The organism is Luteimicrobium sp. NPDC057192, assembly GCF_042670205.1.
Classification (GTDB): domain Bacteria; phylum Actinomycetota; class Actinomycetes; order Actinomycetales; family Cellulomonadaceae; genus Luteimicrobium.
Map to the genome: position 1 here is coordinate 113,081 of NZ_JBHUWD010000002.1, position 56,181 is coordinate 169,261.

53 protein-coding genes and 1 tRNA gene (2 of these 54 only partly in view) are annotated in these 56,181 nt (G+C 75.6%); 31 read left to right on the forward strand and 23 right to left on the reverse strand.

Annotation, left to right across the window (positions count from 1 at the left end):
• Window positions 1–667, reverse strand: the 5' portion of a protein-coding gene (locus ACFT5B_RS01990) for an endonuclease/exonuclease/phosphatase family protein (protein WP_386796297.1). 98 nt of this gene lie to the left of the window's left edge; only the first 667 of its 765 coding nucleotides appear in the window; the start codon lies at window positions 665–667; its stop codon lies off the left edge, out of view.
• A 128-nt stretch (window positions 668–795) separates the two neighbouring features.
• Between ACFT5B_RS01990 and ACFT5B_RS01995 the strand changes: the two genes are divergently transcribed.
• Complete coding sequence (locus ACFT5B_RS01995) at window positions 796–1,464, forward strand: nucleotidyltransferase family protein (protein WP_386796298.1); 669 nt, start codon at window positions 796–798, stop codon at window positions 1,462–1,464.
• A 6-nt stretch (window positions 1,465–1,470) separates the two neighbouring features.
• On the opposite strand, the gene ACFT5B_RS02000 is transcribed toward ACFT5B_RS01995, so the two are convergent.
• The 4 genes from ACFT5B_RS02000 to ACFT5B_RS02015 all read right to left on the reverse strand — a co-directional run bounded on the left by ACFT5B_RS02000 (window position 1,471) and on the right by ACFT5B_RS02015 (window position 4,222).
• Window positions 1,471–2,016: a DUF2231 domain-containing protein gene (locus ACFT5B_RS02000; RefSeq protein ID WP_386796299.1), complete on the reverse strand. Its 546-nt coding sequence runs from the start codon at window positions 2,014–2,016 to the stop codon at window positions 1,471–1,473.
• A gap of 96 nt (window positions 2,017–2,112) precedes the next feature.
• Window positions 2,113–2,661 (reverse strand): PAS domain-containing protein, encoded by a 549-nt coding sequence (locus ACFT5B_RS02005; protein WP_386796300.1) that lies wholly within the window; start codon window positions 2,659–2,661, stop codon window positions 2,113–2,115.
• A gap of 4 nt (window positions 2,662–2,665) precedes the next feature.
• Entirely contained in the window at window positions 2,666–3,625 is a 960-nt protein-coding gene (locus ACFT5B_RS02010; RefSeq protein WP_386796301.1) for an ANTAR domain-containing protein, read from the reverse strand.
• Window positions 3,626–3,733: 108 nt separating this feature from the next.
• Window positions 3,734–4,222, reverse strand: coding sequence for a ferritin-like domain-containing protein (locus ACFT5B_RS02015; RefSeq protein WP_386796302.1), 489 nt, complete (start codon window positions 4,220–4,222; stop codon window positions 3,734–3,736).
• 181 nt (window positions 4,223–4,403) lie between these two features.
• Here ACFT5B_RS02015 and ACFT5B_RS02020 point away from each other — a divergent pair, with 181 nt between their 5' ends.
• Both ACFT5B_RS02020 and ACFT5B_RS02025 read left to right on the forward strand, forming a co-directional pair.
• Entirely contained in the window at window positions 4,404–5,390 is a 987-nt protein-coding gene (locus ACFT5B_RS02020; protein WP_386796303.1) for a glycosyltransferase family 9 protein, read from the forward strand.
• Between the two features lie 112 nt (window positions 5,391–5,502).
• Entirely contained in the window at window positions 5,503–6,147 is a 645-nt protein-coding gene (locus tag ACFT5B_RS02025) for an ANTAR domain-containing protein (RefSeq protein ID WP_386796304.1), read from the forward strand.
• A gap of 9 nt (window positions 6,148–6,156) precedes the next feature.
• Here ACFT5B_RS02025 and ACFT5B_RS02030 read toward each other — a convergent pair whose 3' ends face one another.
• Complete coding sequence (locus tag ACFT5B_RS02030) at window positions 6,157–7,209, reverse strand: NAD-dependent epimerase/dehydratase family protein (protein WP_386796305.1); 1,053 nt, start codon at window positions 7,207–7,209, stop codon at window positions 6,157–6,159.
• Window positions 7,206–8,435 (reverse strand): zinc-dependent alcohol dehydrogenase, encoded by a 1,230-nt coding sequence (locus tag ACFT5B_RS02035; protein ID WP_386796306.1) that lies wholly within the window; start codon window positions 8,433–8,435, stop codon window positions 7,206–7,208. Before ACFT5B_RS02035 ends, ACFT5B_RS02030 begins: the two co-directional genes overlap by 4 nt.
• Before the next feature lie 135 nt (window positions 8,436–8,570).
• Between ACFT5B_RS02035 and ACFT5B_RS02040 the strand changes: the two genes are divergently transcribed.
• The 6 genes from ACFT5B_RS02040 (at window position 8,571) to ACFT5B_RS02065 (ending at window position 16,263) form a co-directional block, all read left to right on the forward strand.
• A complete protein-coding gene (locus ACFT5B_RS02040) occupies window positions 8,571–9,497 on the forward strand; it encodes an NADP-dependent oxidoreductase (RefSeq protein WP_386796307.1) in 927 nt (308 codons plus the stop codon).
• Window positions 9,498–9,563: 66 nt separating this feature from the next.
• Window positions 9,564–10,445, forward strand: a complete 882-nt coding sequence (locus tag ACFT5B_RS02045; protein WP_386796308.1) for an ABC transporter ATP-binding protein — start codon at window positions 9,564–9,566, stop codon at window positions 10,443–10,445.
• A 71-nt stretch (window positions 10,446–10,516) separates the two neighbouring features.
• Window positions 10,517–11,533 (forward strand): ABC transporter substrate-binding protein, encoded by a 1,017-nt coding sequence (locus ACFT5B_RS02050; protein WP_386796309.1) that lies wholly within the window; start codon window positions 10,517–10,519, stop codon window positions 11,531–11,533.
• Between the two features lie 10 nt (window positions 11,534–11,543).
• Window positions 11,544–13,718, forward strand: coding sequence for an iron ABC transporter permease (locus tag ACFT5B_RS02055; protein ID WP_386796310.1), 2,175 nt, complete (start codon window positions 11,544–11,546; stop codon window positions 13,716–13,718).
• A 139-nt stretch (window positions 13,719–13,857) separates the two neighbouring features.
• A complete protein-coding gene (locus tag ACFT5B_RS02060; protein WP_386796311.1) occupies window positions 13,858–14,850 on the forward strand; it encodes a siderophore-interacting protein in 993 nt (330 codons plus the stop codon).
• A 183-nt stretch (window positions 14,851–15,033) separates the two neighbouring features.
• Window positions 15,034–16,263 carry an RtcB family protein gene (locus ACFT5B_RS02065; RefSeq protein ID WP_386796312.1) on the forward strand — a complete coding sequence of 410 codons (1,230 nt, stop codon included), beginning with the start codon at window positions 15,034–15,036 and terminating at the stop codon, window positions 16,261–16,263.
• Between the two features lie 53 nt (window positions 16,264–16,316).
• On the opposite strand, the gene ACFT5B_RS02070 is transcribed toward ACFT5B_RS02065, so the two are convergent.
• The 4 genes from ACFT5B_RS02070 to ACFT5B_RS02085 form a co-directional block, all read right to left on the reverse strand.
• Window positions 16,317–17,363: an NAD(P)H-dependent flavin oxidoreductase gene (locus ACFT5B_RS02070; protein WP_386796313.1), complete on the reverse strand. Its 1,047-nt coding sequence runs from the start codon at window positions 17,361–17,363 to the stop codon at window positions 16,317–16,319.
• Between the two features lie 44 nt (window positions 17,364–17,407).
• Window positions 17,408–18,115, reverse strand: a complete 708-nt coding sequence (locus tag ACFT5B_RS02075; RefSeq protein ID WP_386796314.1) for a DUF1361 domain-containing protein — start codon at window positions 18,113–18,115, stop codon at window positions 17,408–17,410.
• A 70-nt stretch (window positions 18,116–18,185) separates the two neighbouring features.
• Entirely contained in the window at window positions 18,186–18,782 is a 597-nt protein-coding gene (locus ACFT5B_RS02080; RefSeq protein ID WP_386796315.1) for a YbaK/EbsC family protein, read from the reverse strand.
• A complete protein-coding gene (locus tag ACFT5B_RS02085) occupies window positions 18,779–19,345 on the reverse strand; it encodes a YbhB/YbcL family Raf kinase inhibitor-like protein (RefSeq protein WP_386796316.1) in 567 nt (188 codons plus the stop codon). Before ACFT5B_RS02085 ends, ACFT5B_RS02080 begins: the two co-directional genes overlap by 4 nt.
• A 155-nt stretch (window positions 19,346–19,500) precedes the next feature.
• Here ACFT5B_RS02085 and ACFT5B_RS02090 point away from each other — a divergent pair, with 155 nt between their 5' ends.
• From ACFT5B_RS02090 to ACFT5B_RS02100, 3 genes are read left to right on the forward strand one after another with little or no spacing between them, the layout of a single operon-like run.
• Window positions 19,501–20,493 (forward strand): hypothetical protein, encoded by a 993-nt coding sequence (locus tag ACFT5B_RS02090; RefSeq protein WP_386796317.1) that lies wholly within the window; start codon window positions 19,501–19,503, stop codon window positions 20,491–20,493.
• 4 nt (window positions 20,494–20,497) lie between these two features.
• A complete protein-coding gene (locus ACFT5B_RS02095) occupies window positions 20,498–22,201 on the forward strand; it encodes a DNA polymerase Y family protein (protein WP_386796318.1) in 1,704 nt (567 codons plus the stop codon).
• A complete protein-coding gene (locus ACFT5B_RS02100; RefSeq protein ID WP_386796319.1) occupies window positions 22,194–25,595 on the forward strand; it encodes an error-prone DNA polymerase in 3,402 nt (1,133 codons plus the stop codon). Before ACFT5B_RS02095 ends, ACFT5B_RS02100 begins: the two co-directional genes overlap by 8 nt.
• A 17-nt stretch (window positions 25,596–25,612) precedes the next feature.
• Here ACFT5B_RS02100 and ACFT5B_RS02105 read toward each other — a convergent pair whose 3' ends face one another.
• The 3 genes from ACFT5B_RS02105 to ACFT5B_RS02115 all read right to left on the reverse strand — a co-directional run bounded on the left by ACFT5B_RS02105 (window position 25,613) and on the right by ACFT5B_RS02115 (window position 28,663).
• The gene (locus tag ACFT5B_RS02105) at window positions 25,613–26,518 is read right to left on the reverse strand and encodes a hypothetical protein (protein ID WP_386796320.1); all 906 of its coding nucleotides are present in this window, start codon (window positions 26,516–26,518) and stop codon (window positions 25,613–25,615) included.
• A gap of 21 nt (window positions 26,519–26,539) precedes the next feature.
• Window positions 26,540–27,604, reverse strand: a complete 1,065-nt coding sequence (locus ACFT5B_RS02110) for a serine protein kinase RIO (RefSeq protein WP_386796321.1) — start codon at window positions 27,602–27,604, stop codon at window positions 26,540–26,542.
• Window positions 27,605–27,856: 252 nt separating this feature from the next.
• A complete protein-coding gene (locus ACFT5B_RS02115) occupies window positions 27,857–28,663 on the reverse strand; it encodes a metal-dependent hydrolase (RefSeq protein WP_386796322.1) in 807 nt (268 codons plus the stop codon).
• 128 nt (window positions 28,664–28,791) lie between these two features.
• On the opposite strand from ACFT5B_RS02115, the gene ACFT5B_RS02120 reads away from it, so the two are divergent.
• The 8 genes from ACFT5B_RS02120 (at window position 28,792) to ACFT5B_RS02155 (ending at window position 37,436) form a co-directional block, all read left to right on the forward strand.
• Entirely contained in the window at window positions 28,792–29,676 is an 885-nt protein-coding gene (locus ACFT5B_RS02120) for a hypothetical protein (protein WP_386796323.1), read from the forward strand.
• A gap of 122 nt (window positions 29,677–29,798) precedes the next feature.
• A complete protein-coding gene (locus ACFT5B_RS02125) occupies window positions 29,799–30,848 on the forward strand; it encodes an alpha/beta hydrolase (RefSeq protein WP_386796324.1) in 1,050 nt (349 codons plus the stop codon).
• Window positions 30,845–31,447, forward strand: a complete 603-nt coding sequence (locus tag ACFT5B_RS02130) for a DUF1684 domain-containing protein (RefSeq protein ID WP_386796325.1) — start codon at window positions 30,845–30,847, stop codon at window positions 31,445–31,447. The genes ACFT5B_RS02125 and ACFT5B_RS02130 overlap by 4 nt, the downstream gene beginning before the upstream one ends.
• Before the next feature lie 158 nt (window positions 31,448–31,605).
• Window positions 31,606–32,190 carry an HNH endonuclease gene (locus ACFT5B_RS02135; protein ID WP_386796326.1) on the forward strand — a complete coding sequence of 195 codons (585 nt, stop codon included), beginning with the start codon at window positions 31,606–31,608 and terminating at the stop codon, window positions 32,188–32,190.
• 132 nt (window positions 32,191–32,322) lie between these two features.
• Window positions 32,323–32,407 (forward strand) — tRNA-Leu (locus ACFT5B_RS02140).
• Between the two features lie 129 nt (window positions 32,408–32,536).
• Complete coding sequence (locus ACFT5B_RS02145) at window positions 32,537–33,784, forward strand: AI-2E family transporter (protein ID WP_386796327.1); 1,248 nt, start codon at window positions 32,537–32,539, stop codon at window positions 33,782–33,784.
• A gap of 67 nt (window positions 33,785–33,851) precedes the next feature.
• Window positions 33,852–35,996 (forward strand): M3 family metallopeptidase, encoded by a 2,145-nt coding sequence (locus ACFT5B_RS02150; RefSeq protein WP_386796328.1) that lies wholly within the window; start codon window positions 33,852–33,854, stop codon window positions 35,994–35,996.
• Between the two features lie 84 nt (window positions 35,997–36,080).
• Window positions 36,081–37,436 (forward strand): M20/M25/M40 family metallo-hydrolase, encoded by a 1,356-nt coding sequence (locus ACFT5B_RS02155; RefSeq protein ID WP_386796329.1) that lies wholly within the window; start codon window positions 36,081–36,083, stop codon window positions 37,434–37,436.
• Window positions 37,437–37,520: 84 nt separating this feature from the next.
• Here the strand turns inward: ACFT5B_RS02155 and ACFT5B_RS02160 are convergent, their stop codons facing one another.
• A complete protein-coding gene (locus tag ACFT5B_RS02160) occupies window positions 37,521–38,360 on the reverse strand; it encodes a fructosamine kinase family protein (protein ID WP_386796330.1) in 840 nt (279 codons plus the stop codon).
• Window positions 38,361–38,379: 19 nt separating this feature from the next.
• The gene (locus tag ACFT5B_RS02165; RefSeq protein WP_036950390.1) at window positions 38,380–38,592 is read right to left on the reverse strand and encodes a DUF5703 family protein; all 213 of its coding nucleotides are present in this window, start codon (window positions 38,590–38,592) and stop codon (window positions 38,380–38,382) included.
• 66 nt (window positions 38,593–38,658) lie between these two features.
• On the opposite strand from ACFT5B_RS02165, the gene ACFT5B_RS02170 reads away from it, so the two are divergent.
• Entirely contained in the window at window positions 38,659–38,964 is a 306-nt protein-coding gene (locus tag ACFT5B_RS02170) for a primosomal protein (RefSeq protein ID WP_386796331.1), read from the forward strand.
• A 19-nt stretch (window positions 38,965–38,983) separates the two neighbouring features.
• Here the strand turns inward: ACFT5B_RS02170 and ACFT5B_RS02175 are convergent, their stop codons facing one another.
• Window positions 38,984–39,967: an aldo/keto reductase gene (locus ACFT5B_RS02175; RefSeq protein WP_386796332.1), complete on the reverse strand. Its 984-nt coding sequence runs from the start codon at window positions 39,965–39,967 to the stop codon at window positions 38,984–38,986.
• 25 nt (window positions 39,968–39,992) lie between these two features.
• On the opposite strand from ACFT5B_RS02175, the gene ACFT5B_RS02180 reads away from it, so the two are divergent.
• Both ACFT5B_RS02180 and mshC read left to right on the forward strand, forming a co-directional pair.
• Entirely contained in the window at window positions 39,993–40,871 is an 879-nt protein-coding gene (locus ACFT5B_RS02180; protein ID WP_386796333.1) for an undecaprenyl-diphosphate phosphatase, read from the forward strand.
• Window positions 40,872–40,956: 85 nt separating this feature from the next.
• Window positions 40,957–42,315, forward strand: a complete 1,359-nt coding sequence (mshC, locus tag ACFT5B_RS02185) for a cysteine--1-D-myo-inosityl 2-amino-2-deoxy-alpha-D-glucopyranoside ligase (protein WP_386796334.1) — start codon at window positions 40,957–40,959, stop codon at window positions 42,313–42,315.
• 230 nt (window positions 42,316–42,545) lie between these two features.
• Here the strand turns inward: mshC and ACFT5B_RS02190 are convergent, their stop codons facing one another.
• From ACFT5B_RS02190 to ACFT5B_RS02210, 5 genes are all read right to left on the reverse strand, one after another.
• Complete coding sequence (locus tag ACFT5B_RS02190) at window positions 42,546–43,088, reverse strand: cysteine hydrolase family protein (protein WP_386796335.1); 543 nt, start codon at window positions 43,086–43,088, stop codon at window positions 42,546–42,548.
• A gap of 86 nt (window positions 43,089–43,174) precedes the next feature.
• Window positions 43,175–44,722 carry a DUF222 domain-containing protein gene (locus tag ACFT5B_RS02195; protein ID WP_386796336.1) on the reverse strand — a complete coding sequence of 516 codons (1,548 nt, stop codon included), beginning with the start codon at window positions 44,720–44,722 and terminating at the stop codon, window positions 43,175–43,177.
• Between the two features lie 86 nt (window positions 44,723–44,808).
• Window positions 44,809–45,309, reverse strand: a complete 501-nt coding sequence (locus ACFT5B_RS02200; RefSeq protein WP_386796337.1) for a GNAT family N-acetyltransferase — start codon at window positions 45,307–45,309, stop codon at window positions 44,809–44,811.
• Window positions 45,310–45,376: 67 nt separating this feature from the next.
• A complete protein-coding gene (locus ACFT5B_RS02205) occupies window positions 45,377–45,847 on the reverse strand; it encodes a hypothetical protein (RefSeq protein ID WP_386796338.1) in 471 nt (156 codons plus the stop codon).
• Window positions 45,848–45,859: 12 nt separating this feature from the next.
• Entirely contained in the window at window positions 45,860–46,723 is an 864-nt protein-coding gene (locus ACFT5B_RS02210) for a PAC2 family protein (RefSeq protein ID WP_386796339.1), read from the reverse strand.
• 57 nt (window positions 46,724–46,780) lie between these two features.
• Here ACFT5B_RS02210 and ACFT5B_RS02215 point away from each other — a divergent pair, with 57 nt between their 5' ends.
• Window positions 46,781–47,500: an HAD family hydrolase gene (locus tag ACFT5B_RS02215; RefSeq protein ID WP_386796340.1), complete on the forward strand. Its 720-nt coding sequence runs from the start codon at window positions 46,781–46,783 to the stop codon at window positions 47,498–47,500.
• A 34-nt stretch (window positions 47,501–47,534) separates the two neighbouring features.
• On the opposite strand, the gene ACFT5B_RS02220 is transcribed toward ACFT5B_RS02215, so the two are convergent.
• Complete coding sequence (locus ACFT5B_RS02220; RefSeq protein ID WP_386796341.1) at window positions 47,535–48,425, reverse strand: RecB family exonuclease; 891 nt, start codon at window positions 48,423–48,425, stop codon at window positions 47,535–47,537.
• 133 nt (window positions 48,426–48,558) lie between these two features.
• Here ACFT5B_RS02220 and ACFT5B_RS02225 point away from each other — a divergent pair, with 133 nt between their 5' ends.
• The 7 genes from ACFT5B_RS02225 to prcA form a co-directional block, all read left to right on the forward strand.
• Window positions 48,559–49,719: a site-2 protease family protein gene (locus ACFT5B_RS02225; RefSeq protein ID WP_386796342.1), complete on the forward strand. Its 1,161-nt coding sequence runs from the start codon at window positions 48,559–48,561 to the stop codon at window positions 49,717–49,719.
• A gap of 24 nt (window positions 49,720–49,743) precedes the next feature.
• On the forward strand, window positions 49,744–50,808 hold the full coding sequence (locus ACFT5B_RS02230) for a tRNA (adenine-N1)-methyltransferase (RefSeq protein WP_386796343.1): 1,065 nt from the start codon (window positions 49,744–49,746) through the stop codon (window positions 50,806–50,808).
• A gap of 131 nt (window positions 50,809–50,939) precedes the next feature.
• Window positions 50,940–52,589: a proteasome ATPase gene (gene arc / locus ACFT5B_RS02235; RefSeq protein WP_386796344.1), complete on the forward strand. Its 1,650-nt coding sequence runs from the start codon at window positions 50,940–50,942 to the stop codon at window positions 52,587–52,589.
• A 59-nt stretch (window positions 52,590–52,648) separates the two neighbouring features.
• A complete protein-coding gene (dop, locus tag ACFT5B_RS02240; protein WP_386796345.1) occupies window positions 52,649–54,259 on the forward strand; it encodes a depupylase/deamidase Dop in 1,611 nt (536 codons plus the stop codon).
• A 111-nt stretch (window positions 54,260–54,370) separates the two neighbouring features.
• A complete protein-coding gene (locus ACFT5B_RS02245) occupies window positions 54,371–54,568 on the forward strand; it encodes a ubiquitin-like protein Pup (RefSeq protein ID WP_386796346.1) in 198 nt (65 codons plus the stop codon).
• 7 nt (window positions 54,569–54,575) lie between these two features.
• On the forward strand, window positions 54,576–55,532 hold the full coding sequence (gene prcB / locus ACFT5B_RS02250) for a proteasome subunit beta (protein WP_386796347.1): 957 nt from the start codon (window positions 54,576–54,578) through the stop codon (window positions 55,530–55,532).
• Window positions 55,529–56,181, forward strand: the 5' portion of a protein-coding gene (gene prcA / locus ACFT5B_RS02255) for a proteasome subunit alpha (RefSeq protein ID WP_386796348.1). The gene runs 61 nt beyond the window's last position; only the first 653 of its 714 coding nucleotides appear in the window; its start codon is at window positions 55,529–55,531; its stop codon lies beyond the right edge, outside the window. The genes prcB and prcA overlap by 4 nt, the downstream gene beginning before the upstream one ends.

Sequence of the window (56,181 nt, forward strand, 5' to 3'; positions counted from 1 at the left end):
GGATGTGGTCGAGCTGCTCGGTGGGGTCGACCACGGGGAAGGTCGGCGCGTGGACGAGCGGCGTCCAGCCGGTCGCGCGCGCCGGGCGGTCGCCCGCCGTGTTGAGGTCGCCGAGGACGACGAGCGGTCCCGCGACGTCGCGCAGCTCGCGGGCGAGGCGGCGCAGCTGGGCGCGGTTGCGGACCGGCACGAAGCTCAGGTGGGTCGCGGCCACCGTGACCGGCCCGCCGGGGGCGTCGAGCTCGGCCACGAGCGCCGCCCGCGGTTCGTCGTGCACGAGCGTGGGCCACCGGTGGCCCTTGAACCGTACGGGGACCCGCCGGCGGGGCTCGGGCAGCCGGATCTGGCGCCAGCGGCGGACCGGGAGCCGGCTGAGCAGCGCGATGCCGTAGGTGGCGGTGTCGGGCTGCAGGTCGCCGGTCGCGGCGGTCCAGACGCCGGGCTCGCCGGCGAGCGTGGCGGCGAAGCGCTGGTCGACGGCGCCCATGGCCTCGGCGGCGAGAGCGGTGAGGTCGGAGCCGTGCGAGCGCGGCTGATCGCGGTCCACCTCCTGGAGGGCCAGCACGTCCGCGTCGAGGCCGGCGACGGCGGCCGCGAACCGGCCCAGGTCGACCTCGCCGTGAGGCCCCTGGCGGCCGTGGAGGATGTTGAAGGTGGCGAGGCGCACCGTCCGATCCTCGCAAGCCTCCCGCTCCCGCGCCCGCGCTGCGTCGAGCGGACGCCCGTCGGCGTGCGGAGGCCCGCCGGACGCCCTACCGTCGCAGCCTGGCAGGGACCGACCAGCGAGAGGTGCGCATGACCCACGACGACGACACCGGTGCCCCGGCCGCCCCGCGTGGCTCCGGTGCCTCCGGGAGCGGCGGCTCCGGGAGCCCCGACGGCTCGGCGTTGCGCGAGGCGCTCAAGGCCGCGGGCGTCGCGCTCAAGCAGGCGGAGGTGCCGTTCGCGCTGTGCGGTGGCTTCGCGGCCTGGGTCCGCGGTGCGCCCGAGCCGTCGCACGACGTGGACTTCGTCGTGCCGCCCGAGCACGCCGACGCGGCGCGCGCAGCCCTGGCCGGAGCGGGCTTCGACGTGCGGCAGCCGCCGGAGGACTGGCTGTTCAAGGCGTTCCGCGGCGACGCCATGGTCGACGTGATCATGCGCCTGTCGGGCGGCGACGTCACGGCCGCCGACCTCGCGCGCACCGACGACCTCGACGTCCTGTCGGTCCGGCTCCCGGTGCTGCCCGCGACCGACCTGCTGGTCTCGCGCCTGACCCCGCTGAACGAGCACTACTGCGACCTCGCGCCCCAGCTCGAGGTGTCGCGTGCGCTCCGCGAGCAGGTCGACTGGGCCGAGGTGGCGCAGCGCACCGCCGCCAACCCGTTCGCGCGGGCGTTCCTGTTCCTGCTCGCGGAGCTCGGCGTCGCCGACCCGGGCCTGCCCGTGCCTCGGACCGACCGGCCGGCGACCGCCTCGGCGTGACGTCCGTCAGGCCGCGGGACGGTCGGGGACGCCCTCGACGAAGACCAGGTGGCCGCCCAGGTACGCGCCGCCGCTCGCGGCCGCCGTGCCGGCGAGGCCGAGCAGGACGCCGCGCGCGTGGTGCCCGCGCCGCCGGGCGAGCCACGAGCCCGTGAGCAGGGCCGCGCCCGCGCTGTTGAGCGCCGCGTGGACGGCACCGGCGCCCCTGGCCCTGCCGTCCGTGGTGCGCCAGTCCGCGAGGCCGGCGAGGGCCGTGGGCGCCACGGCGAGCAGACCGAGCCCGATCAACCGCTGCGCGGCGCGCTCGTGGCGCCGACCCGACAGGTCGAGCACGACGGCGGACGTCCACAGCCCGATCGGGACGTCGCTCATCGCGGGGTGCAGCGGGTGCCCGAGCGGGCGGCCGCGCAGGAGGTCGTCGAGTGCGCCGCCGCGCGGCACGAGGTCCGCGAGCTTCTGGAGCGGGCCGGTCAGGCGCCCCGCGAGGGGCGACGCCGCGGCGGCCTCGGCGAGCCGCGTCGGCAGGGGAGTGCTGGCGGTGGGAGAGGACATGGCGGACCCCGATCGTCGGTCGCGCGGGCCGCTCCCTGACCCGCCTCCGACGCTAGTCGCCCGGGCGCCGTTGCGCCCGCTGCGCCGGCCGACGCGTCAGGAGGCGGCCCCGACGGCTGGGGTCGCGACCCTCATGACGAGGATCGCACCCACGATCTCCTGCTCACCGCGCCGCAGCGCGCTGGCCGTCACCTCGAGCTCGATCGACCGGCCGCGCCGGTTGACCGCGCCGAGGTGCGCGGACGAGTCCTGCGTCGAGCCCACGAGCTGCTCGCGCACGAGCGGGACGAGCTGCTCGACGGGCAGACCGATGTCGAGGTCGGTGAGGGCCCGGCCGATGACGTCGTCCTCGCGCACGCCCCACAGGTCGGTGGACCGCTCGTTCCACGCCAGCACCCGCAGCCGGGCGTCGAGCACGAGGACGCCCGGTCGGACGCGCGAGAACGCCGGCTCCACGACCGCGTCGGGGGCGCGCGACCAGAGCCCTGGGGCGCCTGCCTCGCCGGCCGTAACGGCGAGGCCCCGCGCCCCGAGGTGTCGGTGCGTCCCGAGGCAGGGCTCGTCCACCGGCGGCCCGTCCGGTCCGTCGTCGCCGACGATGAACCACCCGCCGTCCCAGGCGAGGGTCCGGACGCGCGGTCTCACGTCGTCACCGCTTCGTCGCGTGCCCGCGGGTCGTACCGTCCGTGGACGTGCGGTCGCTGGTCGCGACCTGGAAGGACACGTCGTCGCGCTGAGCGCGGCGGGACGCCGCGCGGACGACCCCCTCGCCGGCCTCGCTCAGGTAGGTGGCCGCCCGTAGGTCGAGCGTGAGCTCACCCTCGGCCCGCGCGCGGGGCCACGCCTCCGCGACCTTCCGAGCCAGCCGGTGGGCCGCCGGGACGTCGACGGCTCCGACGACCGTGACGGTCAGCGGCGGCCCGTCGAGGGTCTCGACGCTCGCGCCCTGCGGCGCCTCCGCGCCCTGCAGTGCCACCGCGTCGTGCTCGACCGGCACGTCGCCGTCGAGCGCGCCCGCGAGCGACCCCGCGACCGCGGAGCGCGCGGCGGGGCTCAGCCCCTCGTCGCGGGCGAGCTCGCCGGCGACGTGCCGAGCGAGCGTCGCGAGGGGGACGTTGACCTGCTGCGAGCGCCACCGCAGCAGCTCGAACGCGTCGTGGTCGTCGAGCCCGTAGAGCACCATGAGCATGCCCTTGGCGTGGTCGACGGCGGCGTGCGAGACGACGGCGCGACCGAGCTCGGCCGACACGGCGCGCTCGCGCAGCGCGGACTCCTCCTCGGTCGTGTCGATGACGAACCCGGTGAGGGTCGGGTGGCCGCCCGCGCCCGTCTGCCACCGCCCGGTGACGGTGAGCCGCCCGGACGCCCCGTCGTCGTCGGCCGGCTCGCGCGACCCGCGGACGGCGAACGACTCCGTCATGGGCTCGGCCCCGGAGAGCGCGCGCTCGAGGTGGTCGCGGTCCTCGCCCGCGGCGAGCGCGAGCAGGGGTCCCGGCCCCGGCGGGACGTCGGGGTCGATCCCGAGCACGTCGTACATGGACGCGGGCCAGGTCCAGCTCTCGGGCGTGGCCGCGTAGCGACCGGCCGCCCTTCGTTCGTGCGTCGTCACGGCGCCTCCTGTCGGCCGTGCCCGTGCGGGCCGCACCTCTCGACCCGTGCATCCCTCGCGGGGCGCTCCCTCGACCCTACGTCTCCCGTGGCCCCGCGGCCACGGCCCTCAGGCCGGTCCGCCGGTCGTCTGCAGGGCGCGCGCCACCTTGTCGGCGGCCTCGACCTCTTCGCGCAGGTTGGCCGCCAGGAGGTCGGCGACGTCGTGCCGGCCGCAGGACTCGGCGAGCGCGACGAGCCCGGTGTAGGTGCCGATCTCGAGGTGCTCGGTCTCGAGCGCCGCGGAGAGCGCGACGGTGTCCTGCAACGCGGTGTCCGTCTTGCGGAGCAGGGAGTGCGCCTCCTTCGCGAGCCCCGCCGTCGTGGGCGACGGCGACTCGTCGCCGGGCTTGCCGGCGAGCTCGAGGCAGCGCTCGACGTTCTTGATCTGGCGCCGGGTCTCCTCCGCGTGCTCGGTGAACACCGTGCGCAGGTCCTCGGTGCTGACGATGCGCCCGAGCTCCTCGAGCATGTCGAGCGAGTCGTGCTCGCCGGACAGCAACGACGCGAGGCGGTACGCGAGCAGTTCTTCGGGGGTGGTGAGGTTCTCGAACATCATGGCGTCCTTCGTGCGGACCGGGCCGCCGACGGCATGACGACCCTTCGACCTTGCAGCCGGGTCCGGACCCACGCAAGCCCGGGCGGGGTGCCCGTCCGGGTGCGAGCGCCACCGGCCGGCGCGACGGTGGCAGGGGTTGCGGAGGGCGACCGGGCGACGGCGGTGCGGACGGTGAGGACGGATGGCGGCTGGGCCCGCTGAGGACGACGTGCTCGTGCTGCGCGCGCTCGGCCTCGGGGACGCGCTCGTGTCGGTCCCCGCGCTGCGCGGGCTGCGCCGCGCCTGGCCGGGTCGCCGCCTCGTCCTGGCCGGGCCGCCGTCGGTCGGCCCGTGGCTCGCGGGGCTCGGTCTCGTCGACGCCGTCGTGCCCGCGCGCGGCCTGGCGCCGCTGCCGCCGCACGCCCGCGGTGACGGACGGCACGTCGCGGTGAACCTGCACGGCCGCGGTCCGGAGAGCCACCGCGCGCTCCTCGCGACGCGGCCGGCCCGCCTGGTGGCGTTCGGGGCGCCCGGGCTGCACGAGGGACCGCCATGGGACCCCGAGGAGCACGAGGTCGACCGGTGGTGCCGGCTCGTCCGGTCGGCCGGGGGGAGCTGCGACCGCGGCGACCTGCTGCTCGCCCCGCGGGTCGCGCGCGGCGACCACGTCGTCGTCCACCCGGGCGCTGCGGGCGCCGACCGTCGGTGGCCCGTCTCGCGGTTCGCGGTCGTGGTCGGCGCGCTCGCGCGGGCGGGGAGGACCGTCGTCGTGACCGGCTCGCCGGGTGAGCGCGCGCGGTGCGCTCGTGTGGTCCGGGGAGCCGGACCGGGCGCCGCGGGCCGGGTCGTGGACCGCTCCGGCGCGCTCGACGTCGGTGCGCTGGCCGACGTCGTCGGTTCGGCCGCGCTGCTGGTGAGCGGCGATACGGGAGTGGCGCACCTCGCGACCGCGTTCCGTACGCCGTCGGTGACGCTGTTCGCCCGGACCCCGCCGCGCCTGTGGGGCCCGTGCGTCGACCTCGAGCGGCACCGGGTGCTGTGGCACGGGGCGGACGAGGGCGACGGCGCGCGCCCGCGGGCCGAGGGGGCGCCCGGCCCCGACCCCCTCCTGCTGGAGATCACCGCCGAGGAGGCGCTGGCCGCGGCCGCGGGCCTCCTCGAGCGCCCCCCCAGGTGGCGCTCCCGGTGACGCGGAGAGCCGGTTCCGCCTGCGGGGGACCGGGCGGAGCGTAGGGTGAAGAGATCCACGGTGACGGACCGCTCGAGCCAGCGGTGGCCCTGCGCCCGAGGGAAGGACCGACATGGTCCGAACGATCCTGCGTGGCAGCTTCCGGCTCGAGGGCTCTGACGCCTGGTGGTCCGACGAGGTCTATCTCATGCTCGGCCTGGCGCCGGGCGACGTCCGGCCGTCGCTGGACGTCCTGCTCCGCCACGTCGACCCGGCGTGGCACGAACGGCTGCGCGGCGACCTCGCCGCCTGCGCGGACGGGGACGGCGCCGTCGTCGGCGGGCTCTACCCCGTGCGTGACCTCACCGGGCGGCGGCGGTACGTCGCCCTCGCCGCGGTGGGCGCGCCCGAGGCCGGTGTCTCCGGTGACGTGGCCGACGTCACGGAGAGCATCGAGGGCGACGTCGCCGACGAGGTGAACGCGAGGCTCGCGGACGCGGTGCGCGACCAGGCCGCGCTGGAGCAGGCGCTCGGCGTGCTCGCGCTGGTCCAGGGCGTCGACCGCCGGACCGCCTTCGCCATGCTGCGCTGGAGCGCCGACCGCCGGGGGCTCGCCGTCGCGACCGCCGCCCGGCGGCTCGTGGCCGCGGCCGGCCGCGTGCGGCTCCCCGAGCCGGAGCGGGCGCGCCTCGACGCCCTCGTCGACGCGGCGACCCGGCGGCCGGGAACGCCCGCCGCGGTGCGGCCTGCGGCCCGGAGCCTGGCCGCCGTGAGCTAGCGCCCCGCCTCAGCGCCCCGGCCGCAGCGGCGGGCTGTCGAGCCCCTCGCTGCGCGCCAGGCCGCCGAGGAGCCCGGCGAGGGACTCGCGGGCACCGTGCCGCGGCGACCACCCGAGCACGTCGCGCGCCCGCGCGGTGTCCATCACCGGGGCGCTCATCGCCATGTCGAGCCAGCCCGGGTCGGTCGGGACCGCGCGGGCGCGCCACGCGAGGGCCAGCACCCGGCGCAGCAGGGCGGGCGGCAGGCCGAGCGCACGTCCGTGGTCGAGGAGCTCCGCGACGTCGCGCCCGGTCAGGACGCCGTCGCCCGCGACGTTGAACGGTCCCCGCGCGCGCGTCGGGCGCAGGACCGCGCGCAGGTACGCCTGGGCGAGGTCGTCGGCGTGCACGGCCTGGAACCGCAGGCCGGCGGGGAGCGGCACGACGGGCAGCACCCGGGCGCCCGCCGCCCACCGGGGGACGAGGGGGCCGAGGAAGTAGCGGCCGACCTCCGCGCCCGCGTCCGGCTGGAACACGAGCGACGGCCGCACCCGGGTGACGACGACGTCCGGGTGCCGGGCCTCGAACCGGTCGAGGACCCGCTCCTGTGCCGCCTTGTCGACGCTGTAGTGCGAGGTGGGCACCCCGCCCGTGGGCCAGGTCTCGTCGTGCGGACGGTCGTCCGGGGCGGGGGAGTAGGCGCCCACCGACGACGCGACGACGAGGTGCGGCACCCCGGCGCGGGCCGCCGCGGCGGCGACGCGCGCCGTGCCGTCCACGTTGGTCCGGCGCAGCAGGGTGCGGTCCCGGTTGGGCTGGATCAGCCACGCGAGGTGGACGACGGCGTCGGCCCCGGCGAGCGCGTCGTCCAGCGCGTCCGTCGCCGCGCCCCGCGCGGACACCGTGACGGGGGACGTCCCCACGTCGTGCTCGACCCAGCGGGCGCCGCGGTACGGCTCTGCCTGCTCGTCCGGGCGCCGGCGCGCGACGCCGACGACCTCGTCCACGGCGGGCTCGGCCGTCAGCGCCCGCAGGAGTGCCGTGCCCACGTTGCCGGTGGCGCCGACCACCACGACCTTCACGACGGCGCCCCCTCGGACGGCGCCCGACGGGCGGGGAGCGCCGGGTCGAGCACGACCTTGATGCAGCCGTCGGTCTTGCCGCGGAACATCCGGTAGGCGTCCGGCGCGCCCTCGAGCGGGAGCCGGTGGGTGCGCAGGTCGAGGAGCCCGAGCGGGTCGGCCTCGTCGGCGGCCAGCGGCAGGACGGCGTCGGTCCAGCGCCGGACGTTCGCCTGGCCCATCCGGACCGTGACCTGCTTGTCGAACAGGTCGAGCATGGGCAGCGGGTCCGCGGCGCCCCCGTAGACGCCCGAGACGGACAGGGTGCCGCCCCGGCGGACCACGTCGATCGCCGCGCGCAGCGCCGCGAGCCGGTCGATGCCGGCGGTCTGGATGAGCGGCCGGCCCACCGCGCCCGGCAGGCGCGCGGCGCCGCGCTGGAGGGTGGCGGCGACGGGCGAGCCGTGCGCCTCCATCCCGACGGCGTCGATCACCGAGTCCGCCCCGCGCCCCTCGGTGAGGTCCCGGACGGCGTCCGCGACGTCGTCCACGACGCGGAGGTCGAGGGTCAGGGCGCCGTGGCGCCGCGCCATCGCGAGGCGCTCGTCGACCAGGTCGACCCCGACGACCCGCCCGGCTCCCCGGTGCGCCGCGACGCGCGCGGCGAGCTGCCCGACGGGCCCGAGCCCGAGGACCACGACGGTCCCGCCGTCCGGCACGTCCGCGTAGTCGACCGCCTGCCACGCCGTCGGCAGCACGTCGGACAGGTAGAGGTAGCGCTCGTCGGGCGAGCCGTCGTCGGGCACGCGGATCGGGCCGTACTGGGCCTGCGGGACACGGAGGTACTGCGCCTGCCCGCCGGGCACGCTGCCGTACAGGGACGTGTAGCCGAACAGCGCTCCACCCTTGCCGTGCGCGCGGACCTGTGTGGTCTCGCACTGGCTCTGCAGCCCGCGGCGGCACATCCAGCACGTGCCGCACGCGATGTTGAAGGGGACGACGACCCGGTCGCCGGGCCGCAGGGCGCCGGCCTCCGGGCCGACCTCCTCGACGACGCCCATCGCCTCGTGCCCGAGCACGTCGCCCGGGGACAGGTACGCGGCCAGCACCTCGTACAGGTGCAGGTCGGACCCGCAGATCGCCGTCGAGGTGACCCGGACCACCGCGTCGGTGGGCTCCTCGATCCGCGGGTCGGGGACGTCCTCGACCCGGACGTCCTCGACGCCGTGCCAGGTGAGCGCTCGCATGTCGTGTCCTCTCGGAGGGGGTGCCGCGCACCACCGGGCCGACGCGCTCCTCGATCGGTCCCTGCCACTGTCCGGCCGGTGGGCGCCGCACGCATCCGGGGAATGCGCCGGGCCGCCGCGCTCGTTGCGCGAGACATGCGTGCCATCACCTACGACCGCCACGGCGGCGCCGACGTCCTGCAGCTCACCGACCAGCCCGTCCCGCCCGTCGGGCCCGACGCCGTGCTCGTCCGGGTCCACGCCGCGGCCGTGAACCCGGTGGACCTGTACGTGCGCGCGGGTGGGCTCGACGCCCTCATGGACGTCCAGTTCCCCGTCGTGCCGGGCTGGGACGTCGCGGGCGTCGTCGAGCAGGTCGGCCTGGACGTGCCCGAGCTCGAGGTCGGCGACGAGGTGTTCGGGTACGTGCGCAAGGACTGGGTGCACGGCGGGACGTTCGCGGAGTACGTCGCGGCGCCCGTGCGGACGCTGGCCCGCAAGCCCTCGTCGCTGAGCTTCGAGGAGGCCGCCGGGGTGCCGCTCGCGGGCCTCACCGCCTACCAGACGATCGTGCGCTCGGGGCTGCGCGCCGGGCAGACGGTGCTCGTGCACGGGGCGTCCGGCGGGGTCGGCTCGTTCGCGGTGCAGATCGCGCGCTCCCTCGGGGCGCGGGTGGTTGGCACGGCCTCGGAGCGCAACCACGACTACCTCCGTTCGCTCGGCGCCGAGCCGGTCGCCCACGGCGAGGGCCTCGTCCGGCGGGTCCGGGACCTCGTGCCGGACGGCGTCGACGTCGTCCTCGACTACGCCGGGCACGGGCTGGTGGCCGAGGCGCCGCAGCTCCTCGCCGCGGGCGGCGTGCCGGTCTCGATCGTCGACGCGTCCGTCCGCGAGCTCCCGGGGGGCGTCTACGCGTGGGTGCGGCCGTCGTCGTCCGACCTCGCCGAGCTGGCGCGCCTCGCCGACGACGGCGCGCTCACCGTGCACGTGGACCGGGTGCTCGAGCTCGAGGACGCGGCCGAGGCCCACCGGCTCGTCGAGCAGGGCGGCGGTCGCGGCAAGGTCGTCGTGCGCGTGAGATGACCCACACCGCCTTTTCGTCATACGGGGCTTGCGTAAAGGTCCGGAGGTTCGGTTAGGCTCCCCTTCGTGAGCCAACCCTTACCTCCGGCCGACGCTGCCGTCCCGGCGCTCGCAGGCACCGGCCTCGAGCTCGCCTACGACGGCCGCGTCGTCGTGCACGGCGCCGGCCTGACCCTCCGCCGCGGCGAGGTCACCGTGCTCGTCGGGCCGAACGGCTCCGGCAAGTCGACGCTCCTGCGCTCGCTCGCGCGCCTGCACGCACCCGTGAGCGGCAGCGTGACCCTCGCCGCCGAGGACGCCGCCGCCACACCGGGAGGGGCCACGCTCGACGCGCTCGCCCTGCACCCCAAGGACTTCGCGCGCCGCGTGACCCTCCTGTCCCAGTCGCGGCCGACGCCGGCCGGCGTCAGCGTGCGCGACGTCGTCGCCTACGGTCGCCACCCCTACCGCGGCCGGTTCGGCGCGGGCGACGCGGACGGCAAGGAGGTCGTCGAGCGGGCCATGGGCCTCACGGGCGTCGCCGCGATGGCCGCCCGCCCCGTCGACGAGCTGTCCGGCGGCGAGCTGCAGCGCGTCTGGCTCGCGACCTGCCTCGCGCAGGACACGGGCGTCGTCCTCCTCGACGAGCCCACCACGTACCTCGACCTGCGCTACCAGGTCGAGACCCTCGACCTCGTCCGCGACCTCGCCGACCTCCACGGCGTCGCCGTCGGCGTCGTGCTGCACGACCTCGACCAGGCTGCCGCGGTCGCGGACCGCGTCGTGCTCCTGCAGGCCGGCGTCGTCCGCGCCGACGGCGCGCCCGCCGACGTGCTGCGCGGCGACCTGCTCACCGAGGTCTACGGGCTCCGCATCGACGTCCACGTCGACGACGGCGGCCGCGTGCGCACCCAGCCCGTCGGACGCCACACCGCGCGGCACGTCCGCCCCGAACCCGCCCCCGCCTGACGGCCCCACCGTCCCTCGCCGCCGCCCGTCCCCGCGGGCACCCGTCCCACCACCACGACCAAAGGACCACCGTGTCTTCGACCAGCCCCGCCCGCCGCCGCGTCCTCGCGGCCGCCGCCACCGCGTCCGCGACGCTCGTCGCGCTCGCCCTCGCCGCGTGCGGCACCACGGAGGACCCGGCCGCCGCCGACGCGTCCCCGACCGTCGCCGCGACCAGCAGCGGTCCCGTCGACGTCACCGACGAGCGCGGCACCGTGCACCTCGACGCGCCCGCCGCGAAGGTCGTCTCGCTCGAGTGGGGCCTCACGGAGAACCTCGTGGCCCTCGGCGTGAAGCCCGTCGGCGAGGCCGACGTCAAGGGCTACAACACGTGGGACACCTCGGCCCCGATCGACGCCTCGACGCCCGACGTCGGGACGCGCGGCGAGCCCAGCCTCGACGCGATCGTCGCGCTCCACCCCGACCTCGTCGTCACCACCACCGACCTGCCCGAGAACGTCATCAAGCAGATCGCCGCGAAGGTCCCGGTGCTCGCGCTGCGCGGCTCCGACGGGTCCGACCCGATCGGCTACATGCGCCGCACCGTGACGACGCTCGCCGAGGTCACCGGCACGCAGGCCCAGGGCGAGAAGGTCCTGGCCGAATTCGACGCCAAGGTCGACGCCGCCAAGGCGGACCTCGAGAAGGCCGGCAAGACGGGCGCCCCGTTCGCCATGGCCGACGGCTGGGTCGACAACGGCACCGTGTCCGTCCGCATGTACACCCCGGGGTCGTTCTTCGGGGGCATCGGCGCCGAGCTCGGCCTGAAGAACCAGTGGACCACCGGCGGCGACAAGGACTACGGCCTCGCCACCACCGACGTCGAGGGCCTGACCACGATCACCGACGCGGACACCACGTTCGTGTACGCCGCGAGCGACTCCGAGGCCGACCCGTTCGCCGACGGCCTCAAGGACAACAAGGTCTGGAAGCAGCTCCCGTTCGTCGAGGCCGGCCACGTCGTGCGCATCCCCGACGGCATCTGGATGTTCGGCGGCCCGCTGTCGGCCGAGCGGTACGTCGACGCCGTCGTCGACGCCCTGAGCTGAGCGCCCGGCCGTGACGACGCTCGAGCGCCCGCCGGGTCCCGGCCGCACGGCGACCGCACCTGCCGCCGGCCCGGTCGGGGCAGGCGGGCGCTCGCGCGTCCTCGGGGTCGCCGGCGTGTTCGCCGCCGGGGTCCTCCTGCTCGCCGTCCTGTCGGTGTGGCACCTCACGCAGGGCACCGCGCACCTCGGCGTGAGCGAGCTGCTCCGCGCGGTGTGGCCGTGGGCATCGGGTGGAGGGGCCGCGGCAGACACGAGAGACACCGCGGTCGCCGTCCTCGTCTCCAGCCGCGTGCCGCGCCTGCTGGCCGGCCTGCTCGTCGGGCTCGCGCTCGGCGTCGCGGGCACGGTCCTGCAGTCCGTGGCGCGCAACCCGCTCGCCTCGCCCGACACGCTCGCCGTCAACGCCGGCGCATACGTCGCCGTCGTCGCGGTCGCCGCGTTCGGGATCTCGCTGCCGTTCTTCGCGAACGGGCTCGTCGCGTTCGTCGGCGGCCTCGCGGCCTCGGGGCTCGTCCTGGCGGTCGCGCGGGGCGGCGCCACCGGGCCCACCCGGCTCGTGCTCGCGGGCTCGGCCGTCGCGCTCGCGCTCTCGTCGCTCACGACCGTCCTGCTCATGCTGTTCCAGGAGCGGACCACGGGGCTGTTCGCGTGGGGCGCCGGGACCACCGTCCAGTCCGGCACCCACCAGGTCGCGCTCGCCGCGCCGATCGTCGGCATCGGCGTCGCCGCCACGCTCGTCCTCGCGCACCGGCTCGACGTCCTCGGTCTCGGCGACGACACCGCGACCGTCCTCGGCGTCGACGTGCGCCGCACGCGCGTCGTCGCGATCGTCCTCGCGGTGCTCCTCGCCGCCGCGGCCGTGACCGTCACCGGGCCGATGGGCTTCGTGGGGCTCGGCGCCCCCGTGGTCGCGCGGCTCGTCGCCCGCCACGTCCCGGGCCTCGGCCGTCACCTGCTGCTCCTGCCGTTCGCGGGCCTCGTCGGGGCGATCGTCGTCGTGGCCGCGGACGTCGTCCTGCGGCTCGTCGTGCCCGCGTCCGTGTCCATCGTCGTGCCGACGGGCGTCGTGACCACCCTGTTCGGCGCCAGCCTGCTCGTCTGGCTGGCGCGGCGCGTCCGCGACGGCGGCCCTGCGGCGGCCACCGCCGCCCGCGGCGCCGGGGGAGCGGTCCGCTCGCGGGCCTGGGTCGTCGGCGTCGTCGTCGTCCTGGTCGTCGCCCTCGTGGCCGCGTTCGTCGCGGCCCTCCTGCTCGGCGACCGGGTCGTGCTCCTCGGTGACGTCACGAACTGGGCCCGCGGGCTCGCGGGCGACGAGGTGACGTTCGTCCTGCAGCAACGGTGGCCGCGCGTCCTCGCCGCGCTCCTCGGCGGCGGCGCCCTGGCGCTCGCGGGCGCGATCGTGCAGGCCGTGTGCCGCAACCCGCTCGCCGAGCCCAGCCTGCTCGGCGTGACCCCCGGCGCGAGCGTCGGCGCGGTCGCCGTGGTCCTGCTGGTGCCCGGCGTCGGCATCTGGCCGGTCATGGGGGCCGCCACGATCGCGGCGCTCGCGACGTTCGCGCTCGTCTACCGGCTCGCGGCGGGCCGGCGGGCCGGCGCCGGCGGGGGACGCGGGCTGTCGTCGGACCGGCTCGTCCTCATCGGCGTGGGCGTGAGCGCCGCCGCCGGCGCGATCACGACGCTCATCGTCCTGGGCGCGTCCCCGTGGAACACGAGCCTCGCGCTGACCTGGCTCTCCGGCTCGACCTACGGCCGCACGCTCGACCAGCTCGTGCCCGTCGCGCTCTGCCTCCTGGTCGGCCTGCCGCTCGCGCTCGCGGGCGCCCGCAGCCTCGACCTCGTGGCGCTCGACGAGGACGTGCCGCGCGTGCTGGGCGTGTCGCTGAACCGGTTCCGGCTGGGCTATCTCGTGCTCGCCGCCGTCCTCACGGCAGCCGCGGCCTGCGCGGTCGGAGCGCTCGGCTTCGTCGGGCTCGTCGCCCCGCACGCCGCCCGCGCGCTCGTCGGGGCGCGGCACCGGCTCGTCCTGCCGGTCGCGGTCGGGCTGGGTGCGCTGCTCGTCAGCGTCGCCGACACGATCGGTCGGACCGTCGTCGCGCCCGCGCAGATCGCCGCGGGTCTCGTGACCGCGCTGGTGGGCGCGCCGTACTTCGTCTGGCTCCTCTGGCGCAGCCGGGGAGCGCACTGAGTGTCGACGCCCTGGGTGTGACTCGACCCACACCCGATTTTCGCACCGACCGTCTTGCGTAATAGCAGACCTGACAGGTTAGGCTCACCTACATGACCCAGGAGCACACCGTGGCGACGACCGACGAGGGCACCGCCCGATGAGCGTCGACACCGCCACCCGCCCCGACGTCGCAGCGGACGACGCGCCCGACGCCCCGGTGTCGCCCTGGCGCTTCTACGACGTCACCGTGGCCCGGGCCGAGCGGATCAGCCCGACCTTCCTGCGCGTCACGTTCGTCGGCGAAGGCCTCGACGACTTCGCCTCCGGCGGCCTCGACCAGCGCGTCAAGCTCGTCCTCCCGGCGCCCGCGAGCGGCTACGCCCGCCTGCCCCGCGGCGGCGACTGGTTCGGCGTCTGGCGTGCGCAGCCCGACGAGCACCGCTGCGTCCTGCGGACCTACACCGTCCGCTCCGTGCGCCGCGGCATCCCTGGCCTGCCCGCCGAGGTCGACGTCGACTTCGCGCTCCACGGCGAGACGGGCCCCGCCGCGCGCTGGGCGCTCGCCGCCCGCCCCGGCGACCAGGTCGTCCTCATGGGTCCCGACGGTCGCCACGGCGGCCCCTACGGCGGCATCGAGTTCACGCCGGGCGCGGGTGCCGACACGTTCCTCGTGGTCGGCGACGAGACCGCCACCCCTGCCGTCTCCGCGATCCTCGAGCACCTCGCGACCCGCGTCGCGGACGGCCACGCCGTGCGTGGCGAGGTCCTCCTCGAGGTGCCCTGCGCCGACGACGTCCTCGACCTCGTCGTCCCGCCGGGCGTCACGCTGACCTGGGTCGTGCGCGACGGCGCCGAGCACGGCGAGCGCCTCGTCCCGCTCGTGCACGCGGCGTCCGCGCGGATCCTCGCGGGCTGCGCGGGCACGGGCGAGGAGCTGCCCGAGGTCGACATCGACGCCGAGCTCCTGTGGGAGGTCCCCGTCGACGACGCGGGCGCGCCCCTCGCGCCGACCGCCCCGCTGTACGCGTGGCTCGCCGGCGAGGCGTCCGTGATCCGCACGCTGCGGCGCCACCTCGTCCGCGACTGCGGGATCGACCGCAAGTCCGTCGCGTTCATGGGCTACTGGAGGCAGGGCCGCCCCGAGATGTGAGGGCTCCCACCCTCCGCCGAGCACGGGATCGTCGCCCGTCTGGGGGACCTGACGGGCGGTCGTCCCGTGTTCGACGGGCGAGAACCCCGTGCTCGACCGTGACCGGCCCGGGCGCCCCGACTGCCCCGCGTCGTCGTGGAAATCCGTCGCCGCGTGGTCGCCGTCCTGGCAGGATCGTGCGCCATGTCCACCCAGCACACCGGGGCCACGGAACCCCGGACCTCGAACGACCCGACCCTTCCCGCGACCCTCGGACCCACGCTCCTCAGCTGGGCGTCGGTGCTCGAGCCGACCACCCGCGAGCAGGCCGAGCGCACCGCCTCGATGCCGTTCGTCTTCCCGCACGTCGCGCTCATGCCCGACGCGCACCTGGGGCTCGGCGCGACGGTCGGCTCGGTCATCCCGACCCTCGGTGCGGTCATCCCGGCGGCCGTGGGCGTCGACATCGGCTGCGGCATGATCGCGGTCCGGACGCAGTGGACCGCGGACGAGGTGCGTGCCGCCGGGTCGCTCGCCGACCTGCGTCGGCAGATCGAGCGGGCGATCCCGCTGTCCGCGGGGTCGTACAACCGCAAGGTCGTCGCGACCGCCGTGCCGCGCGTCGAGGAGCTCGAGGCGCTCGCCGCCTCCTCGGGCGTCGACCCGGACGCGGTGGCCGGGAATTGGCGCCTGCAGCTCGGCTCGCTCGGATCCGGAAATCACTTTGTTGAGGCAACAAGTGATGAGACTGGCCAGGTCTGGCTGTTCCTGCACTCCGGCTCGCGCGGGGTCGGCAACAAGATCGCCCAGCGGCACATCAAGGTCGCGGCCGCGCTGTGCGCGCGGTGGTGGATCCCGCTGCCCGACAAGGACCTCGCGTACCTCGTCGAGGGGACGGACGAGTTCTGGGCGTACATCCGCGACCTGCGGTGGGCCCAGGAGTTCGCGCGCCTCAACCGCGAGGAGATGATGGACCGTGTCGTCCGACAGCTCGCCGAGCACATGGGCGCCGACGTCGAGCGGACCGAGCAGGTGAACTGCCACCACAACTTCACCGAGAAGGAGCGCCACTACGGCAAGGACGTGTGGGTCTCCCGCAAGGGAGCCATCCGCGCCTACCCGGGCGAGCCGGGGCTGATCCCGGGGTCGATGGGGACGTCGTCCTACGTCGTCGTCGGGACGGGCGAGCCGCGCTCGCTCTGCTCGAGCCCGCACGGCGCCGGACGGCTGTACTCGCGCAGCGCCGCCCGCCGGACGTTCACGCGCGACCAGCTCCGCGAGGCGATGGCGGGCATCGAGTACCGCGACACCGACGCGTTCCTCGACGAGATCCCGGCGGCGTACAAGGACATCGACCAGGTCATGGCCGACGCGGCCGGGCTGGTCGAGGTCCGGCACGAGCTGCACCAGCTCGTCAACGTCAAGGGCGACTGACGGTCGTCTCCGGCGAGGAGGGCGCTCCCGCGCCTGCCTCGCCGGAGACGTTCTCAGAGCCCCGCGGCGAGCCCGCGGACGACGTCCCCCGCGGGCTCCTCGACGGCGCTCCGGTACCCGGTGCCCGCCCACAGGTGCACGCGGTCGGCGTCGCCGGCCGCGGCGGCCGCCTGCCGGAGCGGGCGCGTGAGGTGGTGGACCGCCGGATAGCCGACCGGTGCGGCGGCGTCGTGCCTCCGGGCGAACCCGTTCTCCAGCGCGCGGGCTGGACGCCCGGTGAACGCGCGGGTCACGACGGTGCGCTCGAACCGCCGGTCGGCGAGCGCGGCCCGGTGCACGGGCGACGTCCCCGCCTCGTCGCTGCGCAGCAGCAGCGTGCCCACGGCGACCGCCTGCGCACCCACCGCCAGGAGGTCGCGCACGGCGTCCGGCCCGTCGACGCCGCCCGCCGCGACGACCGGCAGTCCGGCCGTGGCGACGACGGCGGCCACGAGCTCGGGGGTGCCGGGCGCAGCGGAGAGCGCGGCCGGTGCGCGAGCCGGGTCGAACGTGCCGCTGTGCCCGCCGGCCGAGGCGCCCTGCACGACCAGCCCGTCGACGCCCGCGTCCCGGGCCGCCCCGGCCTCGTCGGGCGTGGTCACGGTGCCGAGCACGAGCGTGCCGGCGCGGCGCAGCCGGGCGACCATGCCCGCGGGCGGCAGGCCGAAGGTGAACGACACGACCGGCACGGGGTGCTCGAGGAGCAGCGCGAGCTTGTCGTCCCACGCGTCGTCGTCCGCCACGGGCTCCGGGTCGAGCCGCAGCCCGTAGGCGTCGGCCTCGGGCTGCAGCTCCGCCGCGTAGGCGCGGAACGCGGCCACGTCGAGCGCGGCGCCCGACGGGACGAACAGGTTGACGCCGAACGGTGCGCCGCCCGCGGCCAGGCTCTCGATCTCGTCGCCCAGCGCTCCCGGCGTCTTGTAGCCGCCCGCCAGGAAGGGGAGCCCTCCTGCGGCGGTCACGGCGCGGGCGAGCGCGACCGTGCTCGGTCCTCCCGCCATGGGGGCCGCGACGATCGGCAGGTCGGTCTCGAGGGGCAGGCGTGACGCGCGGTCGGTCATGCCCTCAGCCTCGCACCGGGCACGTGTCCGGCCGTCCCGGTCCTTCAGCCGCGCTGCTCGAGCGCGACGAGCCCCGCGACGACCGGCCCCACGACGGCGAGGTACATGAGCGCGAAGAACGCGCCGTACACGAGCACGAACACCACGGGCTGCACGAGCCCGACGGCTCGGACGTGCCCGGCGACCTTCTGCACCAGCGACGTCGGGTGGCGCACGTCCCAGCTGTTGAGGCGCACGTAGCGCCCGAGGTACATGCCGAGCGCCACGAGCAGGAGCACCACGACGACGAACGCGCGCGCGTCGCCCGACCGCAGCGCGGCCGCGCTGTCCCCGTACCGCACCAGCACGTACTCGAGCTGGGCGACGAACACGCCGAGCACCGTGTTGAGCACCCCGGACATGGCGAGCGAGATCACGAGCGCGACGTCGTACCAGACCGGCACGTCCTCGCCCTCCTTGCGGTGCGAGAGGTTGAGCTCGGTCACGAGGTAGCCGGAGTTCGGCAGCAGGAGGAGCCACACGAGGGCCAGCACCACGCCGAGGACGGCGCCGAGCCACGGGGACACGAACCCGACGACGAGGCTCGTCACGAGCAGCGCGACGAGCAGCACGAGCAGCGGCGCGACCGAGAGGGCCAGGTTGAGGAGCATCGGCCGGTACAGCCGGGTCCGGAACGCGGGTGCCCGCGCGACGACGAGCGCCAGCGCGAGGAGGTTCATGCCGATCGCGCCGAGGACGAGCGGTGTCAGCACGAGGCCCCGCCGTCCGTGCCGCGGGCGCCTGCGAGGGCGCGGCCCGGCGGTGCTTCCACGAGCGGCGTGGTCACGACGCGCGGGGCAGGGCGAGGCCGCTCGTGACCTCGACGCCCGGGAGGGTCGCGAGGATCGCCCCCGGCAGCACGAGCTTCGAGCGGCGCACGCCCGACCCGAGGCATGCGACCGACCCGTCGGCGACGACGAGCGGGTCGAGGAGCACGCGCCACGCGTCCGGCAGCCCGATCGGGGTGATCCCGCCGTACTCCATGCCGGACTCGGCGACCGCGCGCTCCATGGGCAGGAACGACGCCTTGCGCACGTCGAGCAGCGCCTTGACGTGCCCGTTGACGTCGGCACGGGTGGTGGCGCGGACGACGGCCGCCGCGACGCGCTCCTCGCCCGCGCGCCGTCCGGCGACCAGGACGCAGTTCGCGGACAGCTCGAACGGGATCTCGTAGGCCGCCGTCATGGCGTCGGTGTCCGCGAGCTCCGGGTCGATCGCGGCGCAGACCACGAGCTCGGCGACCTCGGGCACGTGCTCGGCCCAGGCGACGAGCGCCGCGTGCACGGGCGGCGCGAGGAGGTCGGGGTGGTCCAGGGCGGGCGCCCAGGTCAGGGTGCCGACCTGGAGGGCGCCCGGCGCGACGAGGCCCGTCGGGCTCACGCGGCGGCCCCGTCCGACGCGGGGCGGGCGTAGGTGGCGGTCAGGGTCGCGCGCGCGAGCGTGTGGAACAGGGCGTTGAAGGCCACCGCGGTCGCGCTCGTGGACGCGTCGAGGCCCAGCGTGTCGACGTCGAGCGCGTGGACCGCGAACACGTACCGGTGCGGCCGGTCCCCGGGCGGCGGCCCGGCACCCTCGTAGCCGTCCGTCCCGCCGTCGCTCGCGCCCTGGAACGCGCCGTCCGGCAGGGCGAGGAGCGAGGCCGGGCCGGTCGTCGTCGCGGCGCCCGTGGCGAGCGACGTCACCGACGCCGGCACGTCGACGAGCGTCCAGTGCCAGTAGCCCGCCGGGGTCGGCGCGTCGGGATCGAACAGGTTCACGAGGAACGAGCGGGTCCCCTCGGGGAAGCCGGACCACGACAGCGCGGGGGAGAGGTTCTCGCCGTCGACCGTGAAGCGCGGGTCGAGCGGCTCGCCCTCGGCGACGTCGGTGCTCGTGAGCGTGAACGACGGGACCTGGGGGAGCAGCGAGTAGGGGTCGGGCGGGACGGGTCGCGTGAGGTCCATGGGCCCATTGTGGGACACGACGGGCGGTTCGTCATGGCTTCCCGTCGCGGGGCGGGGCTCCGGTTGACGGGGCCCCGGGGAAGGGCGTTGACTGGTGGTGTTCGAACATCTGTTCGAACGATCGTCCGTACCGCACCGCACCACCAGGAGGCTCGATGACCCTCCTCGACGTTCCTGTCGGCGGTGCCGCGGACCTCCTCGACGCCGGTGCTCCCGACGAAGCCTCCGCCCTCGACCGTCCTGCCCTCGACCGTCCTGCCCTCGACCGTCCTGCCCTCGACCGTGCCGCCCTGGCCCGCGCGGCCCTGGCACGTGCGGAGCAGCGTACGGGGGTCCGGCGGCCCGCCGTCGAGCGGGACTGGGTGCGGACCTGGACGGCGTCGCAGCCCACGGCCACGCCCGCCGTCGCTGCCACGCCCGCCGCCCCGGACGCCGAAGCCGCGCCGGTCAGCCCCGAGCCCCCGCCGCCGCTGCACGGCCCCGACCTGCCCGTCGCGGCGGACGTCCGGCACCTCCTGCCCGGCGGGGTCCTGCGGCGCGGGCGCACCGTCGTCGTCACGGGTTCGCGCTCGCTCCTGCTGGCGCTGCTCGCGCGCGCGTCGGCGGACGGGGCCTGGGTCGCCGTCGTCGGGCTGCCCGCGCTCGGGCTCGTGGCCGCCGCCGAGGCCGGGGTCGACCTGGACCGGCTGGCGCTCGTGCCCGACCCCGGTCTCGACGCCCCCGTGGCGCTCGCCGCGCTCCTCGACGGCATGGACGTCGTGGTCGTCGGGCCGGGGGCCGCGCTCGCGGACGCCGACCGCCGCCGCCTGCAGGCCCGCGCCCGCGAGCGGGGGACGGTGCTCGTGACCGCCACCGCGTGGCCCGGCGCCCACGTCGTGCTCGACGCCGCGCCCGAGGGCTGGTCCGGGGCGCGCGGCGGGGCGGGCTGGCTGCGCCGCCAGCGCGTCGTCGTCGAGCGGACGGGGCGCGCCGGGTGCACGCCCGGCCGCTTCGAGGTCGAGCTCCCGCTCGGCTCCCGGCGGACCGCGTCGTTCCGCGACACCGCCGTCCCCGGCGCCCCCGTGCTGCTCGACACGGCGGCGCTCGACGCCGAGGCCACCGTCCCCGCGTCCCGCCCCGGCCGTCCCGACCTGCGTCTGGTCGGGTGACGCGATGAGCACGGCCACCCCCCGTACCGCTGTCGCCCGCACCGCCGTCGTCTGGGTGCCGGACTGGCCGGTCCTCGCCGCGCTGACGGCGGCCGGGCTGGAGGCGAGCCGCCCCGCGGCCGTCCACGACGCCCACGGCATCCTCGCCGCGTCCGCGCTCGCGCGCGCCCAGGGCGTGCGCCGCGGGATGCGCCGACGCCAGGCCCAGCAGGCGTGCCCCGAGCTCGTGCTCCTCGCCGCCGACGACGTCCGGGACGTGCGCGAGTTCGAGCCCGTCGCTGCGGCCACGGAGACCGTGGTCGCCGGTCTCGAGGTCGCGCGGCCCGGCCTGCTGCTCCTGCCCGCCGACGGGCCGGCCCGCTACCACGGGTCGGAGGAGGCGCTCGCGGAGGCGCTCACGGGCGCCGTCGCGCAGCGCACCGGCCACGAGTGCCACGTGGGCGTCGCCGACGGCATCCTCGCCGCCGTCCTCGCGGCCCGCGAGCAGCGGGTCGTGCCGCGCGGCGCCTCGCGCGCGTTCACCGACCCGCGCCCTCTCGGCGACCTCCTGCACGCGGCGACCGTGCCCGGGTCCGCGGCCGACGTCGCCGACCTCGTCGACCTGTGGGGGCGCCTCGGGCTACGCACGTTCGCGGACCTGCGCGCCCTGCCGCCGTCCGACGTCGAGACCCGGTTCGGGGCGCTCGGCGCCTGGGCGCACCGGCTGGCCCGCGGCGAGGACCTGCGCCCCGCCGCGCGGCGCCGCATCGAGCCGGACCTCGCGGTCGGCCGCGAGCTCGACCCGCCCGCCGAGCGCGTCGACACGGCCGCGTTCGTCGCCCGGTCGCTCGCCGAGGAGCTGTACGAGCTGCTGGTGCGCGGCGGCGTCACGTGCGGGCGGCTGCGCATCGAGGCGCGTGCGGTCGACCCCGTCGACGGCACCGTGAGCGAGCTCGTGCGTGCCTGGCGCTGCGACGACGAGGCGATCGGCGGGCTGTCCGCCGCACGCCTGACCGACCGGGTGCGCTGGCAGCTCGAGGGCTGGCTCACGTCCGCGGCGCTGGGAAGGCGCGGCCGCCGTGGCCGGCCCGGCGCAGGTGCGGACGACGCCGAGGCTCGACCTGCCCCGATCGTCTTCCTCGGGCTCACGGCCGAGGAGGTCGTGCGGGCCGGTGCCCACCAGGGCGGCCTGTGGGGTGCGTCGAGCGGCCAGGACGCGCGGGCCCTCCGCGCACTCGAGCGCGTCCAGGGCCTGCTCGGCGGGGAGCAGGTGCTCGGCGTCCGCCTCCAGGGCGGCCGCGACGCGCGCGACCGCGTCCAGGTCGCTCCGTGGGGCGACGCCGCGCCGCCCGCTCGTCCCGCCGACCGGCCCTGGCCGGGCGCGCTGCCCGCCCCGTCGCCCGCGAGCGTGCTCCCCGAGCCCGTGGACGTCGTCCTGCTCGACCCGAGGGGCCGGCCCGTGGCCGTGGACGACCGCGGCGGCCTCCGCGCGCCGCCCGCGACGCTCGTCGAGCCGGCGGCGGCTCCCGGCCCCGACGGGCCGGGGGAGCAGCAGCGGCGCGAGGTCCACCAGTGGGCCGGGCCGTGGCTGCTCGACGAGCGCTGGTGGTCGTCCGCCGCGCGCCGCGGCGCCTGGCTGCAGGTCGTGCTCGACGACGGCCGGGCGGCGCTGCTCGCCAGCACCGGCACGGGCACGACCGGCTGGCGGCTGGAGGCGCTGTATGACTGAGTCCCGCCTGCCTGCCGAGCCCCGCTACGCCGAGCTCCACGCCCACTCGGCCTACAGCTTCCTCGACGGCGCGAACCAGCCCGCCGAGCTCGTCGGCGAGGCGCACCGCCTCGGCCTCGCCGGGCTCGCGCTCACCGACCACGACGGCCTGTACGGGGTGGTGAAGTTCGCCGAGGCCGCCCGCCGGGTCGGCCTGCCGACCGTGTTCGGGGCCGAGCTGCACCTGCCCGTCCAGGCCGCCGCCCGCGCGTCCGGGGTGCTCGACCCGCACGGCAACGACTCCACGGGCGCCCTCGACCCGCCCACCGGGGTCCCCGACCCCCGGTCCACGCACCTGCTCGTCCTCGCGCGCAGCCCCCAGGGCTACCGCAACCTGTCCGCCGCGATCGCCGAGGGGCACCTCGAGGCCGGGGTCAAGGGCGCCGCGACCTACCGGCTCGGCGACCTCGCCGACCGGTCGGGCGGCGAGTGGCTGGTCCTCACCGGCTGCCGCAAGGGCACGGTCCGCGCCGCCCTGACCCGCGACTGGTCCGGCCGCCGGGGGGCGCGGGGCGGCGCGCCCGGGGTCGTGACGGCCGCCGCCTATGACGACGCGAAGGCCGAGCTCGCCCGACTCACCGACACGTTCGGCCGCGACGCCGTCGCCGTCGAGGTCACCCGGACGGGGCACCCCTACGACGACGCCGTCGCCGAGGCCCTCGCCGCTCTCGCCGACGACGCCGGCCTCCCGCTCGTCGCCACGGGCGGCGTGCACTACGCGACCCCCGCCGACGCCGACCTCGCGGGGGCGCTCGCGGCCGTCCGGGCCCGCTCCTCGCTCGACGACCTCGACGGCTGGCTGCCCGCCGCCCCCGCCGCGCACCTGCGCTCGGCCGGCGAGATGCTCGCGCTGCACCGCGACCGCCCGGACGCCGTCCCGAACGCCGCGGCGCTCGCGGCCGAGTGCGCGTTCGACCTCGACCTGCTCGCCCCGCAGCTCCCGCCGTACCCGGTGCCGCCGGGGCACGACGAGGCGAGCTGGCTGCGCGAGCTCGTGCGGGTGGGCGCGGAGGGCCGGTACGGGCCGCCCGAGGCGGAGCGGGTCGAGGGTGCGTACGCGATGATCGAGCACGAGCTCGGCATCATCGAGCAGCTCGGCTTCCCCGGGTACTTCCTCGTCGTCTACGACATCGTGACGTTCTGCAAGGAGCAGGGCATCCTCGCGCAGGGCCGCGGGTCGGCGGCCAACAGCGCCGTCTGCTACGCGCTCGGCGTGACCGCGGTCGACGCCGTGCAGCACGGCCTGCTGTTCGAGCGGTTCCTCGCCCCCGAGCGCGACGGGCCGCCCGACATCGACGTCGACATCGAGTCCGAGCGGCGCGAGGAGGTCATCCAGCACGTCTACGGGAAGTTCGGACGCCGGCACGCCGCGCAGGTCGCCAACGTCATCTCCTACCGGCCGCGGTCCGCGGTGCGCGACGCCGCCCGAGCCCTCGGGTACGACGTCGGGCAGCAGGACGCGTGGAGCAAGTCGATCGAGCGCTGGGGGAGCCTGCGGAACGGGCAGATCGTGGAGACTCCCTGGGGGAGCCGGGACCGGACCCCGCGCGTCACGGTCGACGACCTGTCCGGCATCCCGGACCCCGTCCTGGACCTCGCGGAGCGGATGCTGCGCCTGCCCCGGCACCTGGGCATCCACTCGGGCGGCATGGTCATGTGCGACCGCCCGGTCATCGAGGTGTGCCCGGTCGAGTGGGCGCGCATGGAGGGGCGCACGGTCCTGCAGTGGGACAAGGAGGACTGCGCCGACGCGGGCCTGGTGAAGTTCGACCTGCTCGGGCTCGGGATGCTCACGGCGCTGCGGATCATGTTCGAGGAGGTCCGCGCGCACACGGGCGAGGAGCTGACCCTGCACGGGCTCCCGCAGGAGGACCCGCGCGTCTACGACCTGCTGTGCGCCGCAGATACGGTGGGGGTCTTCCAGGTCGAGTCCCGTGCGCAGATGGCGACGCTCCCGCGGCTCCAGCCGCGGAGGTTCTACGACATCGTCGTCGAGGTCGCGCTCATCCGACCCGGGCCGATCCAGGGCCAGTCCGTGCACCCGTACATCGACCGGGCGCGGAAGCGGAAGCCCGTGACGTTCCTGCACCCCAAGCTCGAGAAGTCCCTCGGCCGGACGCTGGGCGTGCCGCTGTTCCAGGAGCAGCTCATGCAGATGGCGATCGACGTCGCCGACTTCACGCCCGCCGAGGCGGACAAGCTGCGCCGGGCGATGGGCTCGAAGCGTTCGGTCGAGCGCATGGAGGAGCTGCGCGGGCGGCTGCTCGACGGGATGGCCCGCAACGGGATCACCGGTGCGGACGCCGAGGAGGTCTACGACAAGCTCAAGGCCTTCGCCGACTTCGGCTTCCCCGAGTCGCACGCGTACTCGTTCGCGTACCTCGTGTACGCGAGCTCGTGGATGAAGGTCTACCGGCCCGCCGCGTTCTACGCGGGGCTGCTCGCCGCGCAGCCTATGGGCTTCTACTCCCCGCAGTCCCTCGTCGCGGACGCGCGACGGCACGGCCTGGACGTGCGCCGTCCGGACGTGCTCGCGTCGGGGGTGCAGGCGGTCGTCGAGCCGAAGGATCGACCTGAGGTCGAGGGTTCGGACGCTGACCCTCAGGTGGAGGTCGAGGGTGAGGGGACGCCGTTCGACTTCTCGAGCCACCCGTTCGCCGTCCGGCTCGGGCTCGCCCAGGTGCGCGGCGTCGGCAAGGACGTCGCGCAGCAGATCGTCGACGAACGTGCCGCCCACGGCCCGTTCGCGGACCTGCGGGACCTCGCCCGCCGGGTCCGGCTGACCACCGCCCAGCTCGAGGCGCTCGCGACGGGCGGGGCGCTCGGCTGCTTCGGCGTCACCCGGCGCGAGGCCCTGTGGGCCGCGGGCGCGCTCTCCCAGGAGGGCCCGGACCGGCTGCCGGGGGTGTCCGTCGGGGTCGAGGCGCCGACGCTGCCCGGCATGAGCCCCGTCGAGACAGCCGTCGCCGACGTGTGGGCGACGAGCGTGTCGGTCGACACCTACCCGACCGAGTTCGTCCGTGAGGGGCTGACCGCGCAGGGGGTCCTGCGGGTCGCCGACGTGCTCGTGCACGAGCCGGACCGGCGGATCGCGGTCGCGGGCGTCGTCACGCACCGGCAGCGACCCAGCACGGCGGCCGGCGTGACGTTCCTGTCGCTCGAGGACGAGACCGGGATCCTCAACGTCATCTGCACGCAGGGCCTGTGGCGCCGGTTCCAGAAGGTCGCGCGGACGGCGGCCGCGCTCGTCGTGCGGGGAAAGGTCGAGCGCGCCGACGACGCGACGAACCTGCTCGCCGAGCACCTCGCCCCGCTGTCGTTGCGCGTCCCGTCACGCTCGCGGGACTTCCACTGAGCCGACGTCCGGGCCGGCTAGCGTCCGGCCGGGTCTGCGCTCTCCGCCCGGCCGCCGAGCTTGACCGTGAGCTTGATCGCCCGCACCGACGACATGCCGGCGGCGTAGAGCGCCGTGCCGACCGAGAGCACGACGAGGCCGAGCAGGTGCAGCCCGTCCACGCCGAGCAGGATGAGCCCGACCCGGTCGAGGACGAAGCCCGGCGTCATCGCGACCGCGCTGAGGGCTCCCGCCGCCGCCCACGAGCCGACGGCCTCGCGCGGCGGCAGGCGACGCTTGGAGGCGCCGATGATGCGCGCCGGCACGGCCACGAAGAGGCCGAGCATCACCGCGAGGGCCGCGCCGAGCGTGACGAGGTACAGCAGCACCGAGCCCGTGCGCGGGACCACGAACGCCGCTGCCCCGAGCACGAGCCCCACGAGGACGCCGGTCGTGACGACGCGCCGCGCCGCCCGGTTCGCCTGGCGGGCCGCCGGGGCGATCCGGGGCGGGGCGGTGTCGATCGCGTAGGCGAACACCGTGTTGCACCACAGCGCGACGATGCTCGCGACGACGCACAGCGCCGTCAGGACGAGGACGCCGGGGGCGTGCAGCTCGCGGAACGGCGCCCCGCGGAGCGTGTGGTGCTTGAGGTCCCACATCACCAGCCACACCCACACCGCGGGGACGAGCTGGACGAGCGTGAGCCGCCAGTTGAGGACGAGCAGCCGGATGCCCCGCAGCAGGAGCACGAGCGTGCCCGCCGCCCACGCCACGGGCAGCAGCCAGCGGCGTGACGACCCGAGGCGCCGCGCGCCCGTCTCCAGGGCTCGCGGGTCACCGTCGGCGACGAACCGCGCGAGCAGCACGACGCGGGCGCCGAGGCCCCCGAGGGGCGGCCCGGGCGCGGGTGCCTGCGGCGGGGCGGGTTCGTCCTGCGTCACGGACCGAACGGTAGCGCGCGCTCACCACGCGGCGGCGAGCAGACGCGCCAGGAGCTCGTCGGCGTCGACGTCGAGGCCGCGGGCGGTGAACCAGACCGTCATGGTCCGGCAGTCGCGGTGGAGCAGGTCGGTGCCGAACGGGTTGGCCGCGAGGTCGACGATCTGCGGCACGTCGATGACGACCAGGCGGTCCCCGTCTGCGAGGACGTTGTAGGGGGACAGGTCGCCGTGCGCGTACCCGAGTCGGGCGAGCGTCGTCATGGCCTGCTCGACCTGGTCCCAGTAGTGGGCGAGGAGGTCGCGGTCGGGACGTGTCTGAGCGAGCCGGGGGGCGGCCGTCGGGGCGTCGTCCCGGTCGCCGGCCGGGGAGCCGACGAACTCCATGAGCACCTCGGTGCCGTCGACCTGGACCGGGTAGGGGACGGGGACACCCGCGGACCAGAGCTCACCGAGCGCGGCGAACTCCGCGGCGGCCCACTCGCCCTGCGCGACGAGCCGCCCGTACGCGGACCTGCGGTCGAGGGCGCGCTGGTCGCGGGTGCGCCGGGTGCGCCGGTCCTCGGTGTACACGCTGTCGCGCCGGAAGGCCCGGTGCTCGAGGGTGCGGTAGCGCTTGGCGGCGAGCAGGCACGACGGCGCACCCGTGCCGGGCCAGGCGGCCGGGCTGCGGCCGGCGGGGACCGCCCGGCGCAGGAGGAACACGTCGGCCTCCTTGCCGGTCTTGAGGACGCCGAGCTCGGTGTCGATCGCGGCGTCGGCGGTGACGACCCACGACGGGACGGGGTCGGGGCCGCGGGCCCCCTTCTCGACGCTGTGCCAGGTGGACCAGCGCCGGTCGGGGCCGAGGTCGTCGAGGAAGAGGTCGGGGTCGACGGCGCGACCGGCGCCGACGGGGGCGAGGACGAGGTCGACGCCGTCGCGGGCGTCACCCTCGAGGCCCTCACGAGCGAGGGCGTCGCGGCGGGAGCCGCGGCGCGCGGGGACGGAGTCGTCGTCCCAGCGGTCGCGCCTGGGCGCGCGGCGGGGACGTCCGGGGACGGAGTCGGTGAAGGAGGTGGACGGACGGAGGTCGTCGGAGTACGACACGGTGGGGCTCCTGGGGCAGACGGAGCCCGGCGTCAGCGCGCGGTGCTCCGGTGGGAGAGGGATCGGGTGCGCGCACGGGCGCGCGAGAAGACATCGGCCACGACGCACCTCCTCGTCCCAGGGGCCCCGTCCGCCGGGGCCGTCGGCGACCACCCTGTCATCGTCGCCCGACGGGCCACCACTCTTTTAGCGTGCGGTCGTTCCGAGCCCGCGCTGCTGCGGCGGCCGTCGTCCTCGCGCCGACCCGTGCGCTCAGTGACCCACCGTCGCCGCGACGCGCGCGTACGCGTCCGCGGTGTCGAAGCCCATCTGCTCGAGCAGCGCCCACCCGACGCCGACCACGGCGTACGCGCTGACCGGGACGAGCAGAGTCCACTCCCGCCAGGACCCCGCGTCGCCGAGGATCGGCAGGGCCACGTTCCCGCCCCGTCTCCAGACGTCGTTGAGCACGTTGGTGCTGGCCCACCAGCGGGGCGGACGGTGCCGGACCGGCCACAGCAGGGGCACGCCGCCCGTGGTGAGCATGTCGCCGATCACGTGCACCGTGCACCCGATCCCGACGGCGAGCGGCAGCCACGTCCACTCCGTGGGGGAGAAGAAGGCGACGAGCGTGGCGAGGGTGAGCGCACCCAGCCATGGCAGGACCTTCCCGCGGACGAGCCGCAGCGCCTTGAGCGCGTAGGAGGCGAGCAGCACGGCCATCACCCCTGCGCCCACGTCGACGACGCCGAAGCCGTCCACGGTCGTCCGCCAGTGGCCGAGCAGCCACGCGAGCCCGGTGAAGACCGCGATCCCGAGGATCGAGTGCGTGCCGTGCCGGTGCCCACCGGAGACCGCTGCGACGCCGCGGCACACCCAGTGCGAGACGGGGGGCAGGGAGTTGGCGATCGTGCCGTCGTGGTGGTCGGCGTCGGGCAGGAGAGCGGCTCCCGCGCACACGACCGCACCGGTCGCCACGCCCACGTGCGAGACGGGGTACCAGCCGAACGCGAACGGTGCCGTCGCCGTGACCGCGACCCATGCGGCCGCGCCCGTCGCGGCGTGGTGCCCACCCATCATGGTGAGGATTCGACCATCCGCGGACCGACCGGGCCAAATCGCCCGATCCCTCCGATGTCGCGCGCGTCGTCACGTCGTCGTAGCACGCCGGACACACCGGCGCAGCACGCGCGCCCTAGCGTCGGGCCATGACGACGCCCTGGACCGTCGACGACCGCCGTGCCGCCGCGACCGGGTCGCCCGCGCCGCACCTCGTGGTGCCGGCGGGGACCGACCTGCTCGCCCTCGCGCGCCCCTGGTACGGCGGCGCCGGCTGGCTCCTCAGCCCCGCCGACGCTCGCGCCCGCACGCTGCCCGTGGTGGCCGTCGGCGCCCGCTTCCGCGGCGCACGCGTCCAGGCCCCCGTCGTCGTGCCACGGCTGGAGCTCGCGCCCGGCCAGGTCGTCGAGGGGCCGCTGGCGTCCGGCGGACCGGCCGCCGCGAGCGCGGTCGCGCACGCGGGGCTGCGGCCGGACGTGGACACGTACCGCATGCCCGGGGACCCCGCCTCCGTCGCCTGGGCCACGGCGGCCGCCCGGCACTGCGGGGGTGCTGTCGTCGCCGGCGCGGACGTGGTGGCGCCCCGCGCGCTCGACGCCGCCGTCCGGCTCACGGTCTACGCGCCGCGTCCCGCTGACCTGACCGACGTCGCCGCGCTCCTGCACGCCGCGCTGCCGCTCGCCCGGCCGGTACGGACGGACGCCGCCCCGGACGACGGCGCCGACGCGATACGGCACGACGTGGACTACGACGGCGCCGTCGTCGTCCGGCCGGAGGTGGCCGGCGCGGCGATGCCGCCCGCGCTCCGCACCGTCGACTGGCGGCGCGTCGGACCGCACGCGTGCACGGTCGCGTGGCTCGCGCCGCTGCCCGACGACGACCCCGCCCGCGACCTGCTCGCCCTTCGCCGAGCCGCGCCCTGGCTCGCACGAGCGGCGCGCGCCCTGCGCGACGGCCTCGACGGGACCGTGCTCGACGCCGAGGGCTTCGTGGTGGACGACGCGGCGCTGGCGGCGCTCGCGGCGGGCCGCTGACGCGCCTGGCCCGGTGGTCCGAGGCGCCGGGCCGCGCTGGCGGGGGCAGGGGTCCCCGACGAGGATGGGCGACGGCGTCGCGACGGTTCGTGCCGGCGTCGACGCGACCTCGGGAGGCGTGCGTGACATCGGAGACGGCGGGGACGCGGAGCGTCGTGCCCGCGGGCGCCGAGGCGTTCCGGCCCACCGCGTGGCAGCGGGTCGCGTTCGGGGCCGTCGCGGCGGCCCTGCGGGTCACGCTCCTCGTCTCGCCGCGGCCGACGTGCCGTCTGGTGCGACGGCTGTTCGCCCGCTCGACGGTGGAGCGGTCCGCGCGGCAGCTCGCGGAGGCGCCGCCCGACGTGCACGCCGTCCTCGACGAACGCTACGGCGACGGGCCGCTCGCGCTCCTCGACGTGTACGTCCCGGGCGACGCGGCGCGCGCCGGCCGCGCGCTCCCGGTCGTGGTGTGGACGCACGGCGGTGCGTTCGTCGGCGGCACCAAGGACGAGCTCGGCGGCTACCTGCGGACCCTGGCGGCGCGCGGCTTCGCGGTCGTCGCGGTCGGCTACGACCGCGCTCCCGAGGCGCGCTACCCCGGGCCCGTGCGGCAGGTGGTCGCCGCGCTCGACCACGTCGTCCGTGAGGCCGGGCGGCTCCACGTCGATCCGTCGCGCGTCGTGCTCGCCGGGGACTCGGCGGGCGCGCAGGTCACGGCACAGGTCGCCGCCGCGCTCACCGACCCGCCCTACGGGCGGCTGCTCGGCGTCGACGCCCCCCTCGCGGCGGGCGCGCTGCGCGGGGTGGTGCTGTGCTGCGGGATCTTCGACCTCGCGCAGGTCTCGGACGAGGGCCCGTTCCGCCACGTCCTCGGGGCGATCGGCTGGGCGTACTCCGGGAGCCGGCGGTTCCGCGACGACGCCGCGTTCATCGCGTCCGTCGACGTCGGCGCACACGTGACCGCCGCCTTCCCGCCCGCGTTCGTGACGGTGGGGGGCGCCGACCCGCTCGAGCCCCAGTCCCGTGCGTTCGCCGCGCTCCTCGCCGAGCGCGGGGTGGCGGTCGAGGGCCTGTTCTACGACGGCGAGGGGCCGCCCCTCGGGCACGAGTACCAGCTCGAGCTCGACACCGAGGACGGCGCCGCGTCCTTCGAGCGCATCGTGTCGTTCGTCCGTGCCAGGGTGGGCGGATGAGCGAACGTCTCGAGCTGACGGAATGGCGGCGCCGGGTCGCCGCGCTGTACGGCCGGGTGCGCGAGGTCGCGGCCGAGGACCCGGCCGCGGCGCACACCGCCTGGCGCGCGGGCCGCGACCACCTGTTCCGCGAGCACCCGCAGAGCCCGTTGCTCCCGGACGACCCGCTGCGCACGGCCGGCGTGCCCTACTGGCCGTACGACCCGGCCCTGCGGTTCGAGCTGCCCCTGCTCGGCGCGGAGCCCGCGAGCCTCGCGCTCGGCACGGGCGAGGACGGCACCACGACCCTCGAGAGGGCCGGCCGGGTCGAGGTCCCGGGCGTCGGGAGCCTCGACGTGTGGTGGCTCGCGCAGTACGGCGGCGGGCTGTTCCTCCCGCTGCGCGACGGCACCGCCGGCACCGGCTCCTACGGGGGCGGGCGGTACCTCCTGGACACGGCGAAGGGCGCGGACCTGGGCGGCGGCCACGACACGCTCGTCGTCGACCTGAACTTCGCCTACCACCCCTCGTGCCGGTACGACCCGCGCTGGGTGTGCCCGCTCGCGCCCGCGGGCAACCGCACGGACGTCCCCGTCGAGGCGGGCGAGCGTCTGGCCTGAGCACCGGTCGCGCAGGTGACGTCGCGCCCAACGGCACGTGACGATCGGGCGACACGTGCGCCGCCCGGGGGGAATGTCCTCGTCGCGCGGGCGAGAACCGGCCCATACTCGAAGCGCGGGCCGTTCCGCCCGCCGAGAGGTCCGGGGAGGTGACGGCGATGGCCCGCACGACGACGCACGCGATGGCGACCCACGCGACCGCGACGCACACGATGGCGAACGCGGCCCGCCGGCTCGCGGGGGCCGACCGGCTCGTGCGGTCGAGCACCCTGCTCCTCAACGCGTCCTACGAGGTCCTCTGCTTCGTCGAGACCCCCCGCGCCCTCACGCTGCTCGTCAACGAGCAGGTCGACGTCGTGCAAGCGGCACCCGACCGGTTCGTGCACTCCCGGCACCTGACGCTGCCGTGGCCGACGATCGTCGCGCTGCGGCACTACGTCCTCGTGCCGTACGACGTGCGGGCCACCACCGAGACCGCGAGCCGCAGCCAGGTGCTCGCGCGCGACAAGCACACGTGCGCCTACTGCGGTGGCCGGGGGACGACGATCGACCACGTGGTCCCGCAGTCGCGCGGCGGCCTCAACACGTGGACCAACCTCGTCGCGTGCTGCGCGCCCTGCAACAACCGCAAGGCCGACCGCACGCCCGAGGAGGCCGGCATGAGGCTCCTCTTCGAGCCCCACCCGCCCCGCGACGCGAGCGCGCTGCAGCGGATGGTGTGGGACCTGGTCGGCCGGGTCTGACGCGACGGCCCCGGTCACGGGCCCGCGGGTCCGCGCGATGCGGAACACGCCCGCGCTTCGTGCTATGTTTCTACCCGCGCCCCGAGGGGAAGCGCCGGTGAGAACCGGGGCGGATCCGCGGGTGTGTCACCTGTCCGGGTGGCGGAATGGCAGACGCGCTAGCTTGAGGTGCTAGTGCCCTTTATCGGGCGTGGGGGTTCAAGTCCCCCTCCGGACACTCGTTGAGACAGCGACGACGAAGGCCCCGACCGGGAACGGTCGGGGCCTTCGTGGTTCCCGGCGCGTGTCGCTGCGTTCATGGGCGCCTGACGGCAGACTGGGACCGCCGACGACGGAAGGTGGTCTGATGACGAACGGTGCCGCGGGGGACCAGGCGACGACGGGCGCGCCGTCCCCCGGGTCCAAGCCTCCCTCGGGGGTGAGCCCGGCGGCCCGACGCGTCGCGGGCGCGCGGCGCAACCCCAGCGTGGTGGGGGTGACGCCCGACCCGGTGCCGCTGTGGCTGCGCACGACGGCCGGGTGGATCTGGCGTCTGCTCCTCCTCATCGTCGGCGTGGCGCTGGTGTTCTGGGCAACGAGCCAGGTCCGGCTCCTCTTCATCGCGCTGTTCATCGCGTTCGTCTTCACGTCGGTGCTGCGCCCCGTCGTCAAGGCGTTCGACCGGGTGATGTGGCGCTGGCTCGCCGTGCTGCTCGCGCTGCTCCTCGCGATCGCCGTGTTCGGCGGGCTCGTGACCTACGTGGTCGCGTCGGTGGCGGGGCAGTGGACCGACCTCGCGAACCAGTTCAACCAGGGTGTCCAGCAGATCCTCGACTTCCTCAACGGCAGCCCGTTCCACCTCAACCTGCAGACCAGCGACCTCAACGACTGGATCGAGAAGGGGCGGACCTGGCTGACCGACCACTCGGGCGACATCGCGAGCACCGCGTTCTCGCAGGCGGGCTCGGTGGCCGAGGTCTTCACGGGGCTGGCCCTCGCGATCTTCTGCACGATCTTCTTCCTCGCGCGCGGCACCGAGATGTGGACCTGGTTCCTCAACCAGATGCCCGCGCGCAGCCGCGAGCCCCTCATGGCCGCGGGAGGCGCCGGCTGGTACACGTTCTCCGGCTACGCGCGCGGCACGGTGATCATCGCGCTCACCGACGGCGTCCTCGCCGGGATCTGGCTGACCATCCTGCGGGTCCCGCTCGCCGCACCGCTCGCGGTGCTCGTCTTCATCGGCGCGTTCATCCCGCTCATCGGCGCCCCGCTGGCCATGGTCGTCGCGATGATCGTCGCCCTCGCGACCCACGGCGTGTGGTCGGCGGTGCTCGTCGGCCTCGGCATCGCGCTCATCGGCCAGCTCGAGGGCCACGTCCTGCAGCCCCTCGTGATGGGGCGGCAGGTCTCGCTCCACCCCGTCGTCGTGGCGTGCAGCGTCACCGCCGGCACGCTCATCGGCGGGCTCCTCGGCGCGATCATCGCGGTCCCGCTCGTCGCCGTCACGTGGTCCGTGTACTCGCGCCTGCACACCCCGGACCCGCCCATGGGCGCCGACGAGCAGGACGAGGCCGAGGACGAGGTCGACGTCCCCTCCGACGTTCCCACGGACTGAGGGGGCGGCGCGACGGCGCCGCGCCACCTGCGGGTGACGGGGCCGTGTCGCGTGTGACGATGGGCGCATGACGTCCGACGCCGCCCCGGCCCCTGCTCTCGACCCCACCAACCCCTTCGCCGCGCCGTCCGCCCTGGCCTACGAGCTCCCCGACTTCGCCGCGATCCGGCCCGAGCACTACCTGCCCGCGGCCCGCGCGGGCATGGCCGAGCAGCTCGCCGCCGTGCGCGCGATCGCCGCCGGGACCGACCCCGCCGGCCCGGAGAACGTCCTCGACGCGTTCGAGCGCACCGGCCAGCTCCTGCGCCGCTCCGCCACCGTGTTCTTCAGCACCCTCAGCGCCGACTCCACACCCGAGCTCGAGGCGGTCGAGGCCGAGCTCGCCCCCGAGCTCGCGGCCCACGAGGACGCGATCTTCATGGACCGCGACCTGTTCGGACGGTTCTCGGCGCTCGCGGACCGGGCGGCGTCGGGCGAGGTCACCCTCGACGACCAGCAGTCGTGGCTGCTCCACGAGACGCTCGAGCGCTTCACCCGTGGGGGCGTCGCGCTCGACGACGCCGACCAGGCGCGGCTGCGCGACCTCAACACGCGCCTCACCTCGCTCGAGGCGAGCTTCGGGCGCACCCTCCTGGCGGCGTCGAACGCGGCCGCCGTCCTCGTCACGGACCGGGCGGACCTGGCCGGCCTGCCCGACGACGCCGTCGCGGCGGCCGCGCAGGCGGCGCGCGACGCGGGGCACGCCCCGGACGGCGACGAGCACGGCCCGTGGCTGCTCGAGCTCCAGCTCCCCACGCAGCAGGCCGTGGTCGCGAGCCTCGACGACGTCGACGTGCGCGCCCGGGTCCAGGCGGCGGCGGAGTCGCGCGGCACCGGCGGCGACCACGACACGCGGGGCATCCTCGTCGAGATCGCCCGCCTGCGCGCCGAGAAGGCGCAGCTCCTCGGCCACGCCCACTACGCCGACTACGTGGCGGCGGACGGGACGGCCCGGACCGGCGGCGCCGTCGCCGACGTCCTGGCCCGGCTCGCCCCGCCGGCCGTCGCGAACGCGCGCCGCGAGGGCGCCGACCTCGCCGCGTACGCGGCCGAGTCCGGTCTGCCCCTCGACGGTCCGGGCGTCGCCGCGAGCGACTGGGCGTACCTGTCCGACCGGCTCCGCACGGCGCGCCACGACCTCGACGCGTCCGCGCTGCGGCCGTACCTCGAGCTCGAGCGCGTCCTGCAGGACGGCGTCTTCAAGGCCGCGCACCTCCTGTACGGGCTGGTGTTCGTCGAGCGCGCGGACCTGGTCGGCTACCACCCGGACGTGCGCGTCTTCGAGGTCTTCGACGAGGCGACGGCCGGGCCGGACGGCGGCCCCGGCACCCCGGGCGAGGGGATCGGCCTGTTCCTCGCCGACCACTTCACGCGCGCGTCCAAGCGCGGCGGCGCCTGGATGAACAACCTGGTCGACCAGAACCACCTGCACGGCCAGCGTCCCGTCGTGGTCAACAACCTCAACATCCCGAAGCCGCCCGCGGGCAGCCCGACGCTGCTCGAGTGGGACAACGTCATCACGCTGTTCCACGAGTTCGGGCACGCGCTGCACGGCCTGTTCTCCGACGTGCGCTACCCGTCGCGCTCGGGGACGGAGGTGCCGCGCGACTTCGTCGAGTACCCGTCCCAGGTCAACGAGATGTGGGCCTGGGAGCCGCAGATCCTGCGGGCGTACGCCGTGCACCACGTCACGGGCGAGCCCATGCCGGCCGCCTGGGTCGACACCCTGCTCGCCACCCGGCAGTGGGGCGAGGGCTTCGCCACGACCGAGTACCTCGCGGCGGCGCTCCTCGACCAGGCCTGGCACCGGTTCGCGCCGGACGACGCACCGGCCGACCCCGCTGACGTCGCGGCCTTCGAGGCGGACGCGCTCGCGGCGGCGGGGGTCGACTACGCTCCCGTCCCGCCGCGCTACCGCTCCACGTACTTCAACCACGTCTTCGGCGGCGGTTACGCGGCCGGGTACTACTCGTACATCTGGTCGGAGGTGCTCGACGCCGACACCGTCGAGTGGTTCCGCGAGAACGGCGGCCTGAAGCGCGAGAACGGCGACCGGTTCCGCCGCACCCTGCTCGCGCGCGGCGGCGGCACCGACCCCATGGACGCGTTCCGCGAGCTGCGGGGCCGCGACCCGGAGATCGCGCCGCTCCTCGAGCGTCGCGGCCTCGCCTGAGGCCCGCGCCGTCACGTCCTCCCACCCCGCGGACGCCCGGCCCCCGCGGTCGGGCGCCGCGGGGCGCGCAGGTAGCGTGACCCCATGACCGCGACGCCGAGCCACGCACCCCAGCCCGCAGCACCCTCGCCCTCGCCCTCGGCCGAGGACGAGGTCGTCGCCATCTGCCGCGACCTGCTCCGCATCGACACGTCCAACTTCGGCGACGACTCGGGCCCGGGGGAGCGGGTGGCCGCCGAGCACGTCGCGGGCCTGCTGGCCGAGGTCGGGCTCGACGTCGACGTCTTCGAGTCCGCGCCGGGGCGCACGAGCGTCGTGACGCGCGTCGAGGGCGCCGACCGGTCCCGGCCGGCGCTCGTCGTGCACGGCCACCTCGACGTCGTGCCCGCGCGCGCCGACGACTGGAGCGTCGACCCGTTCGCCGGCGAGGAGCGCGACGGCATGCTGTGGGGCCGCGGCGCCGTCGACATGAAGGACATGGACGCGATGATCCTCGCCGTCCTGCGGCGGATGATCCGCGACGGCCGCAAGCCCGCGCGCGACCTCGTCGTCGCGTTCTTCGCCGACGAGGAGGCCGGCGGCGTCCAGGGCGCCCAGTGGGCCGTGAACCGCCGCCCCGAGCTCTTCGAGGGCGCGACCGAGGCGGTGAGCGAGGTCGGCGGGTACAGCGTCGACGTCGACGGGCACCGGGCCTACCTCCTCCAGACGGCGGAGAAGGGCCTGTGGTGGCTGCGACTCGTCGCCGACGGCAAGGCCGGGCACGGCTCCCAGGTCAACGCCGACAACGCCGTGACGCAGCTCGCGGCCGCCGTCGCCCGGATCGGCGCGCACCGCTGGCCCCTGCGCCTCACCCCGACCGTCGACGCCCTCCTGCGCGGCGTCGCCGACCTCACCGGGCTCCCGTACGACCCGGCGGACGAGGACGGCGTCGAGCGCCTCGTGGCCGCCCTCGGGCCTGCCGCCGCGTTCGTCGGGGCCACCGTCCGGCACACCGCCAACCCGACCCAGCTCGACGCCGGCTACAAGGCCAACGTCGTCCCGGGCAGCGCGTCCGCGACCGTTGACGCGCGGTTCCTGCCCGGCTACGAGGACGAGGCCGAGGCCCGCCTGCGGGCGCTCGCGGGCGACGGCGTCCGGCTCGAGACGATCCACCGGGACGTGGCGCTCGAGGTGCCGTTCTCGGGCGGCCTCGTCGACGCGATGTCGGCGGCGCTGCTCGCCGAGGACCCCGGGGCGTCCGTCCTGCCGTACACGCTGTCGGGCGGCACCGACAACAAGTCGCTGTCCCGGCTCGGGATCACGGGCTACGGCTTCGCGCCGCTCCGCCTGCCCGCCGACCTCGACTTCGCGGGCATGTTCCACGGCGTCGACGAGCGGGTCCCGCTCGACGCGCTGCGGTTCGGGGTGCGGGTCCTCGACCGCTTCCTCGCGACCTGCTGACGGCTCCCGCCCGTACATCGGGGGCGTCGCGGCGTTGCGGGGGTGGGAGGCGCACGGGCGGGCGCGAGGCGCGGGCCCGTGCGCTCACGCGAGCAAGGTGTCGAGCATCCGTCGCAGCTGCGTGCGGTACCCGCCGCCGAACAGCACGGCGTGGACGGCCACGGGGTACAGCTGGTGGACGACGACCCGGTGCCGCCAGCCGCGTGCGAGGGCGTGCTCGGCGTGGTAGGCGGCGAGCACGGCGTCGAGGTGGGGCGCGCCGAAGAGGGCGAGCATCGCGAGGTCCGCCTCGCGGTGCCCGCCGTGCGCGGCGGGGTCGATGAGGACGGCCTCGACCTCGTCCGGGCCGCTCGCACCTGCCACGGACTCCGCCTCTCCGTGCGCCCAGAGCACGTTGCCCGACCAGAGGTCGCCGTGGACGCGTGCCGGGGCCTCGCCGGTGTCCCAGCGGGGCGCGCGGTCGGCGAGCCGCGCGAGGTCGTCGGCGTCGGCGCGCGCGAGAGCACGGCGCTCGAGCCCCTGGGCTGCCACGGGCCGCAGGCGTGCCTCGCCCCAGAATCCGGCCCACGACCCCCACGACCCCGTGGGCAGGGGGAGGGGGTCGTCCAGCGGCCCGAAGAACGCGTCCCCGGACCAGCCGGGCGGTGGGCTGCCCCAGGCGGGCGCGCCGGCGTCGTGCAGCGCGGCCAGGTCACGCCCGAACCGTGCGGCCGCCGCGGGTGTCGGTGGGACGGGCGCGATGCGCTCGAGGTCCAGGCGGTCGTCGCCGACGGCCCGCACCCGGACGACGCGCGGACCGGTGGGCCGAGCCGGCACGCCGGGCCCGTGGGCCTCCCCGAGCCAGCGCAGGCCCGCCTCCTCGCACCGGAAGAACCCGGCCGGGGCGCCGGCGCGGGCCTTGCGGAACGTGGCGCCGCCGGGCACGGGGATCAGGAGCCGGGGCTCAGAGCGTCGACTGCACGCGGATGATCCGCCGGCGCAGCTGGACCCGCCGCTCTCCGCCGACGTACAGCACGGTGCGGTGGAGCTCCCACCGGCCGTACTCCGCCTGCTCGGTCAGGGCACGCCGCGCGTCGGCGCGGCTCGTGCCCCGGTCGAAGCGCACCGTCCTGTACTCGTACTGGGCCTCGGACGTGCGGTGCGACCGGTGGGACATGGGGCCTCCTCGGGTGCCGGACCAGTTGACTGTCCATTGTGCCCCGCCCGGCGCTACCGTTCGGATATGACCGCTGACCCGCGCGCCGCCCTGGACCGACTCGTCGCCGCGCTCGAGGCGCACTACAACGCGATCGCCGCGCGCCGCAGGGACGACGACCCCGCCGTCGACGACGCGTACGACGTGCTCGCCGACGCGTTCGAGGTGTACGACGAGGCGGTCCTGCAGTCGTTCGGCGAGGTGCTGCCGTTCGCCCTCGTGGAGGACGACGACGAGGACGAGGACGACGACGACCACCACGACGACCACGACTTCGACGACGAGGACGAGGACGACCACGACTTCGAGGAGCCCGCGTTCCGCGCGGACTGAGCGGGCGGACGGACCGTTCTCACACGGACGCGGTGCTGTCCCAGCGGTCGGCGTGGTCGGCGTCCGGGCCGGACACGTCGTCCAGGGCGTCGTAGAGCTCTCCGGGGAGCACGAGATCGAGCGCGGCCAGCGACGCCCGCAGCTGGCCCGGGGTACGGGCCCCGACGACGGCGCACGCCACCCCGGCGCGCGCGAGGAGCCATGCGAGAGCGACCTCCAGGGGCTCGCGCCCCAGCCCGGCGGCCGCCGTCGCGACGGCCTCGACGACCGCCGTCGACCGCCCGTCGAGGTACTGGGACACGAAGGCGCCCAGGTGCGGTGACGCTGCCCGCGAGTCCGACGGGACGGCGCCGCGGTACTTGCCGGTGAGGACCCCGCGCCCGAGCGGCGACCACGCGAGCAGTCCCTGGCCGAGGGCCCGGGCCGCCGGGAGCGCGTCCCGCTCGACACCGCGCTGCACGAGCGAGTACTCGCGCTGCAGGCCGACGACGGGCGCCTGGGTGCGCGCCAGCAGCCCGGCGAGGTGCGACGACGCCCAGGCGGGATGGTTCGACAACCCCACGTAGCGCGCCCGCCCGGACGCCACGACGTGCTGCAGCGCGTCGGCGACCTCCTGCGGCGGGGTGACGGCGTCGGGCGTGTGCACGAGGAACAGGTCGACGTGGTCGGTGCCGAGCCGTGCGAGCGACGCGTCGAGGCCGTCCAGGAGGGAGCGCCGCGACGCGTCGGCGCGCACGCCGTCGCGGCCCCGCACGAGGCCCGCCTTGGTGCACAGGACGACGTCCGCGCGGTCGACCTGGCCGTCGAGAAGCGTCCCGAGGACCTGCTCCGCCTCGCCGCCCCCGTAGGACGCGGCGGTGTCGACGAACGTCCCGCCCGCGTCGAGGAAGTCCCGGAGCTGGTCGCCTGCGTCGAGGGCGTCCGTGTCGCGCCCCCACGTCATGGTCCCGAGCCCGAGCGCCGACACCCGCAGACCGCTGTTACCGACGAGGCGTTGCTCCATGCGCGGCAGGGTATCGTGGCGCCCCGTGTCGATGTGGCAAGCCATCCTGATGGGCCTCGTGCAAGGCCTCACCGAGTACCTGCCCGTGTCGTCGTCCGCGCACCTGCGTATCGTCGGTGAGCTGATCGGGGCCGGGGACCCGGGTGCCGCCTTCACGGCGATGATCCAGATCGGTACCGAGGCCGCGGTCCTGCTGTACTTCCGGCGCGACATCAAGCGGATCTGCGTGGCGTGGTGGCACGCCGTGACCGGTCACCAGGGCCGGGACCGCGCGGCCCGGTTCGGGGCGCACGACCCCGACGCCCGCATGGCCTGGTACATCGCGCTCGGCTCGCTGCCCATCGTGGTGCTCGGGCTCGCGTTCCAGGACGCCATCGAGACCCACTTCCGCAACCTGTGGCTCATCGCGTTCACGCTCGCCGCGTTCGGCCTCGTCCTCGGCTGGGCCGACAAGCGGGGCACCCACGCGCGGACCCTCGACGAGATGACGCCGCGCCGCGCGACCGCGTTCGGTTTCGCGCAGGCCCTCGCGCTGATCCCCGGCGTCTCCCGTTCCGGCGGCACCATCACGGCCGGTCTCATCATGGGCTTCACGCGCGAGGCCGCCGCCCGCTACTCGTTCCTCCTCGCGATCCCCGCCGTGCTGGGCTCCGGGCTGTTCGAGCTGGCGAAGGCCGTCGGGGGCGACGCGGCCCCCGGGACGCCCGGCTTCGCCCCCACCCTGGTGGCGACGATCGTGTCGTTCCTCGTCGGGTACGTCGTGATCATCGGCTTCCTCAAGATCGTCTCCACGTTCTCGTACAAGCCGTTCGTGGTCTACCGGATCGGCCTCGCGATCCTCGTCGCGCTGCTCCTGCTCGGCGGGGTGCTCGAGCCCGTCGGGAACCTCGCCGGCGCCGTCTGACGGCCGCCCCGCACGCCGTCGGGCCGCACAACCGGCGTGAGGCGGACCGGCAGGGGGCGGGGGCGAACCCACCTAGACTGGGCGCGTGCACTCCTGGCCCGCGCCGCAGATCCCCGCCCTCCCGTCGGCCCCGAGCGGCTCCGGCCCCGCAGAGGTGCGGGTCCACGACTCCAGCACCGGTGAGCTCGTCGTCGCCGCGCCCGGGCAGCACGCCCGGATGTACGTGTGCGGCATCACGCCCTACGACGCCACCCACCTCGGCCACGCCGCCACCTACGTCGCGTTCGACCTCCTGCAGCGCGCCTGGCGCGACGCCGGGAAGAAGGTCACCTACGCGTCCAACGTGACCGACGTCGACGACCCGCTCCTCGAGCGTGCCGAGGCCACCGACGCCGACTGGCGCGAGCTCGCCGCCTCCCAGACCGCGCTCTTCGCGGAGGACATGGCGGCGCTCGGCGTCGTCCCGCCCGACGTGTACGTCGGCGCCGTCGAGTCCGTGCCCGACGTCGCCCGCGCCGTGAGCGCGCTCCTCGCGTCCGGCGCCGCGTACCGGGTGCCGCTCGAGGAGGGTGCCGGGGGAGACCGGCCCGACCTCGGCGACGTGTACGCCGACCTGTCCGCCGACGACGCCTTCGGGGCCGTGTCCCGCCTCGACCGCGAGGACATGCTCGCGCTGTTCGCCGAGCGCGGCGGCGACCCCGACCGACCCGGCAAGCGCGACGCCCTCGACCCGCTCCTCTGGCGTCGCGAGCGCACGGGCGAGCCGGCTTGGGACGGTGGCGACCTCGGCACCGGACGCCCCGGCTGGCACATCGAGTGCGCCCTCATCGGTGCCCACGGGCTCGGGCCGGCGTTCGACGTCCAGGGCGGCGGCGTCGACCTGCTCTTCCCGCACCACGAGATGTCCAGCTCGCACCTGCGCGTCCTGCCCGACGACGTCTTCGACGCCACCGGCCCCGACGCCGCCGACGCGCCCGCGGTGTCCACGGTGCCCGCCGCCGGGCGGGCCGCCCGCGTGAACCTGCACGCCGCCCTGCTCGCCTACGAGGGCGAGAAGATGAGCAAGTCCCGCGGGAACCTCGTCTTCGTGTCCGTGCTCCGCCGGGCCGGCGTCGACCCCATGGCGATCCGCCTCGCGATCCTCGCCCACCACTACCGCACCCCCTGGGAGTGGACCGACCAGGACCTCACCACCGCCCAGGCCCGCCTCGACCGGTGGCGTGCCGCGCTCGCCGGCAACGGCGGCCCGTCCGCGGACGAGACGCTGGCCGCCGTGCGCGCCGCCGTCGCGGACGACCTCGACGCCCCCCGCGCCCTCGCCGCCGTCGACGCCTGGGCCGACCGGGCGCTCGCGGGCGGTGCGAGCGACGGCGACGACTGGGTCGAGGGCGCGCCCGGCGTCGTCGCGCGGGCCGTCGACGCCCTGCTCGGCGTCCGGTTGTGACCTCGGGGGGCCGCCCGACGGCGAAGGGCGCGGGGCAGTCGACGCGCACGTGCTGAGCGACGACCGGGCGCGGCTCGACCTCGACGCCGTGTGGGCGTTCCTCTCGCAGGACGCGCACCGGGGCCGGTGACGCACCCGCGCCGACCTCGAGGCGCGATGGGACGAAGAGTCACGCTCGAGGCGGCCAACCGCCGCCCGGCACGGTCAGGCGGCGAACGCGATCCTCACGGTCAGGCGAGGACGACGTCGGCGGCCGAGGCGACCGCGAACGCCTGCCCGGGGTAGCGCAGTCCCGCGAAGTACCGGTTCGTGTGCGCGACGACCTGCTCGCCCGTGATCGTGACGTCCTGCCACGTGGAGTCCGTGGTCGTGTGGGCGTCGCCCACGAGGGTGACGTCGTAACCGCGTGCGGCGGCGGCTTGTGCGGTGGTGCGCACGCAGTAGTCCGTCTGCGCCCCGGCGACGACGAGCCGGCCCACGCCCGCGGTGTGGAGCACGTCGGCGAGATCCGTCCCGGCGAAGGAGTCGCGGTACGTCTTGCCGACCGCCGGCTCGCCGGCGCCGACCTCGAGGCCGCCCGCGAGCTCCCACGCCTCGCTGCCGTGCTCGAGGCCGGGGCCGTGGTCCTGCACCCACACGACGGGCGTCCCCTCGCTCCGCGCCCGCTCGACGAGCCGGCGGGTCCGTGCCAGGACGCCGTCGGCGTCGTGGCAGCCCGGCAGGACGCCGTTCTGAAGGTCGATCACGAGCAGGGCAGAGCGTCGAGCGGTCACGGCGTCATGGTGCCAGACGGGGCGTCGCCGGCGTCGAGCCGTCTCTTCACGTCGTCGGCCGGAGGACCGGGCTGGGCTCGAACCTGTCAGAACGGCGGGTCCGACGACGGCGCTCGTGGACCTGCTGTCGCGGGCGCGGAGACGGTCGCGGGCGCCGAAACATGGGTGCGGCCTGTCGGCGAGGTCCACGTCACCGAGCCGGGCGGCGCGTCCAGGTCCGCGCTCGGTGCCGGTCGCCACGACGTCTCGTGCTTGAGGCGGTGGTGGTGGCGGCAGAGGTGGACGAGGTTGTCGGCATCGGTCGAGCCGCCGTCGACGAACGCGACGACATGGTCGACGTCGCACCGCGCCGCTCGGCGACCGCAACCGGGGAATCGGCAGGTGGCGTCCCGGACGGCGAGGTGACGTCGGAGGTCCGCCGGGACGGCGTACGACTCCCGCCCTACCGACAGCACGGCCCCGGTGTGCGGATGGGTGAGGATCCGGGTGAACGACGGGGCGCCGGCGGCCAGCTCGCGGGCGGTGTCGGCGTCGATCGGGCCGTACCCGTCGAGTTCGCCGGGTTCGTCGCCGCGACCGAGGAGCGTCATCGCCGGGATCGTCACGTGGACCCGAGGGGCGAGGCTGCGAGCCAGGTGGGCGAGGCCGGCGGCGGAGGCGTCGTCCTCGGCGAGCCGCCGATCGTCGTCGCGACCACTCCACTCGTCGCGCTGGTGCGCCGTCGCGCCCGGCTGCGGGGCGGCCGGGCCGGCGGCGCTCGGCCGACGACCGGCCGGTGCGACGCTCGCCAGCACGGTGCTGGCAGTGCCGTCGGCGTCGTCGAGGAGGAGCGCCGCCAGCACGTCGGCACGGAGCTGGTCCGGGGTGCGTTCCTCGCCGCGGTGTGCCAGCGTTCCGGCGGCGTGGTCCAGGCGATCCATCACGGCGTGGCCGGTGGCCGCGGGGAGGAACGCGGTGAGCCAGCTCATGCCGTCGGGCGAGGGGTCGAGGCTGACTCGACGGTCGACCGCGGCTCGGCGGTGCCGTTCCGTCGGTGCCTCGGGGTGGACCCGTTCGCGAGCGCGCCGGAGGTGGCGTGCGAGACCCGTCGGCGTCGTCGCATGCGCGCGGGCGAGCCCGGCCTCCTCGACGGCGCGGGCTGCGCCGGGCTCGAGACCCGCGGTGTGCTCGCTCACGACCTGGGCGTGCCGGTAGGAGATGCTGCCGGAGCCGAGCGCCTCGAGCGTCGCGGGAAGGTCGTGGACGAGGGCGTGGGCGTCCTCGACGAGCGCGCGCGTCGTGCCCTCCGGGAGCAGGAGTGCGGTCGCGAGGTCGGCGATGAACGCCCGCTCCGCAAGCTCCGCGCGGGCTGCGAGCGTCGGCCCGCGTGCGGCGTCGGACCCGGGGCGCAGGAGCGCTGCCTCGGCGGCGGGGACCTGGCGCCGGGCCGCATCCACGAGGACGGTGCGGAACGCGGTCAGCCGGCGGATCGCCGTCTCGACCTGGACGATCGTGTCGATCGCCTCGCCGAGCACCTCGACCTCGGTGAGATCGGGCCCGACCGGACCGACGCTCGCCGGGTCACCGGGCCGGGCGACGGAACCCGGTACGGCGCGCGCCACCGTGCGCTCGCCCGCGATCGCCGTCGTCGTCATGCCCCCAGTCAACACGGGGCCACTGACACGAAGTCGAACGGATGTTCGAACGACTGGGTTGAACCGAAGCGGGCGTGCCGCTCCGATCAGAGGGCGCGGTAGTAGTGCACAACCGGCAGGCGAGTGAACCCGTTCCTTTCGTAGAGGGATCGCGCGGACGCGTGGCCGTCGTCGCCGCCGGTCCAGACGTTCGCGAACGCGCAGCCCTCTCGTCGCATGAGATCGAGCGCGGCTTCCAGGAGTCGCTGACCGGTCCCGCGGCCCTGCGCCGTCGGGTCCACGGCGATCAGCTCGAGGTCGGCGGGACGCGTGCCTTGGTTGTCCACCTCGCCGAGAACGACGACCGCGAAGCCGACCACCCGACCGTCCGACTCGGCCACGAGCGTCGTGTCAGGGTGCCCGCCACACGTGGTCCTGACCGTGGCCGCCTGGGACCGGTGCCAGTCCGGGTACGCGAGCGCGTACAGCTCCTCGCCCAGGACGGCACGCCACGCGTCGAACACGGGCTCCCACGCCTGGAGCGCGAGCGCGGTGAGGGCGTCGAGGTCGGACGCGCGGAACGTCCTGAGCGTGACGGGCACGAGCACGAGCAAAGACTATGGAGCCCCACTCTCACGCCCCATCCGATTTCCCTGCCGTCGGGTCGCGGCTCGTCTATCTGGGCGGGGCGACGACGACCTGGACGTCGTCCTCGTAGACGACCCGCCCGGGCGCCAGGGTGCGCCGTTCGACGCACGCCACGCCGTAGCGCTCGAGGAGCGCGACATACGCACGTGCGATCTCGATCAGCTCGACCGCGGTGCTCTTGAACCATGCCTGGGCGCCGGGGTTCGCGACGTCGTCGTACACCGCGGCGTCGACGGTCGACGGGTCGGCGTAGGCCGCGTTGCACCAGTCGTTGCTGCTGCGCCACCAGGCGTGGTCTGTGGACGAGAGCCGACCCGCTCGCGCGAGCCCGTTCGCCAGCGCGAAGACGCCGGGCCGGCGCCCTCGGGCGTTCGTGACGGGGCTCTCGAACCGCACGAGCTCGACGCGAGGCGCGACGACCGACGCCGGGCCGGGCTCCCGGTCAGCCGGCCCGTCGTCGGCGCCAGCTGGTGAGACGGCCTCGTCCAGGTCGCGCACGGAGACGTCGGGTCAGCCCTGGCGGCCGTCGTCGCGGCGGCGCAGGTACCGCTCGAACTCGCGGGCGATGGCCTCGCCCGACGCCTCCGGCAGCTCGGCGGTGTCCTTGGCCTCCTCCAGCTGCCGGACGTACTCGGCGATCTCGGGGTCCTCGGACGCGAGCTCGTCGACGCCGGTCTGCCACGCCGCGGCGTCCTCGGGCAGGTCCCCGAGGGGGATCGGCTCGGACAGCAGGTCCTCCACGCGCGACAGGATCGCGAGCGTCGCCTTCGGGGACGGGGGCTGCCCGACGTAGTGCGGCACGGCCGCCCACAGCGACACGGACGCGCACCCGTGCTCGGCGGCCGAGTGCTGCAGGACGCCGACGATGCCGGTCGGCCCCTCGTAGGCGGTGGGCTCGACGTCGAGGACGGCCTGCAGGCCCACGGACTCGCTCGTCGCGGTCAGCGGGATCGGCCGGGTGTGCGGGACGTCGGCGAGCAGCGCCCCGAGGGTCACGACGGTCTCGACGTCGTGCTCGTCCGCGTGCCGCAGGAGCTCGCCGCAGTATGACCGCCACCGCATCGACGGCTCGATCCCGCGGACCAGGACCACGGTCCGGCCGCTCGTCGGGAGGGTCGCGGTCCAGACCGTCGTCGTGGGCCACTCGATGGCCCGCTTGCCGTCCTCGCCGACCACGACCTGCGGGCGGTTCACCTGGAAGTCGTGGTACTCCTCGGGGTCGAGCCGCGCGACCTCGACCGCACCCCACACGTCCTGGAGGTGCTCGATCGCGGCCGTCGCCGCGCCGCCCGCGTCGTTCCACCCCTCGAAGGCAGCGAGCATCACGGCGCGTCCGGGACGCGGGGCGGAGGGCGCAGCCTGGGGATCGGTCATCGCTCCAGCCTAAGGGGCGCGGGACGCCGCGCGTGGGCGCCCACCTACGATGGTGCGGTGAGCGAACAGTCCCCCTCGAACCCCCTGACCACCCCGACGACGCCCGCCGCGGTGCTCTGGGACCTCGACGGGACCCTCGTCAACACCGAGCCCTACTGGATGACCGCGGAGACCGAGCTCGTCGCCGAGCACGGCCTCACCTGGACCTACCAGGACGGCCTCACCCTCGTCGGGCGGCCGCTGCTGGAGTCCGCGAGCCTCATCGCCGCCCACGGCGTCCCGCTCAGCCCCGAGGAGATCGTCGAGCGGCTCGTCGGCCGCATGGTCGAGCACCTGCACGACGCCGTCCCGTGGCAGCCGGGCGCGCGCGAGCTCCTCGCCGGCCTGCGCGACGCCGGCATCCCGTGCGCGCTCGTCACCATGTCCTACCGGGTGCTCGCCGAGGCCGTCGTCGAGGCCGTGCCCGAGGGGACGTTCCGCGCCGTCGTCTGCGGCGACGAGGTCACGCATGGCAAGCCCCACCCCGAGCCCTACCTGCGGGCCGCCGAGCAGCTCGGGGTGGACCCGGCCGCCTGCGTCGCCGTGGAGGACTCGCGGCCCGGGATCGCGTCCGCCCTCGCGTCGGGCGCCCGGACCGTCGGCGTGCAGGTCGTCGTACCCGTCGAGCCCGCGCCCGGTCTGACCCGGGTCGCGTCGCTCGACCAGCTCGACGTCCGCACCCTGGGACGGATCGCGGCAGGCGAGACCCTCGACCTGCTCGAGGCCGCCGCCGGCTGACCGGGGGCCGCGCGCCAGCCGCCGGCCCGTCGCGTCACAGCCCCGGCGCGACCCCCAACGCCCGCACGGACGCCTCGACCGGGTACGGCGGGGGAGTGCCCCCGAACTCCGGGCACGACGCCTGGTGCGCGCACCACCCGCACAGCGCGGACCGCCGCGGAGGGAAGTGCCCGGCACGCGCCATCGACTCGATGCCCGACCACACGGCCCGCACCCGCTGCTCGGTGTGCTCGAGCGCAGCCTCGGTCGGCTCCGACCGCAGCACCTGACCGTCGCCCAGGTAGACGAGCTGCAGCATGCGCGGCACCCTGCCGGTCTCCCGCCACAGCACCAGGCCGTAGAACCGCATCTGGAACTCCGCGGACCCGCCGTAGCCCGGGCGGGGCGCCCGCCCGGACTTGTAGTCCACGACCCGCACCTCTCCCGACGGCGCCACGTCCAGCCGGTCCACGATTCCCCGCAGCTGCGGCCCGTCCACCAGCTGGTGACGCACCGCGAGCTCGCGGGAGCGCGGCTCCAGCCGGTTCGGGTCCTCGAGGCGGAAGTAGGTGCCCACCAGCTCCCCGGCGCGCCCCAGCCACGCCTCCAGCCCCGCCGCGTCCCCGACGAGGTCCGCGTACTCCGGGCGCGCCTCCTGCAACGACTCCCACTGCGGCCCCAGCAGCGACAGCGCGTGCTCCGGCGTCCGGTCGCCCGCCGCTGCGTCGTACAGCCGCTCCAGCACGGCGTGCACCAACGTGCCGCGCGCAGCCGCCTCGCTCGGCGGCTCCGGCAGCCGGTCCACCACCCGGAACCGGAACAGCAGCGGGCACTGCATGAAGTCGTTGGCGCGCGACGGCGACAGCCCGGGCACCCGCGCCTCCGCCGGGTCCGGTGCGCCCGGCCCCGGCACGGTCAGGGTCTCGATCTCGTCCGTCACAGCCACGCCCAGGACCCTAGCCGCCGGCACCCACCCCGCCCGGCGCCCTCCACAGGACGGGGCCCCGCGCCGTCGCCGCCGTCCCCAGGGTCGCCCCCGCGCCCAGCGCCGGCCCAGCCGCGACCACTAGGCTGACCAGGTGAGTCAGACCCCCGCCCCCCGCGGGCGCCGCCCGCGCCGCACCTCCTCCGGCTGGGTCATCGGTCGACTCGCCGGAGCCCCCGTCGTCGTCACCCCCTCGTGGTTCGTCGCCGCCGCCGTCCTCACCGTCCTCTTCGCCCCGACCGTGCGCTTCGTCGCGCCCGACCTCGGCATCGGGACCTACGTCGTCGCGCTCGCCTTCGTGCTGCTCCTCTTCCTCTCCGTGTTCCTCCACGAGGCCGCGCACGCCCTCGTCGCCCGCGCCCGCGGGCACGAGGTCCACGAGCTCGCCCTCACCCTCTGGGGCGGCCACACCGCGTACGGGGGCGGCGGCGGACCGCTCGACGCGTTCCTCGTCGCCGTCGTCGGGCCCGTCACCAACCTGGCGCTCGCGGCCGCCTTCTGGGGCGTCTTCCAGCCCGTGCGCCACGACGCGTCGATCGCCGGCCTGCTCCTGTACGCCGGTGCCTTCTCCAACGCGTTCGTCGGGATCTTCAACCTCCTGCCCGGTCTCCCGCTCGACGGCGGCCAGATGCTCGAGTCCGCCGTCTGGGGCGCGACGGGCAACCGTGAGAAGGGCACCGTCGCCGCCGGCTGGGTCGGACGCCTCGTGGCGCTCGCGGTCATCGCGTGGGTGGTGCTCTGGCCGCTCGGCCGAGGGGAGCAGCCCTCGCTCACGACCGTGATCTGGGGTGTCCTCATCGGCGGGTTCCTGTGGCAGGGGGCGTCGCAGGCCGTCGCGTCGGGCAAGGCGCGCGCGGCCGTCGCGCACCTGCGCGCCGCGGACCTCATGCTCCCGGTCCGGCTCGTCTACGACACGGGTACCGTCGCGGACGCGCGGAGCGTGAGCCTGCCGCACCACGCGCTCGTCGTCGTCGACCGCGCCGGCACGGCCGTCGGCGCCGTCGACCCGCAGGCCCTCGCGTCCGTCCCCGAGGCCTCCGCCGCGACCACACCGGTCACGGCGGTCGCCCAGACGCTCGGGGCCGACGCGATCGTCGACGTCGAGACCGCGGGAGGCGACCTCGTCGGGACGGTCGCGGAGGCCGCGTCGCACGCGCCCGTGCTCGCCGTCATGCGCGCGGGCTCGGTCGTCGGCCTGCTCCCCGTGCAGACGGTCGTCGACGCGGTGCGGAGGGCGAACACCAAGCCCGCCTGACCGCGCCGCCTAGGATGGTCGACCGTGACTTCCGACGACACGACCGACGCCGTGCCCGCGACCCCCGAGGCGACCGCGACGGGCGCCGACCTGCGCCGCGGTCCGTTCCGCGCGGGCGACAAGGTCCAGCTCACCGACCCCAAGGGCCGGCTGCACACGATCACGCTCGACCCGGGCGCGACGTTCCACACGCACCGCGGCTACTTCGCGCACGACGCGCTCATCGGCGCGCCCGAGGGCCAGGTCGTCACGAGCACGGGCGGGACGGAGTACGTCGCGCTCCGGCCGCTGCTGTCCGACTACGTCCTCTCGATGCCGCGCGGTGCCGCAGTCGTGTACCCCAAGGACTCCGGCCAGATCGTCACGATGGCCGACATCTACCCGGGTGCGCGCGTCGTCGAGGCGGGCGTCGGCTCGGGGGCCCTGACGCTCTCGCTGCTGCGCGCCGTCGGCGACGGCGGGTCGCTCCACTCGATCGAGCGGCGCGAGGACTTCGCGGCCATCGCGCGCGGCAACGTCGAGACGTTCTTCGGCGGTCCGCACCCGGCGTGGCGCCTCAGCGTCGGCGACCTCGCCGACGTGCTGCCCACGGTCGCCGCGCCCGGCACCGTCGACCGGGTCGTGCTCGACATGCTCGCGCCCTGGGAGAACCTGGCGGCGGTCGCGGACGCGCTCACGCCCGGCGGCGTCCTGTGCTGCTACGTCGCGACGACGACGCAGCTCTCCCGCCTCGCGGAGGACGTGCGCGACGACGGCCGCTACACCGAGCCGACGGCCTGGGAGTCGTTCGTCCGCGGCTGGCACCTCGAGGGCCTCGCCGTGCGGCCCGAGCACCGGATGATGGGCCACACCGGCTTCCTCCTGACCACCCGGCGCCTCGCGGACGGCGTCCAGGCGCCCGAGCGCAAGCGGCGTCCCGCCAAGGGGGCGTACCCCGTCGACGGCGGAGCGACCGACGGCGCCGGGGACGGGGCGGCCGCGGACGGCGGCACCGAGTGGACCGAGGAGGCGCTCGGCGAGCGGCCCGTCTCGCCCAAGAAGATCCGACGCGTGCGGCGGAGCGTCGGGCAGGCCCCCGACCAGGCCTGACGCCGGTCCCTGCCCCGGGCGGCGCCGGTGTGACGCCCGCCACGTGAAGGTCGCGTGTCGCTGCGTGGAACGTCCGGCGCGTCGTGGGTGTTGCCGACTAAGGTCGAAGTCCCACAACCGGGGAGGACGAGATGACCGACGCCCCCATCCGCGACCCGCGCGACCAGCAGCTCACGCTGCTCGCCGCCAAGAACGAACGGCTCGCCGACGCCCTCGTCGCCGCCCGTGACCAGATCGTCGAGCTCAAGCGCCAGATCGACGAGCTCGCCAAGCCCCCGGGCACCTACGCCGTCTTCGTCGGGGGCCGCCCCGACGGGACCGTCGACATCATGTCGGCAGGCCGCAAGATGCACGTCGGCACGAGCCCGTCGCTCGACGTGGCCTCGCTGCGCCCCGGCCAGGAGGTCAAGCTCAACGAGGCGATGACCGTCGTCGAGGCGGGCGGCTTCGAGAGGATCGGCGAGCTCGTGACCGTCAAGGAGCTCCTGCCCGAGGGCCGGGTGCTCGTCGTCGGGCGGGCCGACGAGGAGCGTGTCGCGCGCGTGGCCGGGTCCGTGACGGACCAGGTGCGCGTCGGCGACGCCGTCACGATCGACACGCGCTCGGGCTTCGTGTTCGAGCGGATCCCGAAGTCGGACGTCGAGGAGCTCGTCCTCGAGGAGGTCCCGGACATCCACTACGCGGACATCGGTGGCCTGGGCCCGCAGATCGACCAGATCCGCGACGCCGTCGAGCTGCCGTTCGCGCACCCCGACCTGTTCCGGGAGCACGGCCTGCGCCCGCCCAAGGGCGTGCTGCTCTACGGCCCGCCCGGGTGCGGCAAGACGCTCATCGCCAAGGCGGTCGCGAACTCGCTCGCCCAGATGGTGGGGGAGCGCCGCGCCGCCGAGTCCGGTGTCCAGGCCGCAGGCGAGAGCGTCCAGAGCTACTTCCTCAACATCAAGGGCCCCGAGCTCCTCAACAAGTACGTGGGCGAGACCGAGCGCCACATCCGGCTGATCTTCGCCCGGGCGCGGGAGAAGGCGAGCGAGGGTATGCCCGTGGTCGTCTTCTTCGACGAGATGGAGTCGCTGTTCCGCACGCGCGGCACCGGTCTGTCGTCCGACGTGGAGACGACGATCGTGCCCCAGCTGCTGTCGGAGATCGACGGCGTCGAGCGCCTCGACAACGTCATCGTCATCGGTGCCTCGAACCGCGAGGACATGATCGACCCCGCGATCCTGCGGCCGGGACGCCTCGACGTGAAGATCCGCATCGAGCGGCCCGACGCCGAGGGCGCCAAGGAGATCTTCGGCAAGTACCTCACGACCGACCTGCCGATCCACCCCGACGACCTCGCCGAGCACCACGACGACGCCGCCGAGGCCATCGACGCGATGGTGCACGCCGTCGTCGAGCGCATCTACTCCGAGGACGACGAGAACCGGTTCCTCGAGGTCACGTACGCGTCGGGCGACAAGGAGGTCCTCTACTTCAAGGACTTCAACTCGGGCGCGATGATCCAGAACATCGTCGACCGGGCCAAGAAGACCGCGATCAAGGACTTCCTGACGACGGGCCAGCGCGGCCTGCGCGTCGACCACCTGCTGTCGGCGTGCGTCGACGAGTTCAAGGAGAACGAGGACCTGCCCAACACCACCAACCCCGACGACTGGGCCCGGATCAGCGGCAAGAAGGGCGAGCGCATCGTCTTCATCCGCACGATCGTCGAGAAGAAGGGCAAGGCCGCCGCCGCGGCGCGCACCATCGACACCGTCACCAACACCGGGCAGTACCTGTGACGGGACCCTCCCCGGTGGCCGCGGCCGAGGGCCTCGGTCCCCTCTCCGTCCGGCGTGTCATGGGCATCGAGACGGAGTACGGCGTCCTCCAGCCCGGGCGGCCCTACGCGAACCCGATGCTGCTGTCGTCCCAGGTCGTGACGACGTACCGTGCCCTCGCCTCGCTCGGCGGGGGTCGCGGCGCCCGCTGGGACTACGACGACGAGGACCCCCTGCACGATGCGCGGGGCTTCCACCTGCGCCGCGCTTCGGCGCACCCGTCGCTGCTCACCGACGACCCGGACCGGCCCGTCGCGCCGGGGCCGGTGTCGTCGAACGGCAGCGGCGGCTCGACGGAGGAGCTCGAGCGCCCGGAGGCCGAGGAGTACGACGACCCGAGCGCCGCGAACGTCATCCTCACCAACGGCGCCCGCCTCTACGTCGACCACGCGCACCCCGAGTACTCGTCCCCGGAGGTCACGGGCCCGCGCGAGGCGGTGCGGTTCGACGTCGCCGGGGAGCGGGTCATGCTCGCGGCGGCGCGGGAGCTCGCGCCCTTCCCGGGCGGGCCGGTCGCGCTCTACAAGAACAACGTGGACGGCAAGGGTGCGAGCTACGGGTGCCACGAGAACTTCCTCGTGCGCCGCGACGTGCCGTTCGCCGAGCTCGCCCAGCTCCTCATCCCGTTCCTCGTGACGCGCCAGGTGTTCGCGGGGGCGGGGCGCGTCGGGCTCGGGCAGACGGGTGCCGAGGCGGGCTTCCAGCTCTCCCAGCGCGCCGACTACGTCGAGGCGGAGATCGGCCTCGAGACCACGCTGCGACGACCCATCGTCAACACGCGGGACGAGCCGCACGCCGACCGCCAGCGGTGGCGCCGGCTGCACCTCATCATCGGGGACGCGAACCTGCTCGAGGTGGCGACGTACCTCAAGCTCGGCACGACGTCGCTCGTCCTGGGCGTGATCGAGCGGCGCGACGAGCTGGCCGCCGTGCACGCGCGGCTCGCCGCGCTGCGCCTCGTGGACCCCGTCGCCGACGTCCAGGCCGTGAGCCACGACACGACCCTCACGACGAGGCTCCGGCTGGTCGACGGGCGTGAGCTGACCGCGCTCGAGATCCAGCGCGCCTACCTCGACGCGGTGCACGAGGCGCTCGGCGTCCTCGCACCGGACGGGCCCGACGACGAGACGCGGGCCGTCGTGGAGCGGTGGGAGCGCGTGCTCCACGGCCTCGAGCACGACCGCGCGAGCGTCGCGGGACAGGTCGAGTGGGTCGCCAAGCTCCGCATCCTCGACGGGCTGCGCCGCCGCGACGGCCTCGACTGGGAGCACCCGCGCCTGGCCGCGACCGACCTGCAGTGGTCGGACGTCCGGCCCGAGCGCGGCATCTACCACCGGCTCCTCGCCAAGGACGCGGTCGAGCGGGTCGTCACGGAGCAGGAGGTCGCGCGCGCCGTCCACCACCCGCCGGACGACACGCGCGCCTACTTCCGCGGCGAGGTCATGGCCCGGTACGGCGAGCACGTCTCGGCGGCGAGCTGGGACTCGATCATCTTCGACGTCCCCGGCGCGCCGTCGTTGCAGCGCGTCCCCATGCCCGACCCGGAGCGCGGCACACGCCGGCACCTGGGCGAGCTGCTGGACCGCAGCGAGGACGCGTCTGCGCTGCTCGCGGGCCTGTCGGGCACGTGACGGACGGCGTGGACGGGCCAGCCGGGCGGGCCGCCACGGCCTAGGCTGGACACGGAACGGATCACCGGGACCGCACGGCCCCGGGGACCGACGAGCACGAAGGAGACGACGATGGCAGGTCGCGAGCAGCAGCAGCACGTCCGCCGCGAGGACGACGTCCCGGACGACGACGCCACCCCCACCCCGCCCCCGGCGGCGCCGCAGGGTCAGGACGCCGACGTCGACGCGCTCCTCGACGACATCGACGACGTCCTCGAGGCGAACGCCGAGCAGTTCGTCCGTGGGTTCGTCCAGAAGGGCGGGCAGTAGGACGCCGATGACTCCCGAGGCAGACGCGAGGCTCCCTCGCGCGTTCACCACACCCGGCTCCGCGTCGTTCGTGGAGTTCCTGGCGGCGCACGACCCGGGCCTCCTCCCGGCGGGCCGTGTGCTGCCCGCCGGTGACGCCCCCGCGGCGCCGCACGGCACGACGATCGTCGCGGTCACGTACGAGGGCGGCGTCGTCATGGCGGGCGACCGGCGGGCGACCGCGGGCGCCATGATCGCGAGCCGCGAGATCGAGAAGGTGTTCCCGGCGGACGAGTACTCGGCGGTCGGGATCGCGGGCAGCGCCGGGCTGGCGCTCGAGCTCGTGCGCCTCTACCAGCTCGAGCTCGAGCACTACGAGAAGATCGAGGGCTCGCTGCTCTCGCTCGACGGCAAGGCGAACCGCCTGTCGACGATGATCCGGTCCAACCTGGGTCTCGCGATGCAGGGCCTCGCCGTCGTGCCGCTGTTCGCGGGCTACGACCTGGACCGGGGCGCGGGCCGGATCTTCTCCTACGACGTGACCGGGGGGCGCTACGAGGAGCACGACCACCACAGCGTGGGCTCGGGCTCGGTGTTCGCGCGGGGCGCCCTGAAGAAGCTGTGGCGCCCCGGGCTGGACGCCGCGGGCGCGGTGCACGTCGCCGTCGAGGCGCTCTACGACGCCGCCGACGACGACTCCGCGACCGGCGGCCCCGACCCCGTGCGCCGGATCTGGCCGGTCGTCGCGACGGTCGACGCGGCGGGCTACCAGCGCGTCGGCGACGACGAGCTCGCGGCGCTGGCCGGTGAGATCGTCGCCGAGCGGACCGCCGCGAACGACGCGCGCGCGAGCGTCCGTCGCCCGGGCGCGGCCCGCACGTCCGCGACCAACGCCTCCGACGAGCCGCGGCCCGCGCCGCACGACCCGGACGCCGACCGTGCCCGCGGCACCGACCGTGCCGACGCTGAGGGAGACCCTGCATGAGCATGCCGTTCTACGTCTCGCCCGAGCAGCTCATGAAGGACCGGGCGGACTACGCGCGCAAGGGGATCGCGCGAGGCCGCTCGGTCGTCGTCCTGCAGTACGACGACGGCATCGCCTTCGCGACGCAGAACCCGTCGCGCGCGCTGCACAAGATCTCCGAGATCTACGACCGGATCGCGTTCGCGGCGGTCGGCAAGTACAACGAGTTCGAGAACCTGCGGGTCGCGGGCGTGCGCTACGCGGACCTGCGCGGGTACTCCTACGACCGGTCCGACGTCACGGCGCGCGGCCTCGCGAACGCCTACGCGCAGACCCTCGGCACGGTCTTCACGACGGAGTCCAAGCCGCTCGAGGTCGAGATCGTCGTCGCCGAGGTCGCGGACGAGCCGGCGAGGGACCAGATCTACCGCCTGTCGTACGACGGGTCGGTCGCGGACGAGCACGGCGTCGTCGCGATGGGCGGGCAGGCCGAGGAGCTCGGTGCCCGGCTGCGTGAGGAGTGGCACGAGGGCATGACGCTGCCGCAGGTCCTCGCGCTCGCGACGCGCGCCCTCGGCACGGGCGGCGAGCCCGCGGAGGGCGAGGGCGCGGAGCCCCAGGACGTGCCCGCCTCCCAGCTCGAGGCCGCGGTGCTCGAGCGGACCTCCCG

Bases quoted from the DNA above. Each gene is read 5' to 3' on its own strand.
- ACFT5B_RS02060 (WP_386796311.1), top strand. From the start codon at position 13,858: ATGAGCGTCGACACCGCCACCCGCCCCGACGTCGCAGCGGACGACGCG.
- ACFT5B_RS02070 (WP_386796313.1), bottom strand. From the start codon at position 17,363: ATGACCGACCGCGCGTCACGCCTGCCCCTCGAGACCGACCTGCCGATC.
- ACFT5B_RS02065 (WP_386796312.1), top strand. From the start codon at position 15,034: ATGTCCACCCAGCACACCGGGGCCACGGAACCCCGGACCTCGAACGAC.
- ACFT5B_RS02165 (WP_036950390.1), bottom strand. From the start codon at position 38,592: ATGTCCCACCGGTCGCACCGCACGTCCGAGGCCCAGTACGAGTACAGG.
- ACFT5B_RS02175 (WP_386796332.1), bottom strand. From the start codon at position 39,967: ATGGAGCAACGCCTCGTCGGTAACAGCGGTCTGCGGGTGTCGGCGCTC.
- arc (WP_386796344.1), top strand. From the start codon at position 50,940: ATGACCGACGCCCCCATCCGCGACCCGCGCGACCAGCAGCTCACGCTG.
- ACFT5B_RS02130 (WP_386796325.1), top strand. From the start codon at position 30,845: ATGAGCGAACGTCTCGAGCTGACGGAATGGCGGCGCCGGGTCGCCGCG.
- ACFT5B_RS02115 (WP_386796322.1), bottom strand. From the start codon at position 28,663: ATGATGGGTGGGCACCACGCCGCGACGGGCGCGGCCGCATGGGTCGCG.
- ACFT5B_RS02090 (WP_386796317.1), top strand. From the start codon at position 19,501: ATGACCCTCCTCGACGTTCCTGTCGGCGGTGCCGCGGACCTCCTCGAC.
- prcB (WP_386796347.1), top strand. From the start codon at position 54,576: ATGACTCCCGAGGCAGACGCGAGGCTCCCTCGCGCGTTCACCACACCC.
- ACFT5B_RS02120 (WP_386796323.1), top strand. From the start codon at position 28,792: ATGACGACGCCCTGGACCGTCGACGACCGCCGTGCCGCCGCGACCGGG.
- ACFT5B_RS02170 (WP_386796331.1), top strand. From the start codon at position 38,659: ATGACCGCTGACCCGCGCGCCGCCCTGGACCGACTCGTCGCCGCGCTC.
- ACFT5B_RS02025 (WP_386796304.1), top strand. From the start codon at position 5,503: ATGGTCCGAACGATCCTGCGTGGCAGCTTCCGGCTCGAGGGCTCTGAC.
- ACFT5B_RS01995 (WP_386796298.1), top strand. From the start codon at position 796: ATGACCCACGACGACGACACCGGTGCCCCGGCCGCCCCGCGTGGCTCC.
- ACFT5B_RS02040 (WP_386796307.1), top strand. From the start codon at position 8,571: ATGCGTGCCATCACCTACGACCGCCACGGCGGCGCCGACGTCCTGCAG.
- ACFT5B_RS02245 (WP_386796346.1), top strand. From the start codon at position 54,371: ATGGCAGGTCGCGAGCAGCAGCAGCACGTCCGCCGCGAGGACGACGTC.
- ACFT5B_RS02100 (WP_386796319.1), top strand. From the start codon at position 22,194: ATGACTGAGTCCCGCCTGCCTGCCGAGCCCCGCTACGCCGAGCTCCAC.
- ACFT5B_RS02145 (WP_386796327.1), top strand. From the start codon at position 32,537: ATGACGAACGGTGCCGCGGGGGACCAGGCGACGACGGGCGCGCCGTCC.
- dop (WP_386796345.1), top strand. From the start codon at position 52,649: ATGGGCATCGAGACGGAGTACGGCGTCCTCCAGCCCGGGCGGCCCTAC.
- ACFT5B_RS02000 (WP_386796299.1), bottom strand. From the start codon at position 2,016: ATGTCCTCTCCCACCGCCAGCACTCCCCTGCCGACGCGGCTCGCCGAG.
- ACFT5B_RS02020 (WP_386796303.1), top strand. From the start codon at position 4,404: ATGGCGGCTGGGCCCGCTGAGGACGACGTGCTCGTGCTGCGCGCGCTC.
- ACFT5B_RS02210 (WP_386796339.1), bottom strand. From the start codon at position 46,723: ATGACCGATCCCCAGGCTGCGCCCTCCGCCCCGCGTCCCGGACGCGCC.
- ACFT5B_RS02085 (WP_386796316.1), bottom strand. From the start codon at position 19,345: ATGGACCTCACGCGACCCGTCCCGCCCGACCCCTACTCGCTGCTCCCC.
- ACFT5B_RS02155 (WP_386796329.1), top strand. From the start codon at position 36,081: ATGACCGCGACGCCGAGCCACGCACCCCAGCCCGCAGCACCCTCGCCC.
- ACFT5B_RS02095 (WP_386796318.1), top strand. From the start codon at position 20,498: ATGAGCACGGCCACCCCCCGTACCGCTGTCGCCCGCACCGCCGTCGTC.
- ACFT5B_RS02135 (WP_386796326.1), top strand. From the start codon at position 31,606: ATGGCCCGCACGACGACGCACGCGATGGCGACCCACGCGACCGCGACG.
- ACFT5B_RS02015 (WP_386796302.1), bottom strand. From the start codon at position 4,222: ATGATGTTCGAGAACCTCACCACCCCCGAAGAACTGCTCGCGTACCGC.
- ACFT5B_RS02035 (WP_386796306.1), bottom strand. From the start codon at position 8,435: ATGCGAGCGCTCACCTGGCACGGCGTCGAGGACGTCCGGGTCGAGGAC.
- ACFT5B_RS02195 (WP_386796336.1), bottom strand. From the start codon at position 44,722: ATGACGACGACGGCGATCGCGGGCGAGCGCACGGTGGCGCGCGCCGTA.
- ACFT5B_RS02150 (WP_386796328.1), top strand. From the start codon at position 33,852: ATGACGTCCGACGCCGCCCCGGCCCCTGCTCTCGACCCCACCAACCCC.